Genomic DNA, 55,766 nt, shown 5'->3' with positions numbered 1-55,766 from the left:
AACTCAGCGCGTACGCCCCCAGCTTCGGCGGCAGGTCCCGCAGCGCGTCGCGGAACGCCGCCGGGTCCAGGCCGGGCGGGACGGTGATGTCGAGGACCAGCAGCGTCATCGCGATCGCGAACACGCCGTCCGACAGCGCCAGCAGCCGCGCCGGACCGCCGTACCGGTCGAGCGCGCGGGCCGTCTCGGGCGGCGCTCCGCGGTGCTGCGGGGAATGCCGCTGCGGGGAATCCGGAACCTCGGTCACGCGGCCGACTCCAGGCGGTCAGGGGAAAGGCGGCGGCACCGTCCCCGCGGTCCGGCACCGGCACCCACGCTAAGGACGCGCATCCTGCGCGGACGTGCGCGGCACGCGTCGCTCCTCGGGACCACTCCAATAGCGCACACTGCGCCGCATGCGCCTTGCGTACGCAGCACCGGCTGCGGCCGGGCGTACGGCGGATGCGCTCAGAGGTCGACGACGACCTTGATGGCGTCGGTGCCGCTGATCCCGCTCCTGCCGTCGGACCCGCCGGTGAACGCCTCGGCGGCGTGCTCGAGGAAGAAGCGGTGGGTGAAGAATCCGTCCAGCCAGGCCGGGGCTGCGTCGGCCAGCACCCCGGCGGCCTGCACGTAGTGGGGGTGGTCGGCGCCGGCGGAGCCGAACACCAGGCCGTTCCCCGGAGCCGGGGGCCGGCCCTCCTGGCCGAGCAGGCACGCGATGCCGCCGGCCGGGGCATACCCGACCACGGCCGAGACTGCGGGCGCGCTGCCGGTCGCCTCCACGACGATGTCCGGGCGGAGCCGGGTCATGGCCTCGAAGACCGGACCGGTGTGGCAGGTCGCACCCGACCCGCGGGCCGCCGCCGACCGCACGCCGGTGCCGGCCGGAACGAGGATGTGCACGTCGAGCCCGCGCTGCAGGCCCATCAGCGCGGACAGCAGTCCGAGCGTGCCGGCTCCGGTGACCAGGACACGCCCGCGGCCGGTCGCCAACCGGCCGCCGAGGCCGTCGATCCGCTCCCAGGCCCGGGCCGCGACGGCGGCCGGCGCAGTGAGGACGCCGCGCTGGCCCAACGCCGGGTCGAGCAGCACCGCGTCGCCGGCCGCGACCGTCCACTGCTCGGAGCCGTAGCCGTCCATCCGCCGGATGCCGCGCTGCCGGTCCGATCCGGGGCGGCCGAGCACGCCGACCACGAGGTCGTCCGCGGCGAAACCGCTGCCCGGCGGGGCGATGACCACCCGGCCCAGCGGCTCGTGCCCGAGGACCAGGCGCCGACGGCCTTCCGGGGCCCGCCCGTACGTCCCGGCCGCGATGGCCCGGTCGGTCCGGCACAGGCCCAACGCGACGCCCTGGACCAGGAGTTCGCCGGTCCCCACGACGGGATCGGGGACCTTGGTGATCTCCGGCGGCCGGGCCCTCCCCGGGACGGCGGTCAGCGCGCGCATGGCACTGCCGCTCTCCGGCCGCGCCGGGATGCGGCGCGCGGGGACCGCGTCGCCGCGGTCATGTCCGCACGGTGCCGGTGACCTGCTCGGGGTCGAGCCGGTACATCTGGGCACCCTCGTACCAGGCCGGCGGAAGGCAGCGCTCGTACGCCGCGGCCTCGGTCAGCGAGGCGACCCGGGATGCCTGCCCGGTCGCCCGGACCGTCCAGCCCGCCCCGTCCTCGGCACTGCGCTCGTCCGCCTCGAAAGCCACCGGGGCACGGCGAAGTGCCTTGGTCAGCGCGGGATTCGCGAGGACGCGGAAGACGATGCGGCCGTCCACGACGCAGTACTGCGCGGGTCGGACCAGGCGTCCGGGCACGGCTCCCGGCGGGGACGGACGGGCGAACACGACGCGCCCGAGCCGCACGCGGGCCATCAGGCGCATGGCCTCGGCCTTCGTGAGCTCGTGCCGGTGCGGCGCGCGGTTCGTGTCCATATGGCCAGCATCACGCTGCGCGGTGCGCGAAGTGAGAGACCTTGGGCCCTCGGAACGGCCGCATCCGGCCTGTCCTGGCCGGGCCCCGGCCGGTCGGGAGGCCCTGACTTTCGGGGTCCCGCGCCGTCCCGCCGCTGGTCAGCCGCCCAGCGGCCGCCAGCCCTTGGCGGCCGCGTCGGGCGATCCGGGCGGCGCGGCGAGCGCCCGGTAGGAGGGCTCGTCCTGGCCGGGGGCGAGCAGCCGCCAGTCGCCGGCCGTCCAATGCATGTCCATGGCGTACACCTCGTGCGCGGTGCGCGGCGGCTGCCCGGGCAGCGTCATGGACTCGGTGCACAGCAGCAGCACCATGACCCGGTCGGTGCTCGCGGCGCGCACTTGGTACTGCACCGGGGTCAGGACGACCGAGGCGCCGCCGGGCGGTTCGCCGTCGCGGGGGAGTCCGAGGGCGGCCCGGCGGTCCGCCACCGAGCGCGCGTACGTGGCGGGCCCGTCGGTCCACGAGGGGTTGCCGACCAGCCGCATCACCGTCTCCGCGCGGGCGGTGTCGAACGTGCTCCCCAACTGGGTGCGGTACTCCACCGCCGCCGACAGCGCGCCCCAGGTGGTGTGCGGGAACCCCATGCGCACCCCGGCGACCCACAGCCGGCCGGGAATCGGCACCGGGCGGGCCCCGGCGTCCGCGGCCGAAGTCCCGGAGGAGGGCGCTGCCGCGGTGCCGGGAGTGGTGGCCGCCGCGGATCCGTGCGCCGGGACCGCCTGGTCGACACGTGTCGGCGGATCGGCGAAGCGCCCGGGGAGGAACACCGCCGCCGCGACCGCCGCGACCACGACCGGGATCCACACGGACGCGCCGCGCAGGCGGCGGGCCGAGCCGCCCCGGACCAGGTCGAGGTACATGACGTGCCCCCATGAATCAGGTGTTCCACCGGACGGGCGGCACCAGCGCATGGCACACTGCAACGCTGGAGCGAAGATCCAGGCCGTCATGTTTCACTGTAGTAAAACCGGCGGCTGCGCAGACGATAGACCCACCCGCTTCGCCCGTGTCAATCTCCGGTATCCGGCGGGACCCGGCGAGTGGCACTTGCCGTGGTGAAACACCACACTGGACCCGGCCCCCGACCGTGAGCAGAGGCAGCGCCCCCATGACGAGCGAGCAACCCGCACCCGACGAGGCGACGCCGGGCACCCTCGCACGCCGCCTCGAACACCTCTTCCAGACCGTGTATCCCAAGGGCCGCGGCCGGTACACCAACCCCGAGGCCGCGGCGCTCATCAACGAGCGGGCCGGGGAGAAGCTGGTCAGCCAGAGCTACCTGTGGCAACTGCGGCACGGCGCACGCGACGATCCGTCGCTGCGGCGGATCACCGCGATCGCCCGGCTGTTCGGCGTCCCGGTCGACTACTTCTCCGACGACGAACTCGCCGCGCGCGTCGACGCCCAGCTCGAACTGCTGGTCGCGCTGCGCGATGCGGGCGTACGGGACATCGCGCTGCGCGCCTCCGGCCTCTCCGACAACGCACTGCAGTCCCTGGCCCTGATGGCCGACGGCGCGCGGCGCCTGGAAGGGCTGCCCACCATCCCGGCCGACGCGGCCGGCGACCCCGAAAGCGGTGCAGGAGCCGCGGGCGAAACGGATTGACCAGGGCATTCCGGCACCCGTTCCCGGCGGCCGGACCGCCGCCGCGCGGCACTCCGAACCCGCCGGACCGGGCGTGCGGTTCGCCCCGGAATCAGGTCTTCGCGCGGCGCCTTCCGTCGCGTAATCTTGCGCATCGGCAGTCCGATCGCCGCCTGCCGGACCGTCCCCGACGGCCCGGTGCCCCGGCACCGAGTCCGAGGGATCCGCCCCATGCGCCCGAGCCGTCCCGGCGACACCGCAGAGCGGCTGGCCGCGCTCGACCTGCCCTCCCCGCTGACCCTGCCCAAACTGCAGGCCGCGGTCTCGGCGCGCCGGGGGCGCCCGCTCACCGTGCTGCCCATCCCGTACGAGGCGGACGCCGGACGGCCGTTCGGCGCCTGGCTGCCGCAGGCCGACCGCGACGTCATCTACTACGAGCCCGCCACGAGCCCCGCGCACCGCACGCACATCGTGCTGCACGAAATCGCGCACATCCTGTGCGGGCACACCGCGGCCGAGTGGTGCCTGGTGAACCTGTTCCCGGACATCGACGCCGACGTCGTCCGCGCGATGTTCCGGCAGAAGTGGGCGGACCCGCGCGAGCACGAGGCCGAGCTGCTGGCCGAGCAACTGCGCGAGCTCATCGAACACCCCGAGCCCGCCCCGGCCTTCGGTGCCGGGCCGAGGGCTGCAGATCCAGGCGGCCCGGTTGCGGGTGGGCGGCCGGCCGGCGGTACGTCCATACCGCTCGACCTGCTGTGCCTGGTGCCGCTGTCGCTGGCGCTGGGTGCCCACCACCCGCCTTCCCCGCACGGGGGATCGCCCGCATCCGCGGCGCCTGCGAGCGACCGCATCCGGGCCGGCCGGCTCGCCGTGCAGATCCGCGACACCACGGTCTGCCTGCGCAGATACGTCGACCAGACGCACTGGGCGGCGGCCAACCGGCACCTCGCAGCGGCCGGATTCTCCGGGGACCGGCTGGCCGCCGCGACCGAGGCGGCCTGGATGCGGATCGCCATCGGCCGGGCCCGCCGCGGCGTCCCGCCCGCGGCACCCAAGCGCCTGCCCACCCATGGCGGTACGACGATGGCCGAGGACATCGCCTGCCTGCGGCGCATCGCGGCCGCGTACCGCTCGGCGCCGGTCGCGGAGGCCGCGGCAGCCGTGCACTGACGGCCGCGCGGCAGCGCCCCGCAGTCGGTTGACACCGCCCCGGAGAACGGGGCTAAGGTCGACTCGGGATTTTCACGGTGGTGAAAGAAAGCTCCGATGGATTCCGCAGGTGTGGAGATCCGCGGCCGCTGGGGCCGCGACTCCGAGCCCGCATTCCGAGGGGCTGCCGGCCGCCGGGCCGCGGACCCGGTCCGCATCGTCCCGACCAGGAAGGGCCGATATGGGCAGCTTGATCGACGGCGTCGAGCGGGCGCTGCTCGGCGTGCTGCTGTGCGACCACGTGCGCGTACCCGAGGCCGCGCACCTGGACCCGGCCGACTTCGGCACCGCCGCACACGGCCGCATCTTCCAGGCCCTGCGCGACGTCGCCGGGACCCTGCCCGCGGCGATCGGCATCAACGCCGTCATGCACCTCGTCGCGGCCGCCACCGGCGACCCCGCGATCCCCGCCGACCGCCTGCTCGCCCTCGCGCTCACCGCGCCCGAGCCCCGCTTCACCGCGGTGTACGCCCGCATGGTCCACGAGGCCGCGACCCTGGCCGCGCTCGCCGCCCACGCGGAACGCGACCCCGCCTACGGCCCCGGCCCGGACGGCGGCAGCACGCCCTCGGACGCCGCCGCGGTCCACCGCCGGGCCCTCGGGTACGCCCTCGCCGCCCACGTCGCCGCGCTGCACCGGCCCCCGCCGGACCCGTACGCCATGACCGCCGCCGACCCGGCGGCCCTCACCGCCGCGGGCCGCCGCGAACAGGAGATCCTCGCCGAACTGCTCCAGGACCGGGACCGCATCCACGACGTCCGGTCCTGGCTGGCCGCCGAGGCGTTCGCCCCCGGCCCGCACCGCGACGTCTACGCCGCGATGGCGGCCGTGGCCGACCGCGGCGAACCGGTCACCGACCTGGTCCTCGCCTGGGAGCTGGCCCGCCGGCACACCTTCCGGCCGCACCGCACGGCACCCGCGCCGGCTGCGGCCGCCGCGGCGCCGCCCGCCGCCGCGCATCCGGCCGTGCGGATCTGCGCGCGCGTCGAGCCCGGCACCGCGGCCCGCCTCGGCCGCCAACTCGTCGAGGAGAACGCCCGCGCCCCGCTCGCGGCCGCGGTGGCCGCGATCAACGCCCGTCCGCGCATGCGCGCGTGGTACCCGTCCGACCCCCGCGGGCCCGCCGCCAAGCCGGCCCGCCGAACCGCGAGAGGCGATGTGCCATGAGCGAGTCCCTGCCACTGCTGGTGTCCCACGACTTCATGGCACTCGCCCACGACGCGGGGCTGGCCGAGCAGCCCGGGCCGTCGTTCGGCGCCGCGTGCCGCTACCAGGACTTCTGGTGGCTCGCCTACGCCGACGGCTGGCTGCGCGTCACCGACCCCTTCATGTCCACCGAACTCGACGCCCGCGCCGCCCGGTTGCGCAACGCGTCGGCACCCGGCGGCACCTGACGCGGCAAACGGCCCCGGCACGGTGTGCCGGGGCCGGATCTGCTCGACGGTTCAGGCGTTGAGCAGGCGGTTGAAGAACGACCGGTAGCGCTGCAGCGCGACCCGCAGGTCCTCGGTGACCACGTCGTCGCCCTTGGCCCAGTGCGCCTCGAGCGCGTCCTTGTGGGTGGCGAACGAGGCGGCCAGCGTGCCCATTACCTCGGCCACCAGCGCGTCGGCCTCGCGTACCGCGTCCTTCGGGCGGTCCACGAAGTCGGACTGGATGCTCTGCCACGCGGTGCGGTAGCCCTTGGCGTCGCCGGGTTCGAGGAGCGGATGGTCCTCGCGGGCCAGGCGCTCGGCCGACGACTCGTCGGGCAGCCCGCGCAGCTGCGGCGCGGCACCGCCGGGTACGCCCTCGGGCAAGGTGTCGTGCTTCGTGCCGTGCCCGGTGTCGTGCTTGGTGTCGTGCCCGGGCCCGTGCTCCGGTCCGTGCTTGGTCTCGCGCCGGGTCTCGTGCTCGGTCCCCGGCTCGCGCCGGGCGTCCCACGGGCTGTCGTCCGCGGCCTCGCGAGGCGGGCCGGCCGCTGTCCGACCGGTCGCCGGGCCGGGGCCGCGACCGGAGTCGGCGGATCCGGTCGCGGGTCCGGTGCCGGGTCCGGTGTCGTGCAACTTGCCGCGTTCGTCGCGCATCGCGGATCGCCTCACATCTGTCGGGAGTTCGGCCGGGGCGCGGGCTTGTCGGACCGGACTTCGGAGTCGTCCGGCCGGACGTTCGAGGACCGGCCGAGCAACTCCTCGAATATCGCGCGGTAATGGACCATGGCGCTGCGCAGATCCTCGGTGGTGGCCTGCCGTTCCTCCGCCCGCGCCAGCACATCGTGTGCCGCGCGGTAGTGCTCCAGGGAATGCCCGTGGTCCACGGACAGGTCCTTGACGCGCTGGTCATAGTCGTGGGTCGGATAGCCGCGCTCGTGCATCAGGCGCACCACGAGATCGTCCGCATCGGCGACCGCCCCCTGCGGGGCGTCGATGAACGCCTCCTGCACGTCGGCCCATTCCTTCGCGAACCGGTCGTGCGCCTCCGGGGCCAGCGGCCGCACATGCAACTCGCGGTGCCGCCGCTCGCGGTCGCGCAGTTCGCGCTCGACGGCCCGGCGGTTCTCGCCCGCGCCGATCATCCGCTGGTACTCGGGACCGAAACGCGCCTGCAGCTTGCGGCTGCGGTCCATGACCAGCAGCACGGCGGCCACCGCGATCAGCGCGACCACGATGACGAGGACGACCGCTATCACTGCACCAGTTGACATCGCATACTCCAACGTCGGGTTGTAGGCGGCGCTGCCCGGGAATCGCCGGCGAAAACCCGCCCGCTCGCGCAGCGGCCCGAGAAGGTCTTTGACAGGCGCCGCGCCGCCGGTGAAGCTCACCGCTATGGACCACCACCACGTGCGCCGCTACCTGGACCGACTGGGCGTCACCGACCTGCCCGGCGGCCTGCCGGACCGCGCGCCGTCGGACGACGCCGATGCAGCGGCCGCGCTGGCCGTGCTGCAACGCCGGCACCTGCTGTCCGTACCGTTCGAGAACCTCGACATCCACCTCGGGCGCCCGATCGCGCTGACCGAGGACGGAGTCTTCGGCAAGGTCGTCGACCGGCGCCGCGGCGGGTTCTGCTTCGAGCTCAACGGCATCTTCGCCATGCTCCTGCGCGGCCTCGGCTACCGCGTGGACCTGCTCGCGGCCCGCGTGGTCCGGGACGACGGCACCCTGGGGATCCCGTACGACCACCTCGCGCTGCGCGTCCAGGCCGACGGCCCGCGGCTGGCCGACGTCGGCTTCGGCCGCTTCGCCCTCGCCCCGCTGGACCTCGCCGACCGCGGCGAACAGCACGACGCACAAGGCGTCTTCCGCATCCAGGACGCCCCGGACGGCGACCTCGACGTCTATGCGGACGGCAAGCCCGCCTACCGCCTGGAGACCCGCCCGCGGGCCTGGTCCGACTTCGCGGCCGGCTCGTGGTGGCACCAGACCTCGCCCGAGTCGCACTTCACCCAGGCCCCGGTCTGCACCCTGCTCACCGACGAGGGCCGCGGCCGCATCACCCTCAGCGGCCGCACCCTGATCGTGACCGACGCCGAAGGCCGCCGCGAGGAGAAGTTCCCGGACGACGAGGCGCTCCTGAAGGCGTACCGCGACCACTTCGGCTTCGACCTGGAGAAGGCGCCGTCGCCCCTTCGGGGTGACGCATGAACGACCAGCGGACGAACGCCACGCTGGGCGGTGACGGCGCCTGACCCCCGGCGCGGGTGCTTCGGGATGTCGGTCGCGGGTGGTTGCATGGCGGAGAAACCGCCAAGCGCCGGAGGTCGGCCATGTCCCTGGTACGCGTGCACAACTTCTCTGTCTCGCTCGACGGCTTCGGCACGGGTGAAGGGCAAAGCCAGGAGCAGCCCTTCGGGCATGCCGGGCAGCGGCTGCACGAGTGGTTCTTCGACACGCCGACTTTCCGCGAGGACCACGGCGGGCAAGGCGGCGGCCTTGGCGTCGACGCCGCGATGGCCGCCAACTGGGAACCGGGCATCGGTGCGGAGATCATGGGCCGCAACAAGTTCGGCCCGCAGCGCGGACCGTGGAAGGACCACGACTGGAACGGCTGGTGGGGACCCAACCCGCCCTTCCACACTCCGGTCTTCGTCCTGACCCACCACCCGCGCCCCTCCGTCGAAATGGAGGGCGGCACCACGTTCCACTTCGTCGACGCGACCCCCGAAGAGGCCCTGCGCCAGGCCCGCGAAGCGGCCGGCGGCCAGGACGTACGCATCGGCGGCGGCCCCACGGTCGTCCGCGACTTCCTCGCCGCCGACCTCATCGACTGCATGCACGTGGTCGTCGTCCCCATCCTCCTCGGCCGCGGCGAACGCCTCTGGGACGGCACCGAAGGCCTGGAAAAGCGCTTCCGCATCGAATCCGTCAGCACCCCCAGCGGCGTCACCCACCTGACCTTCACCCGCCGCTGACGTCAGTGCGGATGGGCGGCGGAAAGGGCGGTCACGCGAGTGCGGAGGTCTTGGGTGCGCGGGGTGTCGTGGCCGGGGGAGAGGGCCTCGGCCAGGATGTCGGCGGCGACGACGAAGGATGTGGCGCCGAAGCCGCGGGCGGCCAGGGACGTGGTGTCGATGCGTACTCCCGAAGGGGCTGACGCGGGGCGCGGGTCGTAGGGGACCGGGCAGCATTCGACGGTGATGCCGATGCCGTGCAGGCGTTCCTCCGCGGCGCGGCCGTGCAGCGGGGTCCCGGCCTCGCCGGAGCGGCAGGCGCGCAGGTCGAGCAGCACGAGGTGGACGTCGGTGCCCCCGGTGAGCACGCGTACTCCGGCGGCGAACATGTCGGCGCGGGCGAGGCGTTCGGCGATGATGCGGGCGCCGTCCACGGCCCGCCGACGCACGATGGCGAACGGCATCCCGGCGGCCAGCTTGAAGGCGACTGCCTTGGCGGCCAGACCGCGGTCGGGCGCGACGTCCTCGAGGCCGGCGGAGACGGCCGCGCCGATGCGCGCGGCGAGTCCGGCGCGGCCGAGGACCAGGCCGCCGCGCGGGCCGTCGAGGGTGGTGTGCGTGGTCGCGGTGACGACGTCCGCGTACGGCACCGGCGACGGGTGCACCCCGGCGGCGACCAGGCCGGCGAAGTGCGCCATGTCGACCATGAGCCGGGCACCGACCGCGTCGGCGACCGCCCGGAAAGCCGCGAAGTCCAGGTGGCGGGTGTAGGCGGACCACCCGGCGACGACGACCTGCGGCCGGTGCCGCTCGGCGAGGCGTGCGACGTCGTCCATGTCCACCCAATGGGTGCGGGCGTCGACGCGGTACGCGACGGCCGGATGGCGCCGCCCTGCGACGTCCATAGTGTCGCCGTCTATGCGGCCGCCGTGTGCGCGGTCCAGGCCGAGCACCGTGCCGCCCGGGTCGAGAAGCGCGGAGAGCGCAGCCGCGTCCGCGTGGGCGCCGGACCGGAGCCGGACGTCGGCGTGTTCGGCGCCGAAGAGGTGGCGGGCCCGTTCGATCGCAAGCGCCTCGATGCGGTCGCGGAAGCCGGGATCTTCCGCGCGGCGTCCGGAAGGGACCGTGGGGGAGTGCCGAGCGGTCCCGGTGCCCTCGGCTTCGAGGACGGCGGCGGGAGTGCAGCCCTCCGCCGCGGTCATGTCCAGCGTGTCGAGTCTGCGGTGCGACTCCTGCGCCAGTAAGGCGTGGATCTGCGGGTCGGCGGCTGCCAGCGGCAGCGTCATGGCGTCGCTCATCGCGGACATCCCGCCGGACGAACTGCGGTGTCCCTGGGGTGGTTCGTCACCACGCGCTCCCCGTGTCGTGAACCGCGGCACGCCACGTGGTCGGCGGCCCGGCGGCTTTCCTGCATCCCGTCCTGCCGCACCTTGGCGGAGGAAGTTAGGTGAGGCTAACCTAACTTCTCATGGGACAACAAGGGGTTGTCCGGCAGCCCGCGAAGACCCGCCCGACACGAGAGGCCGAACCCCGTGGCCACCGACTCCACCGCCGAACTGACCGCGCCGGCCACCCGCGTCCCGCAGCAGGCCCCCGGCCAGATCGAACTCGGCCGCGCGCAGCCGTACATCCGCACCCGGCAGCCCGGCGGCCGCGACCCGCTCGCCCTCGTCACCCGGCTCGCCCGCGACGGCGGCTTCGACGAGTCGGCGGTCTACGAGCGGAACGGCCGCTGGTGGTTCGCGGGCGGGGCGGCCGCGGTGCTGACGGTGTCGGAGCGCACCGTCGCGATCGGCACCGACGGCGGCACCTTCGGCCTCCCGTGGACCGGTTCGCCCGCCGCCCAACTCCACGCGCTGACCCGCATGCTCCCGGTCGCCGACTGGCGGCTGTACGGATGGGCGGCCTACGACTTCGCGCTCGCCGCCGCCCGGATCCGCACCGGCCGGGAACTCCCGCCGGTCCTGGCCCGGTTCACCGTGCCGCGCGTGGAAGTCGCCGCCGACGGCCACGGCCTCGACATCCGCGCCCTCGACGCCGCCGACCTGAGCCGCGTCCTTGACACCGCAGCCCGCCACGACCCCGTGACGCGGCCCGCATGGCCGGTCGACCCCGAGGCCGGCGACCCCGAGGCCTACCGGGCCGCCGTACGCGACACCCTGCACCGCATCCGCGACGGCGAACTCGGCAGGGCCCACCTGTCGCGGCGCGTCCCGGTGCCCCACGACGTCGACTTCCCGGCCACCTACCTGCGTGGCCGCGCGGCCGGAGGCCCCGCCCGCTCGTTCCTCCTCGACACGCCCGGACTGCGCGCTGCGGGGTTCGGCCCCGAGGCCGCCGTCGAGGTCACCGCCGACGGATGTGTCACCGCGCGGTGGTCGGCCCGCAGCTTCCGCCGCGATCTCGACCCGCTCGGCGAGTTCACGGTCGTCGCAGGGAGCGCACCCCACGACGGCCGACTCAGCGGCCGGCTCAGCGGCCGACTCCATGAAGGGCGCACTGCATGGGACGCCCTGGTCGCGCTCGTCCCCGCGGCGACCGCGTCCGGCACCCCCAGGAGCGCGGCATTCCAGGTGATCGCCGACCACGAGGACAGCCCGCGCGGCCTCTACTCCGGCGCCGTCGTACGGGCCACCAGCGCAGGCGACCTGGACGCCGCCCCGGTCCTGCGCGCCGTCTACACCCAGGGCGGCCGCACCTGGCTGCGCGCGGGCGCATGCCTCGCCGCCGACTCCGACCCCGGGCGCGCGTACCGCGAGACCCGCGCCGAACTGGCCTTCGTCGCCCCGCACGTCGTCCCGGCCGTGCCCTGACACCGCTGCGCACGGTTGTCCGGGAAGGTGGTCCGGTCGGCGCGGCGCGGAACCGTCCGCGGGCGCCCGGAGTCCGTTCCGGGCACGGGAAGGTTGCGCCGCGACGCCCGGCGTCGCAGCGGTGCCCGCACGGTACGGGAACAGGACGGGGAACGGCGTTGGACAAGATCAAGGCCACCGGAGAGGCGGCCGGGCTGCGGCTCGCCGCGCTGCTTGCCAAGCAGAAGGGCAAGCGCCTCACCCGGGCCGTACGCGACGAACTCGGCGACCTGGCCGACCCGCTGCGCGAAGCCGGCGGGGTCTGCGACGTCCTCGCGGCCGTCGAGCTCAAGCGGCGGAGCGACGGATTCGCCTGGCTCGTCGACCTCGACATGGCCCTCCTCGATGCGGCATTCGCCGCCGGCGTACCCGCGGCCGACCCGCCGCCCGGACTGCGCATCAGCCTGGCTGCCTGGCACGAAGCCGGCGCCCGCGGCGACCTCGCCGCAGTCGCCGCCGATCCGCGGTTCCGCCTGCTGCTGCGCGACGCGGTCCTCGGCCGGCGCGGCGACCTGCTCGCTCTCGGACGCCCCGACTGCGCGCTGCGTGACACCCCGGGTTTCGCGGACGCCGTGCTCGCCACCCCCGGACTGGTCGCGACCCTGCACGAGGCCGTCACCACCTGGGCCGCAGCCGCCGCCGCGGGCAGCCTGCCCGCGCTTCACGAGGCCGTGCACTACCTCGACCTGATCGGCCCCGCCCGCCTCGCGGCCGCCTGCCCGCAGGCCCGCGCGGCCATCGACCAACTCCTGGGCGCCGACGTGCCGGACCTCCTGGCCGCGACCTGGCGCAACGGCCTCGCCGACGAACTGGGCGACCTCGCGCTGGACGCCTACGACGGCTTCACGCACAGCGACGACCTCTTCCGGCTGGAACCCGCCGAAGGGGCCGACGAGGACGCGTTCGTGCTCACCGGCGGAAATCGCAGCATCGCGTTCGGCCCGCGCGGCGTCATCGCCGGACCGGTGGCCGGAGCGCTGCCCTGGCCATCCCGGTCGCCGGCATCGCCGAGCACCGACCGCCGCATCCGCTACACGTCAGGCCGCTTCGGGCTGGGCGACGAAGCCCCCGGCGACACCGCCCCCGTGCACCTGCCCGGAGCCGCCCGAGCGAGCGCGCTGCAGCGCGGACCTGACGCCTGGTGGGAGCTCCGCAACCCGGCCGGGGCCGCGACAAGCCGCTGGTACCAAGGGCCTTCGCGGCCCACGCACGTCTCCGGCTCGCACACCGTCGCACGGCAGCGCCACCGCTGGGCGGCCGGCAGCGAACTCGTCGTCCCGCCCCAGGCCTGGGGACGCCTGGCCGCACGCGACAGCGCCGCCTCGCGCATCCTGCGCGCCGCGGACCGTGCGGCCGCCGCCCGGGTCCTGGCCGCACTCGACGGCGGACTCGCCGACCGGCTCACCGAGATCGGCCGCCGCATCCCGGTCGGCAACCCGTCGCACGAGATCGCCGAAGCCTTCGCCGACCTGCGCAAGACGCTCGCCGACACGCTCCCCGGGATCACCTCCGACCGGCTCCTCGACGGCATCGCCGGCACCGTCTGGACGGCCGCCGAATGCCAGGTGCTGTCTGCCAGGAACCTCGACGCCACCGCACCCGGCACCGGACGCACGCTGCGTGCCGACCCGCTGCCGTACCCGCGCATCGATGCCGGCGACCTGCGCGCCCGCATCTTCACCGGCATGCAGGAGATGTTCCTGGAGCTGGCACGTGTCGCGGACGCCTGCACCGACCCGAAGGTCGCCGTCCCGCCGCAGACCGCCCGGCTCGCCGACGCGCTCGGCTGGGAGCTCCAACTCGGCCGCCTCGGCGGCCGCGCGCTCCGGACCGTCCTGCACGGCCTGGGGCCGGACCGCAGCAACGACCTGCGCGCCGACCACATCCGCTGCTGGGGCGTCCCCCATATGAGCGACCCGGCCGGCCGCTGGCGGACCCTGCGCCTGGACCTCGGCCGCGACCCCGCGCCGGCGCAGGGCACTGTCTGCCGTACCCCGAACGGCTGCCTCGTCGTCCTGCAGAGCGGCAGCACGGTCGGACTGGCCGCGCTCGAGTACGCCGTCGACGGCGCTTTCGGCCCACCGCCGTTCGGGACCGTGCTGGAGCAGCGCGTGTGCCGGGGCTGGGGCGGCATGGACCGCATCGCCGCCCTGCTCCGGCAGCTCGACGAACACGGCCCGGCCCCGTGGCCGGCCGCATCCGTCGAGGCCTTTGCGGCTGCCACCGGCACGACCGCCGCGCAGGCGACCGTCCTCGCCCTGGGGTTCGAACCGCGCGACGCGTACCTGCTCCGCCGCGGCGGTTCCGGCGTGTCCGCGGCGCTGGCCCTGGCCTCGGGGCTGCCCGGCGGCGCGCTCGACGAGGCGTCCCGGGAGCTGGCCGCCGAGGTCTCTTCGGACGAACGTCTCGACGTCCACGAGTTGTTGATGCCCGACGACCCGCTGGACGTGTGGCGCGACCGGCTTGCCGTCGACCGGGCCGCGGCGTGGTGGAACGGCCGGAAGGGGCGCGGCTGACAGACACACGTCCGGCCTATTGGCGGCCGCCGCGATCGGGGTATAGGCCGGAAAGCACCGCGTGCCCGACGAACTGCTCGATGAACTGCCCGTCCATCGACCTTCCGGCGCTCCCCCGAAGCGAGGTTGATCATGAGCGACGACATCGAGGGCACATCCGCCGCCCCCGGAACCCCTGAAGCCGCGGCGTCTCCCAGCCTCAAGGCGAACGCGATCGGCTTCCTCGACGCCTTGGTCATCGGCCTCAACGCGACCTCCCCGGCCTACTCCCTGGCCGCCGTGATCGGTCCGCTGGTGGCGCTCGTGGGCATCTACGCCCCCGGCGTGATCCTGGCGTCCTTCGTGCCGATGCTGCTCATCGCGTCGGCGTTCTACTTCCTCAACAAAGCCGACCAGGACGCCGGGACGACGTTCTCCTGGGTCACCCGCGCGATGGGCCCGTGGGCCGGATGGCTCGGCGGCTGGGCCATCATGATGACCGGCGTCCTGGTGGTCGGCTCGCTCGCCGACGTCGCCGTCCGCTTCGGCCTGCTCGCCGTCAACCTGGACGACTGGGCCGACAACGACGCGGTACGCCAGCCCCTCGCCGTCGCGGTCATCGTCCTGCTGACCGCGCTGTGCGTGATCGGCACCGAGACCTCCGCGCGCGTGCAGCGCGTCCTGATCCTCCTGCAGGTCACCTTCCTGCTGGTGTTCGCCGGCGTGGCGATCGGCCGGGTGTACGCCGACAACACCGGCGACCTCGACGGCATCAAGCCCGAGTGGTCCTGGCTGAACCCGTTCGGCGAAGGCGGCGCGCCGCTGACCGCGGGTCTGCTGCTGGGCGTGTTCATGTACTGGGGCTGGGAGTCGGCGGTCAACCTCACCGAGGAGACCGAGGACTCGGCGTCCGCGCCCGGTCGGGCCGGGATCTGGTCCACCATCCTGCTGCTGGCGACGTACCTGTCGGTGGGCATCGCGGTGGTGGCCTACGCGGGCACGACCTTCCTCGCCGACAACGCCGACGAGGAAGAGTCGATCTTCGCGCTGCTCGCCGGCGAGGCGATGGGCGGCTGGGACTGGGTCGTGCTGCTCGCCGTTTCGACGTCCGCACTCGCCTCCACCCAGACGACCATCATCCCGGCGTCCCGCACCTTGCTGTCGATGGCCCGGCGCGGCGCGCTGCCGCCCGCGTTCGCCCGCATCCACCCGCGGTTCCGGACCCCCGACATCGCCACCTGGGCCGTCGCGATCGTGGCCATCATCTGGTACGTGGTGGTCAACCAGATCAGTGAGAACGCCCTGTTCGACTCGCTGACCGCGCTGTCCCTCCTCATCGCGTTCTACTACGCGCTGACCGGCGTCGCCTGCGCGATCTTCTACCGGCACCATCTCACCGAGAGCGCCCGGAACTTCTTCCTCATCGGCCTCGGCCCGCTGGTCGGCGCGGGCCTGCTGGCCTGGCTGCTGGTGGAGTCGGTGCGGGACATGTCCGACCCGGCCAACTCGTACAGCGGGGACTCCTGGTTCGGCCTCGGTCCGCCGCTGGTGATCGGTATCGGCATCGTGATCGTCGGCATCGTCATCATGCTCGTCTGGCGGCTCCGGACCGGTGCCTTCTGGGCCGAGCGCCGCAGCGTCGTCGACCCGGCGCTGGTCGCGCGAAAGGAATCGTGACATGTCGGTTGTCCTGGGATACGACGAGTCGCCCGGCGCGGCGCAGGCCCTCCGCGTCGCCATCGAGGTCGCGGTCGCCTTCGGCGAACCGCTGGTGCTGGTCTACGGCGCCGCGCCGCCCGGCACCGGGGGCGAGGAGTACGAGAGCCACTACGAGGCACTGCGCCAGGTCGGCCGTACCGCCCTGGCCGGCGCCGTCGCGGCCACCGAGGCCGCGGGCCTGGAGACCACGGTCGAGATCCTCGACGAGAAACCGGCACAGGCCCTGATCGACGCCGCCGCCCGGCACCACGGGCGGGTCATCGTGGTCGGCAGCTGGAGCGAAAGCCCGCTGCGCGGGGCGCTCCTGGGCTCGACCCCGCACAAACTGCTGCACCTGTCGCCGATCCCCGTCCTGTGCGTCCCGACCGCCGACCAGGGCGCGCCATAGTCAGGCGGCCGTGCCGACGGGCTTGCTCGGCAGGGGGATCGCCGGCGGCGTCCAGGAAGCGTGCTTGACCATCTCGCCCAAGGCCACGCGCGCGGGGGTCAGCCGGACCGCGAGGTTCCGCAGCGCCACGGCGGGCCGGCTCTGCAACTGCTGCCCGATGCGGCCGGTCCGGCGGGCGGCCCGGGACACGGCCTCTGCGCGGGGACGCCGAGCCAGGTCGTAGCGGGCGAGTGCGGCGTCGACGTCGTCGGTCCCGGCCAGGACCGCAGCCAGCACGAGGGCATCCTCCAGCGCGATCGACGCGCCTTGGCCCAGGTGGGGGGTCATCGCGTGCGCGGCGTCGCCGAGCAGTACGAGCCGGCCGGCGACGTAACCGGGCAGCGGCGCCGCGAGCTCGTGGATGTCGTGCTGCAGGACGGTGCCCTGGACGGTGGCGTCCAGGAGTTCGGGGATCGGATCGTGCCAGCCGCCGAAGCGGGCGCGGACCTCGGCGAGGGGATCGGCGCTCCGGGAACCGGGCGGGGCGTTGACCACCGCATGCCACTCGACGCGCCCGTCCGGGATCCGGGTGCAGCCGAACTCCTCGCCGCGGCCCCAGGTCTGGTCGATGTCGGTGCCGAAGTCCCGGATCGGGCGGCAGGTCACGGCGCGGAAGGCGGTCGACCCGCTGTAGACGGCCTCCGCGGCGGTCGGCGCGACAAGGGCGCGCAGGCGGCTGTGTGTACCATCGGCCGCGACGACGAGGCCGGCCTCGACGCCGAGTTCGGCACCGTCGAGGCGGTAGGCGACCCGAGCGCCGTGTGCCTGCACGTCCACTCCGGTCACCCGGGCGTTGGTCCGCAGGACGCCCGCCGGGAGCGCAGCGCGCAGAGCCTCGTGGAGCCGCGCGCGGTGGAAGCTGTAGACAGGCGAGCCGAGGCGGGCGTCCGCCTGGGCGACGTCCATGTGGGAGAGCCGGCGTCCGGACGGGGTGCGGATGCCTCCGGAGCGCTGGCGTTCGCCCGCGGCGCGGACCGCGGCCCCGGCACCGAGCCCATCGAGAGCTTGAAGTCCGTTGGCCTGCAAGGAAATTCCGGCGCCCGCATCGTCGGGCGAAGAGCTGCGCTCCAGAACGGTGACGCGCCACCCGATCAGGCGCAGTCCGATGGCGGCGGACAGGCCGCCGATGCCGCCGCCGACCACGACGGCCGTCTTCCCGTGCGCAGGGTCGAGCGTGGCCATGGCGCCTCCTTCTACGTTTATAGAAAGCTATTCTATGAACGTAGAAGGCGTCAATGCGCCAGGTGGCCACAGGAGGAGCGCAAGTGCCGGATGCAGTACTCCAAGGGCGGCACGCGGTCCTTGCCGACGCGGCGATCGAACTCGTCGCCCGCGACGGCATCCGCGCCCTGACGCACGGCGGCCTCGACCGCGCCGCAGGCCTGCCGGCCGGCACCACGTCGGCGTACTTCCGCACCCGCAAGGCACTGGTCACCGGCCTCGTGCAGCGCCTGGCCGACCTCGACCGGATCGACCTCGAACAACGCGGACTGGCCGGCCTGGAGGCACCTGGCCCCGACGCCCCCGCGGACGCCGCGGAGCTGGACTTCATCGCGGAGATGACGGCCGCCTTCGTCGACCAGTGGCTCGTGGCGGGCCGCAATCGGGCCCTGGCCCGCTACGCATGCCTCACGGAGACCTCGCGCTACCCCGAACTCCGCGCCCTCCTCGAACCCCACGAAGCCGCCGCCCGCGCACAGGCCCGCGACCTGCTCGCGCGCGCCGGGGCACCCCATCCGGAACGCCGCGCCGGCGAGTACGTGGCCTGCGTCGACGGCCTCGTCTTCGACCGCCTCATCGGCGCCGGGGCGGCCACCGCCCCGGCCCCGGGCACCCCGGAGAACCGCGCCGAACTGTCCTCCGTGCTCAGGCGCCTGCTCCACGCAGCCGTCGCCGAGTAGGGAGGGGAGGCGACCGTGGCAGTCGTTCCGAAGCAGGCTGTGCTGGCGCTCCTCGACGGGGCCGGTGCGGCGCAGGCCGGTGCTGCGCTCGGCCGCATGCAGCCTGCGGAGCGCCGCAGGCTGCTCGACGACGCCGACGACCGGGTGCCCGCCGCGGTGTTGCGCTGGACGGCCGAGCACGGCACCCCGTACGAGCGGGCCACTGTGGCGAAGTACCCCTACCTGCCCCGCGACGTCCGCGCCGCCCTGGCGCACGACCCGCACCCCGCGCTCCGCAATCTGCTCTACTTCCGCAGCGATACGCCCGGATCCCTGCGCCGCACGCTCCTCGCGGACGACACCGGCGGCCTGCGCGCTCGCCTGATGCAGACCGAAGTCGCTGCCGACCTCGGACCCGCACTTGACAGCACCGACGCCGAACTGGCCGCACACGCACGCGAACATGCGCTGTCCGAGGGCCTGCGCGCAGCCAACACCCCCGACTCCCTGTGGGATGCGCTCGGCAGCGTCACGGTGTTCGGCTCGTACAACCGGCACGGCGCCGTGCTGGCGACCCTGCGTCCCGAGCGCTGGACCCGCGACGACTGGACGCACCTCGCCCGGCGGCACACCGGCGAACCCCTCAAGTCCTGGGTTGCCGCCGCACTCGCGCTCGAACCGTCATGCCCCGCCGACGTGCTGCCCCGACTGGTCGCCGCACGGAACGACGTCATCCACCGGCGCAGCGCATGGCAGTGCCTCACCGACGGCCTCCTCGCCCCGGACGACCTGGTCGACCGGGTGCCGTACGCCGCCAGGATGCTCCGCCTCGTCCGCGAACTCTTCGGCCCCCGGCTCGTGTTCGATGACGGACCGTGGCTGGACGGCGCCACCGCGCGCGAACTCCACGGCATCCTGCACACAGCCGTCCGCACCACCCTCGGCACGGACCCGCGCCGCTGGAACACCGCCGCGGGCCACCTGATCGCCGAGACCCCCTTCGCCGGCAGCATCGCCGACCTGCTCGCCGACGAGAGCCGCTCCCCGTACCCGCCTCTCCCGGCCGGCCGCTCCGGACCAGCCCTCGGCTACCTGCTCTCCTTCGCCGAACCCGGCGCCGTGCACCGCATCGTGGCCGGCCTCGACACACCCGCGCTCGCGGAACTCATCAACCCCGCCCACCACGACGTCCTCCCACCGGCCATCGCCGAAGCCGTCGTCGGGATCTGCGCAGCCGACCATCCCGACCTGCTGCGCCGACTCGCGATGAACCACAAGGGCGACCCCCACGTAGTCCCGCTGCTCCGGCGCCTCCGCGACCCCGAGATCGACGTCCTCATCGACCCGGACCATCCGCGCGTCGCGGGAAAGCGGCGCGACCGCCCCGACTGGCCGGCCAAGGCAGTCGCGTCCTATGACCTCGACCTCGTCGAGGAGATGCTCGCCGAACGCTCCGACCGGCTCGCCGAGGCCCACCTCGCGCTGGCCTGCCGCCGCCTCGCCGAGGCCGGCCGCCTCGACGCCCTGGCTGCCTTCACCACCGCCTACGCCGGACGCTTCCCCGAGCCGGTACGCGCCGCGGCCGCGGCTCTGGCCGAACACCCCGGCGACACCGCGCGGATCACCGCAGCGATCGACCGCCACATCCACGACGTAATGCTTGCTGCCGCCCGCCTCGGCACGTTCCCGCGCGTGACGATCTCGGGCATCACTGCCGGCTTCCCGGTCCCCTGGGACGCGCTGCTGAGTGCCGTCCCGCAGGCAAGCGCCGCCCACGTCCGAGCCTTCTTGTCGGCCGCCGAAGGCCGCATCCCGCTGGACGACACCACCGCATCCCGCCTGGTCGAACTCCTCGGCAGCGATGCCCCGAGCGCCGCTATCGCCTGGTCCCGCGACACCGCCCTGGCCGCACTCCGCAGCCCCCTGCCCGGCCCGGGCAGGCACCTGAACTTCGGCTCGCCCGACGCCGAACCCTGGGCAACCCTGCTGGCCGACGGCGTGATCACCCCGGAGGAGTACCTCACCGAAGGCCACGATGCGGAGCTACGTCTGGGGACGGTCTACCGACACCCGTACGCCCTGTTCCCGATCCAGCCCGTCCTTCGGCGACTCGTCGACGCCCACCTCGGCAGCAACCCCGACGCGTGGGCCGTCGCCATCCGCACCAGCGCGAGGTTCCCCGGCACCATCACCGAACTCCTCGCCACTGCGGGGGCTATGACAACTCCCGCGCAGCCTGCGCCGTCCACGGGAAGATAGGTCTCACCACGTCGAGCCCCACTCTCCGGAGGCACCGTGAACGACGACCTCGCCGCGGAACTGCACCGCCGCTATACGCGTGACCAGGAAGCACGTACCGCGTACACCCCGGGGGGCGACTGGGCCGACGTGGTGTCCGTCGACACGGACAACACGGCCTGGCTCAAAGACGTCATCGCCGAGCACGGCTGGCCCGGCACGACGCTGGTCGGCGAAGCGGGCGCGAACGCCGCCTGGCTGATCGCCCAACATGCCGACCGCGACCGGGAGTTCCAGGAACAGGCACTGCACCTCGTCACCGCAGCTGCCGAAGCGGGCGAGGCCAGTCCCGCCCACGTCGCGTACCTCACCGATCGTGTCCTCGTCGCCAAGGGCGAACCTCAGCTGTACGGCACGCAGTACGTGTGCGATTCCGACGGCTCGAACCTGCGTCCTCAACCGACCGTGGAACCTGAATCCCTCGACGACCGGCGCTCCGCGATGGGCCTGGAAAGCAGTGCGGACTACGACCGGCGGATGCGCGAAGTCGCCGGATAGGCGAGTGGCGCCGACCGCAGTGGGGCTTGTCGGCAGCGGTTACCTCGGGCGGTCGCCGACGATGGTCACGCGCTCCATGACGCGCTTGTGCGGGTAGTAGTCGGCGCTGGCGTAGTGCTGGGTGGCTCGGTTGTCCCAGAAGGCGACCGTGCCGGCGCGCCAGCGCAGGCGGCACTGGTACTCCGGATGCCGAGCTTGGTCGTACAGGAACTCGAGGAGGTCACGGCTCTCTTCGTCGCGCAGGCCTTCGATGCGGTCGGTGAAGATGCGGTTGACGTAGAGGAGCCTGCGACCGGTCTCGGGGTGGGTGCGGACGACGGGATGCGCGACCGCCGGGTACCTCTGCTGCATGCGGGCGAGGTCGTCGGGGGACAACCCGGCGCCGAAGCTGCGAGTGAAGTCGTGTACGGCGGTCAGGCCGTCCAACCGCCTCCGCATTTCCGCGGAGAGGCCGTCGTAGGCCGCGCCCATGTCGGCCCACAGAGTGTCGCCGCCGACGGAGGGGACGTGCACGGCGCGCAGGATCGACCCCATGGGCGGGGTGGTCTCGAAGGACGCGTCGGAATGCCAGACGTTCTCCACGGCGGGGGAGTCGGCACCGCGGGCGAGGCGGACGACCTCCGGGACGCCGTCGGCTTTCGGGAGGAACGGGTGCACTTCGGGGGTGCCCCAGAGGCGGGCGAGGTCGCGGTGCTGCGGAGCGGTGAGGTGCTGGTCGCGGAAGAAGAGCACCTTCCACTCCAGGAGTGCGCGGTGCAATTCCGCGTGCAGTTCGGAGCCGAGGGGCCGACTGAGATCGACCCCGTCGATCTCGGCGCCGATGGTGGGCGTGCACGGGGCGAGCCCGAAGAGTTCGTAGGGGGCGGTCGGGGTGTAGGTGCCGTTCGGGCACAGCTCGCGGACGGGGACTGCGGACACGCCGTTGTCGAACACCGGGCGCGTATCGGACGTGCTGAGCATGGGGCCTCCACAAGAGTGAGGTGTTCGTGCGGACAGCGGCATGGCGGGACGGCCGGTGGGGACGGCCGGTCGGGACGCGGCCGCCGTCAGCGAGCGCCCGCCATCATCGAGCGGACGCCGTCAGCGCGCGGGCGGCGGGGCCGCGGTCGCCAGGCGCAGGGTCTCCGGGCGGCATGGCGCGGTGAGGATGCCGACGCCGGCGTCGACCAGGTCGGCGACGTACAGCGCGGTGGAATCGGTGACGTGGACGGGACCGGCGTTCAGGCGCAGTTCGCGTTCGGCGAGGGCGCGTACGGCGAACGCGGCGAAGTGCCGCCAGCGGCGCCCGGCAAGATCGGCGGGCAGGGTCGCGCGGCCCAGCTCCAAGGCTCTTTCGTTGAGTTCGTGCAGGCCCGTGGTCCACGGGCTGCGGGCGATGTCGTCGGGGCCGGGGGCGGCCACGTCCGGGTGGACGGTGTACGCGGCCTGCGCACAGAACTGCAAATACCAGCTGCCCCCGGCCGGGCCGCTGTGGAGCTCGTCGAGCAGCTCGGCGAGCGGGACGACGAATGCTTCGGCCAGGGCGTACGGATCCCCGGCCCGGCCCTGCCGGTCGGACTCCTCGATGAGCGCCGTGCGGCGCGTGTTGATCGGCTCCATGCGGTACCGGAAGATCGCGTCGACCAGGTCCTGGATCGAACCGAAGTGGTATTTCACGGCGTTGGTGTTGCGCTGACCCGCCGCCGCGGCGATCTCCCGGGCCGACACCGCGTTGATCCCGCGCTCGGCGAACAGGCGTTCCGCCGTGGTCATCAGCCCCAGCCGCGTGGCCGCCGAAGTCTCCATGCCGGGACGTTAACGCACATGCGTTAATCTCTTCAAGTGCGGATCCGCCGAACGTCCGACGCGCCGGTCGGCTGCCGGAGGGGGCGGACGGCGCTGCGCGTCGGAACGTCTGGGTGCGGCCCGGCTATTCGGGCGACTGGCTCTGCCCCGAACTGCGGAATTCCAGCAGGCGGATGACCGGGCGGGCGGCGTCTCCCGCATCCGTGTCAGGGGTGGACGGGATGGTCCCGCTGAGCCACAGGGCGGCGAAACCGTGCACGATCGACCACGCCGCAAGCTCCTCCGTCTCGGTGGCCGAGGGCGGGAGTACCGCGGTCAGGGCACGGCCGGCGCGGTCGCGCGCGGCGGCCACCTTGGGGGAGTCGGGGTCGTACAGGTCCGGCTGGAACATCACTTCGAAGTGGGCGCGGTGCCGGGCGGCGAACCGCACGTAGGCCACGCCGGTCTCGACCAGGTCGCCGCCCGGCGCGTCGAGCGTGTCCGCCAGCAGTGCGTAGCCCTCCGCGGCCAGTGCGGTCAGCAGGCCGCGCTTGCTGCCGAAGTGGTGGGTGAACGCGGCATGCGAGACGCCGGCTCGGCGCGCCACGTCGCGCAGGCTGAGCGCCGCCGCCCCGCTGTCGTCGATCGCTTCGGCATCGACGCACTGGACGCCTGGCACCCCGCATTGCGGGTGGGCCTCGCGGTCATGTTCCTGCTCACCGCGTTCGCGCACTTCTACCCGAAACTGCGAGCGGATCTGATCGGGATGGTCCCGCCCGCGCTTCCCCGCCCCGGTCTGCTGGTCACGATCACGGGCATCCTCGAGATCGCGGGCGCGGTCGGCCTTCTCGTCCCCGCCACCGCCCGTCTCACTGCGGCGTGCCTGATCGTGCTGCTGATCGCGATGTATCCCGCCAACGTCTCCGCTGCCCGGCGGCGCGTCGCCCAAGGCGACCCCCTCGGGTAACGCACGGCGCTGCAAGTGGTGTTCATCGCCGCAGCCGCGCTGGTGCTGGCGGCGCCGTGACCCAGTCCGGCGAAGTGGGCGCCGCCCTTGTCAGTCCTCGGCCTTGCCGATGTTCTCCGGGACGATGAAGTCCCGTATGAGCTTGTCGGCATCGCGGACGAGCGGGCGGATCAGCTTGTAGCGGGACAGGGTGATGACGCGGGCGACCATGGGCGTGGTCCGCTTCACGAAGTCGCGGGTCTTCTGCGAGTTCGGGGTGCGGTCGTAGACCCAGAACAGGACGATGCCCATCTGGTGGAGCCACAGCAACTCGGGCAGTATCTCCGACATTTCGGCGTCGAGCTTCATGGCCGAGCCGGCCAGGACCTCGCGGTAGAGGTCGACGACGGTCTGCCGGGCCGGGTAGGACTCGGCGGAGAACGGGGACAGCGGGCTGTCCGGGTCGGCGGCGTTGCGGAAGAACTGCACGGCGAAGCCGTGGAACGGCTCGGCGACGTCGAGCCACGCCTCCAGGGTCACCTGCAGGCGCGACGCGAACTCGGTGCGGCGCGCCAGCCGGCTGCGGGCGGTCTCGATGTGCTCGCGCGTGACCCGGTCGTAGAAGCCCTGGATCAAGTGCTCTTTGGACTCGAAGTAGTAGTACGCATTGCCGACCGAGACGCCGGCCTCGGTGGCGATGGCGCGCATCGTGGTCTTGTCGTAGCCGCGTTCCTGGAAGAGCCGCAGGGCGGTCTCCAGGATCAGAGACCGCGTCTGCTCGCTCTTGCTCTGCTTGCCTGCGGCGGGCGCGGGCGGAGTGCCGGGCGCCTCTGCGGAAGGCTTCGAGGCCGGAGTCGGTTGTGCGTTGTCCACCCGAGGAACCTTAATCGTGCGGGCCGCAGCCGTTCGCGCAGTCTCCCGAGGCCCGGCGGGTCGCGGCGGAGATCTTGGCTGCGGCGACGACCGCGGCCTTGGCGAGCGGGAGGCCTGCCGGAGTGCTGAGGCGCCCGGCGAGGGGGCGGTAGCCGCGCAGCGCCCACAGGCAGACGACCCACGCGTGCGCATCTGCGTAGATCTGCCCGGCGTCGCCGATCACGGTGACCTCGCGGAGGGTGCGGGCGTGGTCGAGTTCGGGGTAGCGGTTGCGGGCCCGGGCCGAGCCGGCCGCGATCAGGTCGATCGCGACGTGCTTGGGACGCCGCGCCAGCCAGGCGCTGACCGCGACGCACAGCGGGCAGAGTGCGTCGTAGAGGACGGTGATGCGGCGTACGGGCGGGACGGTGGGGGCGGTGCGGGGGAGAGCGTAGGAGGCCTCACCCCCGTCGAGGCCTCCTACGCGGGTCCAGGCGGCCATCGCGGTCACACGCCCACGGCCGGGCTGGTCCAGCCCTGCGGCGGGACCGGCGGCACGGTCTCGCGGTCGGCGAGGCCGCGGCGGCGGATGCGGCCGAGGACGCAGACGTTCGCGAGGTGCAGGGCGCCGAGCACGAGCAGGACGGTACCGATCTTGACCGACAGGGCCTCGAGGGCTTCGCGGGCCGAGTCGACGCTGCCGCCGATCTTCAGGTGGAGCGCGACGAAGCCGAGGTTGACGAGGTAGAAGCCGACGATGAGGAGGTGGCCGACCGCTTCGGCGAGCTTGCGGTCGCCGTGCAGGACGTCGTGCAGGAAGAGCCTCCCGCTGCGGCCGAGCGTCCGGCCCACCCAGAGCGTCAGGGCGATGCTGACCAGCAGGTAGACGGCGTAAGTCACCACGGTGAGATCCATGGAGCACCCCTTTTTGAACGCGTTCAATGCGCGTGCCCGCACTCTAGACCCAGCTTTTGAACGCGTTCAGTCCGGGGTGCAGCCCAAGGAATCAAGGATGGAATGACAGATGTTGAAATCTGTCAGTCGATAGTCCATGCTGGAGGCGTGCCCGGAATTCCGGGACGCGACGGCAAGGCGGTGCTTCGTGCTCCGTGCTGCGCTTGCCGGCGTCCCGGCCGGGTGCGTCCGTCCCGCACTCCGGAAGGAACCACTGCCATGGACTCCCGCACTCTCGGCACCGCCGCAGGCCCCCGCGTCTCCGCCCTCGGGCTCGGCTGCATGGGCATGTCCGCGCTGTACGGTCCCGCGGACCGCGGCGAGAGCATCGCCACCATCCATGCGGCCCTGGACGCCGGCATCGACCTGCTCGACACCGGCGACTTCTACGGCATGGGGCACAACGAACTGCTGATCGCCGAGGCCCTGCGCGGGCGCGACCGCGACGGCGTGCACATCAGCGTCAAATTCGGTGCGCTGCGCGATGCCGACGGTGGCTTCGCCGGGTACGACGGCCGTCCCGCGGCGGTCAAGAACTCCCTGGCGTACACACTCGTCCGGCTCGGCGCCGACCACGTCGACACGTACCGCATCGCCCGCGTCGACCCGGACGTCCCGATCGAGGAGACCATCGGGGCCATGGCCGAGGAGGTCAAGGCCGGTCGCGTGCGGCACATCGGCCTCTCCGAGGTCGGCGCGGAGACCATCCGCCGCGCGCACGCCGTGCACCCGATCAGCGACCTGCAGATCGAGTACTCGCTGATCTCGCGCGGCATCGAGGCGGAGATCCTGCCGACCTGCCGAGAACTCGGCATCGGGATCACCGCGTACGGCGTGCTCTCCCGCGGCCTCATCAGCGGCCACTGGCAGCGCGATGCGGCGCTGGCACCGGGCGACTTCCGCGGCATGAGCCCGCGCTTCGGCGGCGACAACCTCGCCCACAACCTGGCCCTGGTCGACGCGCTGCGCAGCGTCGCCGACGCCAAGGGCACGACCGTCGCGCAGATAGCGATCGCGTGGGTGCTGGCCCAGGGCGACGACATCGTCCCGCTCGTCGGAGCCCGCCGCCGCGAGCGGCTCACCGAAGCGCTCGGCGCCCTGGACACGACGCTGACCGCGGACGACCTGGCGGCCATCGAGCGTGCCGTCCCCGTCGGTTCCGCGGCCGGCGAGAGGTACGCTGCGGCACAGATGGCCCATCTCGACAGCGAGCGGTGATACGCACGCCGGGGCAGGGCCCGGCGGCCGCGCCTCCGCGCGCGGGCGGCGCCCGGAGAGTTCCGGGAACACCCGAGACGACATCAGCAAGGACGGAACCGACGTGGCGGACGGACCCCTGACCCCGGAGCAGATCCTCAGCGCCGCCGAGGATGTGCTGCGGCGGTACGGGCCGGCCAAGGCCACCGTCGTCGACGTCGCCCGCGCACTCGGCGTCAGCCACGGCAGCGTCTACCGGCACTTTCCCAGCAAGGCCGCACTCCGCGACGCGGTCACCCGCCGCTGGCTCGACCGCACCCACGCGCAGCTCTCCGAAGTGGTCGCCTCCGACTCGCCCGCCGAAGCCCGGCTCCGCGCCTGGCTCGAGACCCTCTATGCGGCAAAGCGCGCCAAGGCCCACGACGACCCCGAACTCTTCGCGGCCTACTCCCAATTGGTCACCGAGACCAGCAGCTCGGTCGAACGCCACCTCGCCGAGCTGACCGCCCAGCTCACCGACATCATCGAAGACGGCATCAACGAAGGCGCCTTCGCCCGCACCGACCCCGTCGCCGCCGCCGACGCGGTCTTCAGCGCCACCGCCCGCTTCCACGACCCCGTGCACGCCCGGGAATGGAACGACCCCGGCACGCAGCAGTCGTTCGACAACGTCTGCACGCTGCTCCTCGCCGGCCTCGCGCCGCGCGGCTGATCCGGGCGCAGCGCCGCGCCTGTGCCAGAGTCCTCGCATGGCAAGTGTGTGGACCGAACTTGTGATCGACTGTGCCGAGCCGCGCAGGCTCGCCGACTTCTGGCAGGCCGTCTTGGGGTACGGGCACCTGCGGGAGGACAAGGACGGCGACGTCCTGATCAGCGACGTCGAACGCAGCCCCGAAGAGCGCCGGGCCGGCGGGCACCCGCCGCTGCTCTACTTCATCCGGGTCCCCGACGGACCCAAGAAGGCGAAGAACCGCCTGCACATCGACCTGTCCCCGACGGACCGCGGCCGCGAGGACGAAGTCGCGCGCATCCTGGCGCTGGGCGCCACCCGTGCGGACATCGGACAGGGCGCCGATGCGGGATGGACGGTCCTCCACGACCCCGAGGGAAACGAATTCTGCGTATTGCGCCCCCTGGGCACGTGAGCGCCAGGTGACCGCGGTGCGTGCGGTACGCGGGCGGCATCCGCGCAGTACGGCACCCGGTGGCGGCGTTTGGGCTGATTGTGACGGGGGATCGATGCACGTCGGGGTGTTGCGGACCCATCTGCACGGGCGAAGTCCGTAGGCTCCCGAACAGGCTGTCGTGCGCCGCAAGCGGCGCACATGCTCCCGACGTTAGGGGTGGTAGTCCATGGCGCGTCCGAAGATCGTGGTGGTCGGCGGCGGCTTTGCCGGCGCCGAGTGCCTGCAGCGGCTCGAACGCAAGCTCGGCCCGGCGGAGGCCGAGCTCACCCTGGTCACGCCCACCGACTACCAGCTCTACCTGCCGCTGCTGCCGCACGTCGCGGCCGGTGTGCTCACCCCGCAATCCGTCGCGGTGTCCCTGCGCAGACGGCTGCGCCGGACCCGGCTGGTGCCCGGTGCCGCGATCGGCGTCGACACCGCGGCGAAGGTCTGCATCGTCCGCAAGACCACCGGCGAGCTCGTGGACGTCCCGTACGACCAACTCGTGCTGACCGCCGGAAGCACGACCCGCACCTTCGACATCCCCGGACTCACCGAGTACGCCCTGGGCATGAAGACCCTTGCCCAGGCCGCCTACCTGCGCGACCACGTCATCGCCCAACTGGACCTCGCGGCCGTCGCCGAGGACCCGGCCGAACGCGACGCCCGGCTCCGGTTCGTCGTGGTCGGCGGCGGCTACGCGGGCACCGAGACCGCCGCCTGCCTCCAGCGCCTGACCACCGCAGCCGCCAAGCGCTATCCGCGGCTGGACCCGTCGCTCATCGAATGGCACCTTGTCGACGTCGCCCCGAAACTCCTGCCCGAACTCGGTGAAAACCTCGGCGCGAAGGCCATGCAGATGCTGCGCCGCCGCGGCGTCGAGTTCTCGCTCAACACCTCGGTCGCCGCGGTCGAAGCGGACAGTGTGACGCTCACCGACGGCCGCGTCCTGCCGACCCGAACGCTGATCTGGACGGCCGGCGTGGCGGCCAGCCCCCTGGTCCACACCCTGTCCACCGAGACGATGCGCGGACGCCTGGTCACCACCGCCGAGCTGACCGTCCCCGGTGTCGAGGGCGTCTTCGCGGCAGGCGACGCAGCTGCCGTACCCGACCTGGCGGCAGGCGGCGGCGCCATCACCCCGCCCACTGCCCAGCACGCCCAGCGCCAGGGCAAGGCCCTCGCGCACAACGTCGCCGCCCGGCTGCGCGGCGGCCTGCTCCGCCCGTACCGGCACCGCGACCTGGGCCTGGTCGTGGACCTCGGCGGCAAGGACGCGGTATCGAAGCCGCTGGGAGTGGAACTGTCCGGAGTCCCGGCCCAGGCAGTGGCCCGCGGCTACCACGTCATGGCCCTCCCGACCGTGACCGCACGCACCCGCGTGCTGGTCAACTGGGCGCTGAACGCCACCGCGGGCGACGACTTCGTCCGCACCGGCTTCCAGGCCGGCCGCCCCGCGCGGCTCCAGGACTTCGAGGAGACCAACGCCTTCCTCACCAGCGAAGAACTCAAGCAGCGCTACGAAGAGGAGTAGCCGAGCAGTGACAGGGGAGCGGGACGCGGACGGAAGCGGGCCGGGCAGGCGCGGTGGACGTGACACGTGTGAGGGGAGCCTTGGCCGAGCAAGGCGTGACGGGGTCCTGCACTGCGGGGTGTCGCGGCCGGGACGGCCGGTGATCCAGCTCCCTGAAGGATCGTGGTGGGACTGGGACGTCGTCGCCTGGAACGTCGGCCGACTGCGCCTGGGCGCGGGCTATGACCTGACCTACCACCACGGCCTGGAACTGGTCTTCGGCGACCCGGTGTTCGTCATGTGTCCGGCCGCGTTCCACGACCCCGTGTTTCGTGCGCCGACACCTGACGAGGTCCGGCTCGTCAGCGAACAGGTCGGCGAGACCCCTGCTGTGCTCGTGGCCTTCGAGGCCGATGCGCACGGGACCGCCCCGGCCCGCGGTCTGATCGCAGCCGGGCAGCTCGACATCGTCCAAGGACCCGTCTTCCGCTACTGGCGCGAAAACCTGGCACCCGGAGAACGCCTGGCCCCCTGGGTGAACCCGCCGACGGAGTAGGCGGCTTCAGAGGCTCGCAGCCGCTGCGCAGCTCGGCCGCGTGGCCAACACCCCTGCCGGATTCCACCAGTTGCCGCCTCGCAACGCCACGCCGAGATCCGCCCGCGCCACCAAACGCTCTGTCGTCCTCGGGCGGTCGTGGCTAGGGTACGGCGATGATCACCGATGACCGCCGCCCCCTGAAGCTCGCCGTCGACCGGCTCCAAGCAGCCGCGGCCGCCCGGGCGTCGGGCGACTTCGCCGACGCGGTGAATGCCGTGCTCGCCGCCCTTCCGCAGTCCGACCGGCGCGACGCGTCCGACGCGGTGCCGCGGCTTGCCAAGCTTCTCCCCGACACGCCGGTCTGGCTCCAGGGCATGGTCGCCGTCATCACCGGGGCCTGCGTGGAACTCGGCGCCGATCCCGCGGTCTGCGCACCCGTCATCCTCGACAGCGCTCGTGACGCAGTGCGCAGGGCCGCCGAGTTCCCGGCAATCTGGGCCGCGGCCGGCGGCGGTGCCCTGCCGGTACCTCAGTCGGTCGACCCGTCCGCGGAAGCGATCGACCAACTCGGCGGAGCCTCCGCGGGCGAAGAAGCGCTGCTCGGCCTCATGGCCTGGTGGCAGGTCCAGCAGTGGGAGCTGGCCACGGTCGCGATGCTCTCGCACCGTCCGATACGCGACGGGCTCGCCGAGCGCGCGCAGTTCCGCGCCGAGGCGGAACGCCTCGCCCTCGTGGGGCCGTACCCCCTCGAGTCGATGCGCCACATCGTGCGCATGGTCGACGACGAACCCATGCTCGTCCTGCACCGCCCGAGCGGAACCGCGTACCGGATGCGCATGGGCGGCCTCGGCGACAACCGCCAACTGCTCACCCTCTTGGCCGACACGCTGGTCGGCGGCGGACACGTCCCCGGGGTGGCGCCGCATCCGGCCGCCGTCGGCTTGGCCCGCGACACCCCGTTCGGCCCGGGTACGAACCCGCCGTCCGCGAACGTGTCCGCCCAGTTCGCGCTCGCGAATCCCGACGGGACCTTGATCGACCCCGAGGGCTGCCCCGACGACATCACCTTCACCGACGGCATCAGGTTCCTGGTCCTCGATGCTCCGCGGACGCCGCTCACCTGGACCGCCGGGCGCCTCTTTCCGGTGGTCTCCGGCAGCCTCGTCCTCGACGCCGTCCTCAGTCCGGAGGAGTCCCGTACTTGGGCGGCAAAAGCCTCCCACTGACACGGTGGCCGGGGGCCTGGGCGGACTGCTCCGCTCGCCACGCTTCGCGCGGCCATCCGTCTTCGTACTCGGGCAGCCGGGATCCCGGTCGAAGGGCTCATGAGCCTGCGTCAGATCGTCAGCTCCGCCGGCAGCCAGCGGACCGTGCACGCCTCGCGGTAGGCAGGCTGCCACGTGTCGCGATAGCGGCGGGTGACCTCGGGGCCGACCGCGGCCAGCAGATGCTCGGCATCGGGAGCCGGGGCGTCGTCCAGTAACCAGGGCAGCATGGCGGCCAAGCGTGCCTCGCGCGCCCCAGGGTCACCGTGTCCCGCGCCCGTTCCCTCGTCGGGTACGGGCGCCAGCGGCCAGGAGAGGCCGGAGTCGACGACAAGGGACCCGGCCAAGGCCGGGAGCAGCCACGTGCGTTCGAGGGCCAGTTGGTCCAGCACGAGATCTTGGACGCGCCGGACCGAGGCCGCGGTGTCCGAGCTGCGCGCGCAGTCGACCGCGCACAGCCCGAACAACGTGACCGCGCGTCCCGCGGCGATGCGGATCCGCCCCCAGCGGACCCGCATCTCATCCGCGGGACCTCCCCCCGGCACCGGCCCGGCCGGACCCCGCAGCGCACCGGCCTGACTGCGCTCCCATCGGATGTGCTCCAGGAGCGTGTCCGCCAAGAACACCCAGTGCGCCGCGAGGGCTCCGGCCTGCGTCACCTCATGCGGATCGAGACTGTCCAAATTCTGGACGAACCGGTCGAGATCGCGCTGCAGTGCATGATGCAGGCAGCGCATCGCGACCGGATCCGGCCTGCCGGCTCCGCGGAACACCGGCTCCCCCCTCTGAACAGTCCCGTCCCGCCTCCCCCCTGGAAGAGGGACGCAGGAACACTGTCGCGGCACCCGCGGACAATTCACGGACAGTGCACCGACAGGGGGGTCAGGCCGGCGTCTGTGAAGGCACTGCGGCTGACGGGGCCGGTTGCCGGCACACGGGGGACCCAAGTGGCAGCGCTCGTCGCGCTCTGCGGGCCGTGGCCGCTTCCGTGGGGTGTGGCGCGCAGCGGGCCGGTCGCGGTACGGACGGCGTACCCGATTCCCCGGGCGGCCGGTCGTGTCCCAGCGGACCGGACGTGCTCGGCTGCTGCTTCCTCGACCGGTCGCGGACGCGTCGCACCCCGGCAGAACAGGCACGAGGCCGTGCTCGCAATACGGGGCCGCCGACGGGCGGGTTTGCGAAGTGCGCCTGTACGACGGGGAGTAGGTGGCACCGTTGTCTGGTACTCGGTGTCGCGCGGAGAAGCGCGGGGTGTGGCAGGGGTCGCCTTTCCGGGCAGCGGGAGGTCGGCGTGGCGGTTCGGCGGGGTTGGTGTGCCTGGGTTCCTGGGCAGCCGGTCGTGTCCCAGGAGACCCGGCGTGTTTGACTACGTGCGTTCGGGCTGAAGGCGAAAGGTCTGCAGGTGGGAAGCGGCTTCCGGATGGACGGGTCGAGCGGGGAGGCCGCCGGCGGCACCTCCGGTGCCGCGGCAGCAGCACCGGGCCGGATGCGCATCGGCGTACTCGGGCCGCTGACCGTTGATGTGGACGGTACGCCCGTCGCGCCCGGAGGGCCCGCGCCGCGTACTTTGCTGCTCCGGCTGACCGCCGCACGCGGGCACATGGTGCCGGACGACCGGCTCGTCGACGACCTGTGGCCGGACGATCCGCCGGACGCCGCGCACACCACCATGCGCCGCTATGTATCGCGGCTGCGCAGCGCGCTCGAGGCGGGGGCTGCCGAAGCCGGTCCGGGTGCGCGCGTACTGCGCCGCCAGGGCCCCGGCTACGCCCTGGCTCTCGCGCCGGACGCCGTCGACGCGGACCGCTTCGCCGCGCTCGCCCGCTCCGGGCACGAACTGCTGGACGCAGGACGCCCGCACGACGCGCTGCGCGACATCGAGGCGGCGCTCGGCATGTGGCGCGGCCCCGCCTACGCGGACTGCGCGCACCTCCCCTTCGCGCAGGCCGAGGCCGCCCGCCTGGACGGCCTGCGCGCGCTCGCCGCCGAAGACCGGCTCGCGGCTCTCGTCGAGCTGGGCGAATACTCCAGGGCGGCGGCCGAGTCGGACGCGTTCACCCGGGCCCACCCCGGGCGGGAGCGCGGCTGGGAGACCTTGGCGCTGGCTCTGTACCGCGATGGCCGGCAGGGCGATGCGCTCGACGCACTGGCCGCGGCGCGGCGCATGCTCGCGAGCGAACTGGGCGTCGATCCGGGACCCCGGCTGGTCGAGCTGCAGGCCGCAATCCTCAAACAGGACGAGGCGCTGCACCCGGCGCCGCGGACCGCGATGCCCGAGGCCGAGCGGAACATCCCGGCCGCGCTCTCCGCGCTGATCGGGCGTACCGACGAACTGGCCGCGGTGGAAACCCTCTTGCGCCGCCATCGCATGGTGACGTTGACCGGTCCCGGCGGCGCGGGCAAGACGCGCCTGGCGCTCGAGGTGGCCCGGCGGCGCACCGATTCCGACGGGCCATGGCTCGTGGAGCTCGCGGGCCTGGGCGACGGTGCCGCGCTGCCCGGGGCGGTTTCGGCGGTGCTGGGCCTCGCCGGTACGGACGAGGCGGCGCTGACCGCGGTGCTGCGCCGCCGGCAGGTGCTCCTTGTCCTCGACAACTGCGAGCACCTGGTCGGCGAGACGGCCGAGTTCGCCACGCGGCTGCTGGGTGCGGGGCCGGCGGTCCGGATCCTGGCGACCAGCCGGGAGCCGCTCGGCGTGGAAGGCGAGCACGTACACGACGTGCCGCCGTTGTCGGGTGGCCTGGACGGCGACGCCGTCCAGCTCTTCCTGGCGCGGGCCCGCGCTGCGGCCGGGGCCGACCCGTGGTCGGAGGATGACGGTTCGCTCGCCATCGTCGACCATCTGTGCCGCGAGCTCGACGGCCTGCCGCTCGCCATCGAGCTGGCGGCCGCGCAGAGCCGGGCGTTGGCGCCGCGGCAGCTGACGGGCATGCTCGACGACCGCCTCACGTTGCTGCGCGGCGGTCGGCGCGGCCATGCCCGGCATGCCACGATGCGAGCGGCGATCGACTGGTCGTACGCCTTGCTCGACGACGCCGAGCGCGAGGCCTTCCGGTACCTGGCCGTCTTCCGGGACGGCTTCGACGTCGAGGCCGCGAAGACCGTGACCGGCCGCCCCGGCATCGCCGTCCCGCTGATGTCGCTGGTGGCCAAGTCGCTGGTCCAGCCACTCGGCGGCGATCCGCGCCGCTACCGCATGTTGGAGACCCTGCGGCAGTACGCGGCCGACCTCCTGAGCCCGGACGAGGCTGCGGCACTCGACGAACGGCACACCGCGTGGGTCGTCGCCCTGACCGGCACGGCAGGCAGCCTGCTGCGCGGCCCGGACAGTGCCCGGTGGATGCGGCGGCTGCGCGACGACCGGGCGAACATCCGGGCCGCGCTGGCCCGCTCGGAGGCCGCCGAGGACCGGGCCACGCAGCTGCACATCGCGACCGGGATGGCCTGGTTCTGGTACCGCACCGGCGGCGTCGCCGAAGGGGTGCGCTGCCTGTCGCCCGTGGTCCACGAGCCGGTTCCGGCGGACCTGGCCCCGCACGAGCACACGATGCGCGGCCACGCCGCCCTCGGGCTGCTCATGCTGCACTACCTCGGCCACAACGTGGACGCCATCGCCACCGCGATCGCCCGGGCCGGCCTGCACGCCGAGCAGTGCGACGACCCGGCGCTGCGCGCGGAGTTCCTCGCGGTGTCCGGGTTCGCCGCACAGTTCGCCGGAGAGATCGACATCGCCCGCGACCACGGCAACCGGGCCGTCGCCCTGGCGAAGTCCGCCGCCTCGGCACGCGTGACCACGGACGCGCTGCTCGGCATCGGCACCCTCGAATACAGCGTCGGCAACACCGCCTTGGCGGTGGAGCATCTCGAGGAAGCTCTGGCGACCGCGGAGGGCTGCGGACACAGCTGGGGCATCACCTCCGCGCGCTGGCAGCTGTCCAAGGCCGAACTCCGCACCGGAAGGCCCGACCTGGCGTATCCCCGGGTCGTGCTCATGGTCCGTGACTGCTACGCCGAGGACGACGTCACCGGCTGGCTGGTCTGCGTCGCGACACTCGCCTGCACACTCGACGCCATGGGCCGGCACCATGAAGCCGCGGAGCTGACCGGCATCGTCGAGCAGCACGGCGAACGCATCGGCTACTCGCCCGAGGTCATGGACCCCGCAGGACTGGGCACCTTGCTGCCGGCCGTGCGGGAGACGCTGCCCCCGGACGAGTACGGTGCCGCGGCGGAGCTCGGCCGCATGTACGCCCTCCCCGAAGCCATGGCCCGCATCGAGGAGATCCTGGCCGCCCAGGCGTGAGGACCGTGCTGGACGGCAAACCCGAACTGTCCTAGCTTTCCGCCATGGATCCTGAGCGCGCCGCACGGCTGGACAACATCCGCACGCCGCGCGGGCGCTACGCGAAAGGCGTGGTCCGGCGCAACCAGATCCTGTCGGTCGCCCTGGAGGTCTTCGCGACGCTCGGTGAGAAGGGCGCCCTGATCAAGGAGATCGCCGACCGCATGGGCATGTCCCAGGCCGGCGTGCTGCGCTACTTCGGGTCCCGGGAAGGCCTGCTGATCTGGGCGCTGGCCGAGCGCGACCGGCTCGCCAAGGAGCGGATCGCCGAGGAGTCGTACGGCGACCCGATCTCGCCCATGGCCGCGACGCTGCGCCGCAGCAGCGACGTGGCGGGGCTCGTGCGGCTGTACGTGAGCATGGCCGCCGCGTCCGGCTATCCGGACCATCCGGCCCGGGACTTCTTCGAGGTGCGCAACGGCGACATCCTCATCGCGCTGCGGGAAGGCCTCGGCGAACTGCAGCGCGAGGGGCGGATGCGGGCCGACCTCGATCCCGACGCGATCGCCCGGCTGGCACTCGCCGCCGCGGACGGCATCCAGCACCAGTGGCTGCTCGACCCGACCGTGGACATGGGCGGCGTCATCGACACGATCGTGGCCCTGGTCGTGGACACCGCGGAGCCGCGCGCGGCGAAGCAGGAGACGGCCGCCGAGGCCTGAGGCGCGGGACCAGCGGCATCAGGTCGCCCGGTTCACCGCACGGGCTATGCGCCGGGCATCGATGGCCAGTTCGCGGAACATCCCGCTGATGGGGTTCGTGAACCCGGTGAAGTACAGACCGGGCGCGCCCGGCGGGCACACCGGTCCGTGCACCGACGGGCGGCCGTCCGGGCGCAGCACGCCCAGGTCGCCGACCAGGCCCTCCAATGCACGGCGGTAGCCGACCGCCACCACGACCACATCGGGATCGATGCCGGTGCCGTCCGCGAGCAGCACCTTGGCACCGTCGAACCCGGTGGGCGCGGCGACGACTTCGACGGCGCCGCGGACGACCGCGTCGATGAAGCCGACGTCCTGCAGCGGGATCGCGTCGTCCCGCTTGATGCGCGTGTAGAGGCCGTCGGACGGGCGCGGCAGGCCGTACTCGGCCAGGTCCGGGACGGTCAGCCGGGCATTGATGCGGCTGACCCGGTCGACCAGTCCGGTCGGAAGGTGCCGGACCAGGATGCCGGTGGCCTGCGCCGACATGCCGCCGGTGCTGCGCCGCACGATGTGCGGGGGAGTGCGGACCGCGATGCGCACCCGCCGGGCGCCGCCCTCGGCCAGGTCGACGGCGATCTCCGCGCCGGTGTTGCCGACCCCGACGACCAGGACGTCGCGGCCGGCGAACGGCGCGGGCACCCGGTAGTCGGCGGCATGCAGCAGCTCGCCCGTGAAGGACTCGCGGCCCGGCCAGTCGGGGACGTACGGCGTGTGGTTGTGCCCGGTGGCGACCACGACCGTACGAGCGAAGTGCGGGCCGTCCGCCGTGTGCACGGCCCAGCGGGCGCCGCCCGCGACCCCGTCGGCGCGGGCGATGCGCAGGACGGGGGTCTCGGTCCGGACGTCGATCCGGTGGTGCGCCGCGTAGCGCTCCAGGTGCTCGACGACGTCCGCGCGGGCCACCCACCGGCCGTACGAGCGCGGCATCGCGTAGCCGGGGAGCTGGGACAGCCGCCGCGGGGTGTGCAGGTGCAGCCGCTCGTAGTGCCGGCGCCAGCTCGACCCGACCGCCGTGTCGCGCTCCAGGACCGTGGCGCCGATGCCCCGGCGGCCGAGTTCGGCGGCGACCGCGAGCCCGCCGGGACCCGCGCCGATCACCAGGGTGTCGGAGAACGGGCGTACGGCGGTGCCGGACTCGTCGCGGAGGTCAGTCACGGAGGCTCCGATCTCGGGCGCGGGCAGCGCGATGATCAGGAAACCATACTGATCGGATCGGCGATGGTCTTCGCCGGAAGCGGAGCCGTTTCCGGCCGTACGCGTGTGCCCGGTGCCCGGAGTCGGGAGTCGGGAGTGGGGTGCCGGGAGCGGGACCGGAGGCCCCGTCAGATCTGCAGCGCCTCAGGTTCGATGCCGAGCAGGTCGCGGAGCTGCCGCGTCCCGTCGTCGGTCACCTTCAGGGCCCGCTGCGACCCGATCCGCACGCACCACCCGGCACTCAGCGCGTGCTCGCACAGCGCCGCACCCGACAGCCCGGACAGGTGCGGACGGCGTTCCGTCCAGTCCAGGCAGGGCCGCGCGAGCGGGCGCCGGCCGGCCCGGGCCGCCGGCAGGTCGATGCCCTGCGCGGCGAACCAGCCCAGACCGTCGGAGGTCAGCGCGAACCCGGCTTCCTGCGAAAGCAGTCCGCGCTCGGTCATGGCATCGGTGATCAGGATGCCGAGCCGCCCCGCCAAGTGGTCGTAGCACGTCCGCGCCCGGGCCAGCGCCTCGCCGGCCGAGCGCGCCCGGAGCGTCGGGGCCGGTTCGGGCGGCGGCCCGGCGAACGCCGCAAGGTCCTCGATCAGCTGGGCGGTCTGCGCGTCGACCAGCCGGACGTACCGGTGGCGGCCCTGGCGCTCCTCGACCAGCAGCCCGCCCGCGACCAGCTGAGTCAGGTGCTCGCTCGCCGTGGACGGGGCGACTCCGGCATGCCGGGCCAGCTCCCCGCCGGTCCACGCGCGGCCGTCCAGCAGTGCCAGGCAGATGGCCGCCCGGGTGGGATCGGCCAGCAGCGCGGCAAGAGCGGCGAGCTGCGGGGCGGAGCGTTCGGTGCGCGTCATGACGCCAGCATGCCGCACGCATATGTCGGCACTCACCGAAACGTCCCGGACTGGCCCTCCGTCCTCGATCCCGACCCCGACCCGCCTCCGACCCGACCCGACCGGACACGGCACGCGGCGCGTCGCCGGAAAACGCGATGCCGACCGGTCGGCCGCTCGCATATGGTCGCCGGATGAGCACCCGCACCTTCCGCATCATGGTCCGCGGCGTTTTCGACGGCCTGAGCGACGACCAGCGCGCCGAACTCCAGGCACGGGCCGCCGAGCATGATGTGCTGCACGCCGCCTTCACCGCGGAAGGCCACCTGACGTACGACATCGCGGCCCGCCCCGCCTTCACCTTCCGCTTCCTCGACTCCGGCGAGGCCGAAGAGGACATCCTCCACGCCACCGAGCGGGCCGAGACCGCCGCGGCGGCATGGCTCGACGAACGCGGCTACCCGTACAAGAACCTGCGGTCGCAGGCCGAGGACCTCTCCCAAGCTCCGCTCGCCAAGCGCCAGCGCCGCGCGGCCGCCCGCGGCGACGCCTGACCGCACCGCGACCGGCCTCCGGGAAGGGATCCGCGGCAGGACGCCCTCCCGGCGAGGGCGATCCGCCGGAAACTAAAGTTGATCCCCGCACCATGCAGGACCCGGGTCACCGCGCACGCCGTGCGGCACCGGTACGCGGACTCGGGAGGCGGCAGATGGACCAGAGCAAGAGACGGCCCGGCCGTCCGGCCCTGATCGACCAGCACATGATCGTGACCGCGGCACTCGAACTCGACGCCTCCGGCACCGCGCTCAGCATGCAGGCCGTCGCCGACCGCCTCGGCGTGCCGCGCGGCACGCTCTACCACCACGTCGCCGACCGCGAGGAAATGGTCGCGCTGGTCGCCGCGGCCCGCCTCGAGGAAGCGCTCGACGAGGCCTGGATGCCCGCCGACGACGCGGACTGGCGCACCTGGCTCACCGCCTTCGCGCACGTCATGCGCGATGCCCTGCTGGCCCGCGCCAATCCGATCGGCTACGTGCTCCTCGACGGCGCCCCCGGCAGCCGCCAACTCGCCCAAGTGGAGCGCATCCTGCACGTCATGGTCCGCGACGGGTTCACCCCGCAGGCCGGACTCCGCTGCCTCGCGGTGCTCGCCGAGATCGTGCAGGCCAACGTCCGCGCCGTGGTGCTGCGCCGCGCGCAGGGTCCCACGCCCGCGGGCTCCTACCTCCACCTCGTCCGCGCCGCACCGGAGGGCACCTTCCCGCTGCTGCGCGCCGCGGACGGCGAGCAGGTAGGACTGGACGACCAGTTCGCCTTCGCCCTGGACGTCATGCTGACCGGGTTCGCCGCGCACGCGGCTGACGGCCGCTAGGACACGGAACGCGGCCGCACCGGTCGCAGCGGACAGTTCGGCGGGCACCGAAGTGTCCGGGGCCTACTGTCCACGGCATGACGACGATGACTGCACCGGGAAGTCAGGACGTGGTGGCCGTGCGGCGCCACGCCGCGGTGGCCGCGATCCTCGAAGACCCGCGTTTCGAGGTTCCGGCCGCGGTCGGAGCCTGCGACGGCATGGGGTGGCTCCGCGGCAGCGTCGCCCGGTTCGCCAACGGGGAATCACACGCCCGCCGCCGCGGAATCGTCGTGGCCGAACTGGCCGGCATCACCCCCGCGGACCTGCGGCAGGCAGCCCGCCGCGAGACGCTCGCCCGCCTGGCCGGGGCGCCCGGACGCCTCGACGTGGCCGCCGAGTTGGCCCGCCGCGTGCCGCTGCGCATCCTGGGTGCCGCGCTGGGCGTCCACCCCGGCGAACTCGATGTCCTGGCCGAGGCCACGGCGCGCGTCGCCGCCGCGTACCACCCGGGCGCCGACGAGGGCACCGTACGCACCGCCGACACCGCCCTGGCCGAGCTCGCCGCACTGCTCGCCCCGGACGGCACCGGCACTGGCACCGGCACTGGCACCGGCACCGGCACTGGCATCGGCACTGAAGCCGACGCCACGAGCCGTGCGGACGCCGAGCGGACCGCGAACCTGGTCGGCATCCTCGTCCAGGCCTGCGACGCGACGGCCGGGCTGATCGGCAACACCGCGGCCGCAGTCCTGACGTCCGACGCCTACCGTGCGGTGCCGATCGAGGCTCTGGTGCACGAGACGCTCCGCCTCGACCCGCCGGTACGCGGCACCCGCCGCCGAGTCGCGGAAACCGTCGAGGCCGGCGAGATCAGCGAGGTCCGCGGGATCGGCGGGATCAGCGAGTCCACGGACGCGGCCGGAGGCGTCCTGCCCGCCGGAACCGTCCTCGCCCTCGACTTCGCCGCGGCCAACCGCGACCCCGAAGTCTTCGACCGGCCGGACGAGTTCGACCCGGGGCGCGGCGCCACCGCACACCTCACCTTCGGCCACGGGCTGCGGCCCTGCCCGGGCCACGACCACGCCCTCGCGCTGGCCTGCGGCGTCCTCGAACCGCTGCTCGACGCCTGGGTCCGCGAACCCGGCGACCTGTCCTACGAGCCGTCCGCCAACCTGCGCATCCCGGCCCGGCTCATTGTCGTCCCGCGCTGAGCCGCACCCCCGCCGTCCTCGACACCGTACTTCCCGTCCCTGCCCTCCCGTTCAGGCCGTCGACACCCAGGAGCCAGCCATGTCCGCCGCCACCCCCGCCCCGACCGACCCCGCCGCCCGGTACGCGGCGTTCCGCGCGCTCCATCACGCCGACCGGCCGCTGATGCTCCCCAACGCCTGGGACCACGCCTCCGCAGCCGCCCTGGCCGCCCGCGGGTTCGCGGCGATCGGGACGACGAGCCTGGGTGTCGCCGTGGCCGGCGGCAAGCCCGACGCCGCCGGCGCCACGCGCGACGAGACGGTGGCCCTGGCCCGCGGACTCGCGAAACTCCCGGTCCTGGTGACCGTCGACATCGAGGGCGGCTTCAGCACCGACCCGGACAGTGTCGGCGCGCTGGCCGCCGAGCTCTCCGCCGCCGGGATCGCCGGACTCAACATCGAGGACGGCCGCCCCGACGGCTCCCTCACCGACCTGGCCCGGCAAGTCGACCTGATCGCCGCGATCAAAGCCGCCGCCCCCGCGATGTTCGTCAACGCCCGTACGGACGCCTACTGGCTGAGCGGTGCGCACGGCGACCCGCTCGCCGAGACCCTGCACCGCACCGCCGCCTTCGTGGAGGCAGGCGCGGACGGCCTGTTCGTCCCGTCGCTGCCCGACGACGAGACCATCGCCGCAGTCGTCAAGAGCACCGACGCGCCGCTCAACGTCCTGTATGCGCAGGGCCGGCACACGTACGCGCGCCTCGCCGAGCTGGGCGTCGCCCGGATCAGCTGCGGATCGCTGCTCTTCCGGGCCGCGCTGCACAGCGCCGTCGAGCTGGCCGCGGCGATCGTGGCGGGCACCGACACGTCCGGTGCCGGGAGCGGCGTGCCCAGCTACGCCGAAGCCCTGGGCCTGGCTGACGCGTTCGACGAGGCCTGACAGGACGAGTGCCGTCCTCCGTCTACTGCCGCTCGATGATGCGGAGCCCCCGGTCCGCGGTCCAGACCCGGATGACCAGCCCGTCGCGTGCCTCGTTGAGCGTGGTCATCACGACCTCGTCCACCTCGCCGCGGAACAAGTGCGAAGGCCGCTCCGGGTCTTCGGCGCCTTCCGAACCACCTTCCGAACCGCCGTCCGAACTGCCGTCCGAACCGGCCCCTGTGCCGTTCTCCCCGGCACCGTCCTTACCGGCCTCCTCCGGTCCCCACGCACCGAAGACCGCCTTCTTCACGGCCTCGTCGGTCACCTCGACCGCCCGCCCGGCGAGTTTCGCGTCCCCGCGCCACTCCGGGCCGGCCTCGGTCCCGGTACCGCCGTGCACCGCGAACCGCGGATCGCGCAGCAGGTCGCGCGCCTTCACGGCGCCCGGCATGCTGCCGAACCACAATTCGCCGCCGATGAACCGGGACTCGGTGCCGCTGATCCGCGGAGAGCCGTCGGCGCGCAGCGTGGCGATCGTCTTGTGGGTGAACGCGTCGAAGGCCTTCGCCACCTCGTCCGCGAATGCCGGCTCCGCCTTCACCACATCGTCCCACCGCGCCATGGCAGCTCTCCCTTCCCGTCGCTGCGCCCCGGGGCGGCGGCATCCGCCCCGGGCAAGCCCTCCACGTTATGACGCGGCGGCGACAAAGCCAGAGTGCACACACGATTCTCTTGTTGCTCGCACCCGCATGGTCTAGCGTCCCCCGGCCAGACGCACGACCGACGACGCGGGGATTGGCCAGGAGGCGACGATGACCGGTGGCAGGCTGGACGGCAGGGTGGCGCTCGTGACCGGCGGGGCATCCGGGCTCGGCCTCGCATGCGTGGAGCGCTTCACCGCGGAAGGGGCGACGGTCGTCGGCCTCGACCTCGGCAAGCCCGAAGAGGCGTTCCCGGGCGCCGCGTTGCTGGAGGCCGACGTACGCGACGAGGAGGCGGTGGCCGCGGCCGTCGGGCAGATCGCCGCCGAGCACGGCCGACTCGACGTCGTGGTCAACTCGGCGGGCGTCTCCGGAGGCGGCGTCGTGCACGCGTTGGACACCGCCGAGTGGGACCGCATCATCGACGTGAACCTCAAGGGCACGTTCCTGGTCGCCAAGCATGCGCTGCGCGTCATGATCGGGCAGCAGTCCGGCAGCATCGTCAACATCTCCAGCGTCGAGGGGCTGCAGGGCACCGAGGGCGGGTCGGCCTACAACGCCTCGAAGGGCGGGGTCGTCACGCTCACCAAGAACATGGCGATCGACTACGGCCGCGCCGGGATCCGGGTCAACGCCATCTGCCCCGGCTTCATCGACACACCCATGTTCCGGGCCGTCATGGGCTCGGGGAACATGACCGAATACCGCGAGCAGTACCGCGAGCTCCACATGCTCGGCCGCTTCGGACGCCCCGACGAAATCGCCGCCGCGGCGCTGTTCCTCGCCTCCGACGACGCGTCGTTCGTGACCGGCCAGGCCATCGCCGTGGACGGCGGGTTCCTGGCGGGAACCCGCACCGGCCTCAGCGACCTGATCGCCGGCGCGCTCGGCATCACCCGCTCGGCCGCCGAGGGGGATCCGGCCTGAACGGACCGGCCGTCCCCCGGAATCCCGGGGGACGGCCGACAGCCTTGCCGAGTCAGCAGATCAGCCGATCAGCAGACCGATCAGCAGATCAGCAGATCAGCGGATCACCGGCGGGCCGGGTCACCGGATCCGCTCGCTAGCGCAGCAGCCCGTACGCCCTGCTCACGGTCTGCGTCACCGTGGTGCCCTGGCCGTCGCGCGCCGTGGCCCGCAGGTTGACCCACTCGCTGCTGCCCTGCGGCGCCGGCGGGACCAGCGCCAGGCGCTTGCCGCCGATCGACAGGACCGGGACGCGCTTCCAGGTGGAGCCCTTGTCGAACGAGGCCTCCAGCTTGAAGTCCCGGATCGCCGGCGCGGGTCCGTTCGGGCGTTCGATGGCGACGGTGAGCGGCATCGGCCGGTCGGCGCGTGCCTTGTTCTCCAGATCGAAGTTCCCGTCGATCCGGATCTGCAGCAGCGGGTTGGCCAGGTCGCCGCAGTCGCCCTCGGGAGCCGCGGAGCGGAACGTCCACGTAGTGTCGACCTCGTTCGCGAGGATCGCCGACGGGTCGCCGCGGTCGGCGTGCATCTGCAGCGTGAAGTCCGCGGCGCCGGGCGGCAGTCCGGTGAACCACGCCTCGGTGCCCTCGACGCGCCCGACCTCCTCGCCGTTGCGCAGCAGCGTCAGCGTCCCGCTGCCGTTGCCCCACCAGTCCAGCTGGTGCCCGGCGACCGCCGCCGAGTACGGCTTGACCATCATGGTGGCGTCCTCGCCGCACTGGTGGAACCAGCCGATCGGCGACGCCGTCGCCCGGTTCCACTGCTCGGTGACCGTGCGGTGCGCACCGGGCGCGTAGCGGGTCGGCTGCGCCTCCTCGGCCATCGTGTCCCCGCTCAAGTGGCCCAGCCACGACAGGCCTTCCGGGGCGCTGAAGTACTCCTTCCAGACACTGGGGAACTGCAGGTCGTGGAACCAGCCCGAATAGCTGGACTCTCCGTCCCATCCGGCCAGGCGCGACATCCCGCCGGACTGCGTCCCGATGCCCTGGTTGTGGATGCGCACATCGGCAGAGCCCAGTTCGGCCACCCGCGAGCGGAACGCCGCGTCGTTCGGGATGCCGCCGTCCACCCTGCGGGTCAGGTTGTACGCCCGCGGCGGTGCGGATCCGGCCGCGGGTTCGGTGAGGAAGGCCTGCTGGCGCAGCGAGAAGGTCCGCGACGTGACCGGTGCCGTGGGCGCCACGTACAGCTCGGTGGCCGGTTGCATGGTCGTGATGGTCAGGCCGAACTCGTAGTTCTCCGCGAACACTTGGTAGAGCGTCATCTCGCGGTAGTCGAGTCGGGCCGCAGGGCGGTCCAGCGTCATCGGCGCAGGTCGCCCGGTGCGTGCGTCCAGGGTGACCGAGGCCTCGCCCGCGACGGCGACGTCCGGCCGGGAGATCAGCGTCAGATCGCGCGGCCGGCTGGTCGTCGCGGGCGTGATGATGATGCCGTCGATGCTGTAGCGGCCCTTGGGCACGCGCGCGATGTACTGCTCACCCGAGACCACGGGCTCGTACTGCTGCCCGGTGGCCAGGTCGGTCACGACCAGCGCACCCGCGGTGAGCCGCTCGCCGGCCCGGTTCAAGGAGTCGATCCGGACGTCGTACACCTCGTCCTCGAGGTACACGCCAAGTGCGGTACGCGCCACCACGCTTCCGTCCGCGGCGGTGGCGGTCAGCAGGCCGCCGTACACGCCCGCCGGACCGGCCGCCGGGTCGATGCTCAGCCGCGCCTCCGCCGTCCCGTGCGCGGGGACCGTCAGCCGCGGCGTGTCCACCCGCACCAGCGATGCCGGCCCCGAGCCGTTCGCCACGGCCGCTGCCAGGTCGAGGACCAGCGGCGCATCCCCGTCGTTGCGGTAGCTGACGGTCTTGGCCACCGGGGCCGGGGTCGGCCAGCGCAGGAACGCCGACACCGCGGACGGGCTTGCCGTCACCGTGCCGCGCACCGCAGCGGCCACGTCCAGGCGGCCGGTGCCCTGGGCGAACACCGGCAGGTCCGCGGTCGGCTTCGCCGATCCGGTCAGCGCCTCCTTGATGCGCGTACCGGTCCAGTCCGGGTGCTGCTGCGCCAGGATCGCCGCGGCGCCCGCGACGTGCGGGGTGGCCATCGACGTGCCGCCCACGCGCGTGTAGGCGTCGTCGATCGGCTCGCCGAGCGAAGTCCCGGCGGCACGCGCGGCGGCGATCCCCACGCCCGGGGCGGTGATCTCCGGCTTGACCGCGTAGTCGCCGTACCGCGGGCCGCGGCTGGAGAACCACCCCAGCTGGTCGTCCGCGTCGACCGCGCCCACGCTCAGCGCGGCATCCGCGGTGCTCGGCGCACTCACCGTGCCGCTGCCCGGCGTGTTGCCCGCCGCGATGACGAACAGCGCGCCGGTCGATGCACTGAGCGCGTTCACCGCCAGCGACATCGGGTCGGTGCCGTCGCTCGGACCGCCGCCCAGGCTCATGTTGACGACCTTGGCCTTGCCCGCGGCCCACTCCATGCCCGCGATGATCCCGGACTCGCTGCCGAAGCCCGTGTCCTCGAGGACCTTGCCGACCACCAGCCGGGTGTCCGGTGCGACGCCCTTGAACTGCCCGGCGGACGCCGCGCCGCTGCCGGTGATGATCGACGCTACGTGCGTGCCGTGGCCGTGCCCGTCGGCGGCGCTCGGCGAGGTGCCGGTGAAGTCGACCGCCTCCGCGACCGCGTCCTTCAGGTCCGGATGCGCGGCGTCGATTCCGGTGTCCAGCACGGCCGTGGTGATCCCCGCGCCGGTGAACCCGGCCTGCCACGCCGCGGGCGCGCCGACCTGCGGCACGCTGCGGTCCAGCGATGCGGCCACCCGCCCGTCGAGCCAGACCCGTGCGACGCCCGGGTTCAGCGAACGGGCCTTGGGATCGGTGCTCCCCGCGGTCACCGAGCCCCAGAATTGCCCCGCGGCCGCCTTCGGCGTGCCGATCGCCTGCGCCTGGATGCTGGGCAGGTCACGGCCCGGGGCGGACATCCGGGACAACTCGCCGCGTGCCGCCGGTGCACCGCCCGCGTACTTCACGATCAGCGGCAGGACCGGCGCCTTCGCATCGTCCAGTCCCTGGCGGACCAGACCGGATATGTCGAACAGCCGCGGGTCCAGCACACCGCTGCGGAGCAGCGCGACGGCGTCCGAGGGGACGACCGTCACCGCGTCGCCGCGGTTCCAGCGCAGGAACGACACGTCCTCGCGGCCCGGTCCGGGCTTGGCGGTGTACGCCCGGCGCCCGTCCGCGAACACGTCCACGGCCACCTTGTCGCCGGTCACCAGGGTCACGCTCGTGTGCGACGACTTCCCCGGGGAATTCGCCGCACCGGCCTTGGGCGGTGCCGCATGTGCGGGTCCCGGCACGGCGGCCAGGATCGCGCCGACGGCCAAGGCCACCGTCAACCGTCGTGAAGGGGGATATCTGCCGGCCATTGCCGTCCTCTCGCCGCGCTTCGGGTCAGCGGAGGGCCGGCCAGGTCGGCGAGCGGCCATCCGCCCCTCTGACTCCACTGCGGGGCGAGCGGGTTGCTCGGGAAATGGCAAACGGCCGAAATCCGTTCACGGGCGGTGTGTCGGCCGCCGGAGGCCGGCCCGGGAGCCGGCCGCGGAACGCTTCGGGAAGCAGATCGGCGGGCCCGGCCCCCCGCGCGCGGCGGCCGGGCGCGGGGCGCACAGGGGACGCGCCCCCGCCCGGGGCGCCTCCGGGTGCGCTCTGCTCCGGGGGGCCCGGGTCACCAGGACCGGGCCGCCGATCCGCGGGTCACCAGGCGAACGCCTCCGGGCTCGGACCCGGGCCCGGGAAGATCTCGTCGAGCCCGGCCAATACCTCGTCGGACAGCTCCAGTTCGACCGCCCGGAGCGCGGACTCGAGGTGCTCCGCGGTCCGCGGACCCACGATCGGACCGGTCACCCCGGGCCGCCCGAGCAGCCATGCGAGGGCCACCTCGCCCGGGTCGAGGCTGTGCTTGTCGAGCAGGTCCTCGTACGCCTGGATCTGCGCCCGCACCACCGGGTCGGCGAGCGCCTGCGCGGCGCGGCCCGCACTCGTGCGCGCCCCGCTGGTGCCCTCGCGCTCCTTGCGCAGTGCCCCGCCGAGCAGCCCCTGGTTCACCGGCGACCACGGGATCACCCCGAGCCCGTACTCCTGCGCGGCCGGGATGACCTCCATCTCGGCCTGCCGGACCGCGAGGTTGTAGTAGCACTGCTCGCTGACCAGGCCCACCCGGCCGGTGCGCGCGGCGATCTCGTTGGCCTGCGCGATCTTGTAGCCGGGGAAGTTCGACGACCCGGCGTACAGCACCTTGCCCTGCTGGATCAGCACGTCGACGGCCTGCCAGATCTCCTCGAACGGCGTGGCCCGGTCGACGTGGTGGAACTGGTAGACGTCGATGTAGTCGGTGCCCAGCCGACGCAGGCTCGCCTCGACCGCGCGGCGGATGTTCAGCGCGGAGAGCTTGTCGTGGTTGGGCCACGTCTCGCCGGTGCCCATCGGCCCGTACACCTTGGTGGCCAGGACGACCTTGTCGCGGCGCTCGCCGCCCTGCGCGAACCACGAGCCGATGATCGACTCGGTGAGGCCGCGGTTCTCCGCGACGCCGTAGACGTTCGCGGTGTCGAAGAAGTTGATGCCGGCGTCCAGCGCGGCATCCATGATCGAGTGGCTGTCGGCCTCGTCGGTCACCCCGCCGAAGTTCATCGTGCCGAGCACGATGCGGCTGACCCTGAGTCCGGTGCGTCCAAGCTGCGTGTACTTCATGGAAATCCACCCAACCTGATTCGAGTGCACTCGAAGCAAGCCCTTCGGCACGTGGTTTTGCATCGCGGCACGCATCGGGCGCCCCGGCACTCCGGGGCGCCCGACACACGCACGCGATGCTCAGCCCTCCCAGGGCCAGCCGGCGTCCCGGCCGCGGGCGAGCAACTCCATCAGCGTGAACAGCTTGTCGCTGAACCCGCCGATCTCGAACCGGTTCTTGGTGCCGCTCGCGATGACCGCCGGCGCGTACCCCGACGTGTTCACCCCGAAGAACTGCACCGACGCCGGGACCGCATCCGACACCGACAGGTTCCCGGCCTGCTGCCCGGCGTACCGGAAGGCCTGCATGTCGGACACCAGCACCACGCGGTCGTGCCCGCGGTACGCCGCCTTGAGCGCGGCCACCGTCTCGGTGCCGTGCCCGACCTCGCCGTTCCGCTTGCAGAACGCCTCGATGTCGCGCAGCGCCGAACCGCCCCGGGTCACCGGGTGGGCGAAGTGCCCGTCCGCGAAGCCGACCAGGTCGACCTGCGCGCCGCGGTGCGCCAGCGCCACACCGAACAGCGCGCCGATGTCCGCGTGCGACACCGCCGAACGCGCCGACACCCGCGAGGACATGCTGCCCGAGGTGTCCACCAGCACGAGCGTACGGCCGGGCAGCGCCGGGACGTTCGCGGTGGCCGCGGTCAGCGCCCGGTCCAGCGCATGCCCCCAGCGCAGCGACGGCGCGGCCCGGTAGGCGGACAGGAACCGGTACGGGAACAACCGCGACTTCGCGATCACCTCGGGGTCCGCGATGCGCGCGGCAATGGTCTCGGCCACCTCGTCCGGCAGCCCGGCCTCGTCGAAGTTGCGCAGGTTCCGGATCAGCGCCATGACGCCCATCGACGGCGCGATCGACGCCCACAGCTCCGCCTTGGGCAGCCGCGGACCCGCCAGCGACAGCACGTCCTCCCACGTCATCCCGGCCGCCCGCAGCCGCTCGGCATCCAGCAGCACGGCCGGGTCGCGGTCCGCCTCGGCCCGCAGCGCCCGGTTCGCCGCGACCGTGCGCAGCGCGTCCGGAACGGTCTCGTCACGGCCGTGCCGGCGGTCGATCGCATGCTTGAACAGCGGTCCCTGCCACGGCTTGTCGGCGGCCGGCGAGGCGTGCACGAGCTCCAGCACGTCGGCGAACCGGTAGCCCTTGGCCGCCGTGTCGTACTTCAGCAGCGAACGCTCGGTGTACAGCCGGGCCGCGGCATCCGCGACACCGCGCTTCACCGGCTTGGGCAGGTTGCGGCCGTGCGTCGCCACCCAGTACGCGAGCATCTCGCCCGGCTCGTCGGCCCGCTGCAGCGCCGCGTCGATCAGCGCCCGGTTCCCGCCGTGCAGCCCCAACGTCAGCCGCGCGTACACCGCTTCGGCCGCCGCGACCAGCGCCGCGGAGCGCATGCCCGCGGCATCGCGCAGCCAGCCCACGAAGCCGTGCATCCACTCCGGGTCCTCGACCGCGACGTCGTGCACCAGATCGCGGAACCGGCGGTCGCGCTCGTCTGCGGACTCGTAGAAGGAGGCCTCGCCGACCATGTTGGTGAGCGCGAACAGCAGCAAGTCGCCGCGCTGCTCGCGCAGATACGCGGCACCGCCCTCGTGCGTCGTGGCGACCGGCGTGCGCGTGGTCGCGCGGACCGGGCCGGCCGGGACGGCGGCGGCGCTGCGGCTGTTGAACTTGGACATGCGGAATCCCCCCGTGGGATCGGAAGTCACGGAGGGAGGAGGGGCGTGGCGTGCCCGAGGACCAAGCGGCTCCGGAACAAACGTGCTCTAGCCGGCTGAGCTACCGCCGACCGGAGTCGGCGACCGGGACTCGAACCCGGGACCGCGCCATTATGAGTGGAAGTAACCGATGCCTGCGCACCGGGCACTCCACGCCCGTCCTCCCGAGATCAGAGACGGTCCGGTGTGTTCTGGAAAGGAAGTAACCGGGCCATGCGCACCGGGAGGTGCGTTGCGTCAGAGGCTCGGAGTTCGGAAGCGGACACGGTGGTTTCGTTGGAAGAAGTAACCGTGGCCTGCGCACCCGAGCCGTGCTCAGACTAGGCCGGAATCCGCGGGCGTCACCAGGTATTTTCCGGCGCCGAGGACTAGCGTGGTGGACGGGAGGAGGTCGGTATGGCGACTGCGACCACGAACGGCCCGAAGACGCGCATCGCGCTCGACGGGATCTCGGAGACGCTTCTCTGGACCCTGTACCACCGGGCGATGGAGGCGCGCCGCCCCGATGCGGTGCTGGACGACCCGGTGGGCGTCGAGCTCCTCGACGCGATCGACTACCCGTTCGAACGCCGCTTCGGCAAAGCCGACATGGGCAGTGCACAGGGCCAGGCGCTGCGTGCCCTGACCTTCGATCGGCAGATCCGCGAATTCCTCGACGCGCACCCCGACGGCACCGCGGTGGCGCTCGGCGAAGGCCTGGAGACGCAGTTCTGGCGCGTGGACAACGGCCGCATGCGCTGGCTCACCGTGGACCTGCCCGAGATCGTCGACCTGCGCCGCCGCCTCCTGCCCCACGAGGAGCGCATGCGCGCGGTCGCCTGCTCGGCGCTGGACGAGCGGTGGATGGACGAAGTGGACCCGTCCCGCGGCGTCATCGTCACCGCGCAGGGCCTGCTCATGTACCTGCAGCCGGCCGAGGTGCGGATGCTGATCGCCCGCTGCGCGGCACGCTTCCCGGGCGGCACCCTGGTCCTGGACTCGGTGCCGCGCTGGTTCAGCGCGCAGACCGTCAAGGGCCGCGTGAAGACCCGCGAGGGGTTCGTCGCGCCGCCGATGCCGTGGGGGATGGACGCGTCCGAGCGCTGGAAGCTGCACGGAGCGCACCCCAACATCGTGGAGATCCAGGACCAGGCGCTGGCCCGCGGGCGCGGCTTCTTCTACACGCGCGTGGCCCCGCACGCGCACCTGATACCGGTGGTGCGCAGCCGGCGCCCGTCCATCACCGTCATCCGCTTCGGGCCCGGCACTGCGGGGGAGTGACCCGGCCGAGGCGCGGACACGCAGCGGCCCGGGTGCCCCGGCCGGCGGCCGGGGCACCCGGGCCGCGGGGCGCCGTCAGGCGAGGCCGACCGGGCCGGGCCCGTCGGTGGGCCGGTCGCCGGTGCTCGGACCGTGCGCCCGCTCGTGCTCGTCCAGCAGCCCGAGCAGCCGGGACACCTCGTCGTGCGAGGCGCCCTGGCGCTGCTCCGCGTAGTACGCCGCGCCGAGCTGCTTGTACAGGTCGCCCTGGGCGCGGTTGGCCTGGAAATCGTCGGCCTTCTGCTTTCCGGTGGCCATCGTTTCCTTGGCCTTTTCCTTGGCCTTGTCGAGGAAATTGCTCATCGCGGCGCCGCCTTTCGTCGTGCCTTGTAGCTACAACGCACGACTGGTACCCGGAGATCCCGGAAGGCAACGTTCCGGTTATGTGAATTCTCCGATCCGGCCTATTCGCCCGCTTCGCCGCCTTCGCCGTCGCTACCGGCTGCCGCGGCGTTCTCGGCGCGCAGCGCCTCGACGACCGCGGCCATGACGCCCTTCCAGTGCTCCCGCTGACGCTCCCGCTCGCGGCCGTCGGCCAGCCACTCCTGATGGAACCGCAGCATCGTCTTGCCGCCGTCGCCGCGCAGCGCGAACTGCACGGTCGTGTCGTGGTCCCAGTCGGCCGGCCGCCAGGTCAGCCGCACCCGGTCCAGCTCCCGCCAGCCGCGTACTTCGCCCTCGGTGCCGTCGTCGGTGCGGTACGCGGTGCCCTTGTCCGGAGCGAGCTCGGCGCCCGGGCCGAGCCACAAGGCCAGGCCGTCCTCGTCGGTCAGGAACTCCCAGACCACCTCCGCCGGATACGGCAGGGTCTTGGAGACGCCGATCTGGAAGCCCACGTCCTTGGTCCGGCCCACTTCGTTCGCCATCAGTCGCTCCTCGCTGTCTTGCGGCATCGCCTGCAGTTACCCGGATGCCCCAAGAGTGGATCACGTACCTGACATCTTCTGTCAGCCTTCGCCGCGGATTCCCGGCAGACTGGGGGCATGCGCGCAAGCCGACTGTTGTCCGTCCTGCTCACCCTGCAGACCCGCGGCCAGGTCACCGCCCAGGAGCTGGCGGACGAGCTGGAGGTCTCGGTGCGCACGGTCTACCGCGACATCGAGTCGCTGAGCGCGGCCGGTATCCCGGTGTACGCGGAACGCGGCCCGGCCGGCGGCTACCGGCTCCTGGACGGTTTCCGTACGAAGATCAACGGGTTGACCGCGGACGAGGCCGACTCGCTCATGCTCACCGGCCTGCCCGGTCCCGCGGCCGAACTGGGCCTCGGCGCGGTGGTGGCGTCCGCGCAGCTCAAGCTCATGGCCGGGCTGGCCCCCGAACTGCGCGAGCGGGCTGCGAGGGCGGGCGAGCGGTTCCATCTGGACACGGTCGGCTGGTACCACGCCGCGGAGAACTCGCCGCATCTCGCCGACGCCGCCAACGCGGTGTGGCACGGGCGCCGGATCCGGATCACCTACCGGCGCTGGGGCGGCAAGGTCTCGCCGCGCGTGGTGGAGCCGTACGGGCTCGTCCTCAAGGCGGGGGTCTGGTACCTCGTGGCGCGGGCGGTCGAGGCCGCGCCGGCCGCAGGACCGGGGGAGTCCGGGCAGTCGGGGGAGCCCCGGCGCGCCGAGCGCACCTACCGGATCGGCCGGATCCTCGAACTCGAGGCGCTGGACGAGTCCTTCGAGCGCGATCCGGCGTTCGCGCTGGCCGACTACTGGGCCGCGTGGTCGGAGGAGTTCGAGACGAACCTCTACACCGTCCCGGCCATGGTCCGGCTGTCGCCGCGGGCTCGGGCGGCGGTCGGCACGCTGTTCGGCGCGCTGCGCGAGCGCGTGGTCGCGGAGACCGCGAGCGCACCGGACGACGCGGGCTGGGTACGCGCGGTGCTGCCGCTGGAGTCGGTGCAGTTCGGCGCGCTCGACCTGCTCCGGCTCGGGCCCGAGGCGGAAGTGCTGGGGCCGCCCGAACTGCGGCGCATCATCGAGGAGTACGCGCGCTCGGTGGTCGCGATGTACGCATCCTCGCCCGGAGCGGAGCCCGCGCCCGCGGTGGAATCCGCCGGCCCCGGCGGACCTGCCGCCGACGCCTGACCCGCGGCCCGGTCAGGCCGGAGCCGCCACCGGCAGGACCGCGGCCGTCTCGGCGGCCGCCGCGGCCTGGGCCTCGGCGCACGCGTCGGCCGCCTCCGCCGCGGCGAGCAGCACCGCGTCCAGCAGTCCTGGGAAGCGGGCGTCCAGTTCCTTGCGGCGCAGCGTCAGCATGACCTCGCGCCCGGACGGGTCCTGGCGGATCACGCCGGCCTCGCGCAGCACCCGCCAGTGGTGCGTCATCGTCGACTTGGCGACGCCCCTGACGAGCGAGCCGCACGGGTGCTCGCCGTCGTCGGAGAGGTCGCGGACGACGGCGAGCCGGGTCGGGTTGCCGAGCGCGGTGAGCACGTTCTCGATCGCGAACTGCTCCGGCGTCGGGTGGAAGAGCGCCATGCGCCCACGATAGCGCGCCTACGACCGTTCGTGAACGTTCGAACAATTTGCCGCGCGCGGCTTGACAGTGATCTTTCGACTGTACGAGCATCCTCGTACAGTCATTCAGTACGCCTGTTCGCGTACAGTCCTCTCGCTCCACCCACGCTCAAGGGGTCCTGCCATGCCCACGTCCCGCCCCGACTCCCCGCCCGAGTCCGCTGCCGACTCCGCTGCCCAGCCTCGGCCCCGCCACCTCGGCTGGGTCCTCGCCGTCCTGGCCTTCGCTCAGCTGATCATCGCGGTCGACTACAACATCGTCTTCGTGGCGCTGCCCGAGATAGGCACCGAACTCGGGTTCTCCGAGCAGTCCCTGCAATGGGTCATCAGCGGCTACGCGGTCGCCTTCGGCGGCTTCCTGCTCCTCGGCGGCCGGACCGCCGACCTCTTCGGCCGCCGCTCGGTCCTCGTCACCGCCCTCGCCCTGTATGCGGGCGCCTCCATGCTCGGCGGCCTCGCGGTCAACCCCGGCATGATGATCGCCGCCCGCGCGGTGCAGGGCATCGGCGGCGCACTCCTCTTCCCGGCCACGCTCTCGCTGGTCAACACGCTCTTCGCGGAAGGCCCGGAGCGCAACCGCGCCCTCGCGGTCTGGGGCGGCGCGGGCGCCAGCGGGCTGTCCCTCGGTGCACTGTTCGGCGGCGTGCTCACCGGCTGGTTCGGCTGGGCCTCGGTCTTCTTCGTCAACGTGCCGCTGGCCGCCGTGGTGATCGCGGGCGCGTTCGCCTTCATCCCCGCCGACCGCCGCACCGGCCCGCGCCGCAGCTTTGACCTGCCCGGCGCGCTGACCGTCACCGCGGGCCTGACGCTGCTCGTCTACGTCCTGGTCGAGGCGCCCGCCGCGGGCTGGACCTCGGGCGGCATCCTGACCGCCGCCGCACTGGCCGCGGCGCTGCTCGCCGCGTTCGCCGTCATCGAGTCGCGCAGTGCCGACCCGCTCATGCCGCTGCGGCTGTTCCGCAACCGCAGCCTGGCCGCCGCCACCGCGATCACCTTCGTGTTCATGGGTACCTTCGGCGCCATCCCGTACTTCCTGACCATCCTGTGGCAGCAGGTCCAGGACATGAGCGCGCTGCAGACCGGCTTCGCCTTCCTGGTGCCGGCCGTCGCGATCTTCGTCGGCACCCAGGCCGGCGAGAAGCTGACCACCCGGGCCGGGCTGCGCGCCTCGCTGCTCACCGGGTTCGTGCTCGGCGCGGGCGGCACCGTCCTGCTCGCCGCGGGCGTGACCGCGGACGGCTCCTACGGCGTGCTCGTCCCGGGCCTGGTGGTCATGGGCATCGGGCAGGGCATCGCGTGGACCGCGATGTGGATCGCCGCCGCGTCCGGCGTGGACGCGAGCCAGCAGGGCGTGGCCTCCGGACTCGCCTCCACCACCTCGCAGATCGGCGCGGCGGTGGGACTGGCGATCTTCGTGGCCATCGCCAACGCGGACACCGGCGGCCTGACCGGCGACCGCCTCGGCGAGGCCGTGGCCGACGGACAGCAGACCGCCCTCTACATCGTGGCCGCCGCCCTCCTGCTCGGTGCCGTGGCGGCCCTGGCCTTCCGCCGCCCGCCGGCCGACGAGTCGCGGCCCGCCGCGGAGTTCGTCGCGGACACCGCCGCGGAGGACCGCGTCGAGGTCGGCGCGGGCCGCTGACCCGGCGCGCCGCACGACCTGGCCCTTGAATGGACTAGACCAAATATCGGTACTGTGGACGCAAGCCTGGCGGGGGCGGGGCCCCCCCCCGGGGGGGCCCCCCCCGCGGGGGGGGGGTGGGGGGGGGGCCGGCCACCG

The 55,766-nt window shown here is 73.2% G+C and carries 54 protein-coding genes (1 of these 54 only partly in view); 30 read left to right on the top strand and 24 right to left on the bottom strand.

The window, feature by feature from the left end:
- From LZ495_RS35140 to LZ495_RS35125, 4 genes are all read right to left on the bottom strand, one after another.
- A protein-coding gene (locus tag LZ495_RS35140; RefSeq protein WP_235057200.1) for a TMEM175 family protein crosses the window boundary here: on the bottom strand, positions 1-247 show its 5' portion. It extends 437 nt beyond the left edge of the window; only the first 247 of its 684 coding nucleotides appear in the window; its start codon is at positions 245-247; its stop codon lies beyond the left edge, outside the window.
- A 200-nt stretch (positions 248-447) separates the two neighbouring features.
- On the bottom strand, positions 448-1,428 hold the full coding sequence (locus LZ495_RS35135; RefSeq protein ID WP_235057199.1) for an alcohol dehydrogenase catalytic domain-containing protein: 981 nt from the start codon (positions 1,426-1,428) through the stop codon (positions 448-450).
- 58 nt (positions 1,429-1,486) lie between these two features.
- Complete coding sequence (locus LZ495_RS35130; RefSeq protein WP_235057198.1) at positions 1,487-1,906, bottom strand: pyridoxamine 5'-phosphate oxidase family protein; 420 nt, start codon at positions 1,904-1,906, stop codon at positions 1,487-1,489.
- A gap of 138 nt (positions 1,907-2,044) precedes the next feature.
- Positions 2,045-2,803 carry a DUF8175 domain-containg protein gene (locus tag LZ495_RS35125; protein ID WP_235057197.1) on the bottom strand — a complete coding sequence of 253 codons (759 nt, stop codon included), beginning with the start codon at positions 2,801-2,803 and terminating at the stop codon, positions 2,045-2,047.
- A gap of 248 nt (positions 2,804-3,051) precedes the next feature.
- Here LZ495_RS35125 and LZ495_RS35120 point away from each other — a divergent pair, with 248 nt between their 5' ends.
- From LZ495_RS35120 to LZ495_RS35105, 4 genes are all read left to right on the top strand, one after another.
- A complete protein-coding gene (locus LZ495_RS35120; RefSeq protein WP_235057196.1) occupies positions 3,052-3,549 on the top strand; it encodes a helix-turn-helix domain-containing protein in 498 nt (165 codons plus the stop codon).
- A 210-nt stretch (positions 3,550-3,759) separates the two neighbouring features.
- On the top strand, positions 3,760-4,701 hold the full coding sequence (locus LZ495_RS35115; RefSeq protein ID WP_235057195.1) for a DUF6545 domain-containing protein: 942 nt from the start codon (positions 3,760-3,762) through the stop codon (positions 4,699-4,701).
- A gap of 220 nt (positions 4,702-4,921) precedes the next feature.
- Positions 4,922-5,908, top strand: a complete 987-nt coding sequence (locus tag LZ495_RS35110) for a DnaB-like helicase N-terminal domain-containing protein (RefSeq protein ID WP_235057194.1) — start codon at positions 4,922-4,924, stop codon at positions 5,906-5,908.
- A complete protein-coding gene (locus tag LZ495_RS35105) occupies positions 5,905-6,135 on the top strand; it encodes a hypothetical protein (RefSeq protein ID WP_235057193.1) in 231 nt (76 codons plus the stop codon). The genes LZ495_RS35110 and LZ495_RS35105 overlap by 4 nt, the downstream gene beginning before the upstream one ends.
- A gap of 51 nt (positions 6,136-6,186) precedes the next feature.
- On the opposite strand, the gene LZ495_RS35100 is transcribed toward LZ495_RS35105, so the two are convergent.
- The gene (locus tag LZ495_RS35100; RefSeq protein ID WP_235057192.1) at positions 6,187-6,807 is read right to left on the bottom strand and encodes a hypothetical protein; all 621 of its coding nucleotides are present in this window, start codon (positions 6,805-6,807) and stop codon (positions 6,187-6,189) included.
- Between the two features lie 11 nt (positions 6,808-6,818).
- Positions 6,819-7,544: a hypothetical protein gene (locus LZ495_RS35095; protein WP_308268688.1), complete on the bottom strand. Its 726-nt coding sequence runs from the start codon at positions 7,542-7,544 to the stop codon at positions 6,819-6,821.
- Between the two features lie 4 nt (positions 7,545-7,548).
- Between LZ495_RS35095 and LZ495_RS35090 the strand changes: the two genes are divergently transcribed.
- Positions 7,549-8,367, top strand: coding sequence for an arylamine N-acetyltransferase family protein (locus LZ495_RS35090; RefSeq protein ID WP_235057191.1), 819 nt, complete (start codon positions 7,549-7,551; stop codon positions 8,365-8,367).
- A gap of 122 nt (positions 8,368-8,489) precedes the next feature.
- The gene (locus LZ495_RS35085; RefSeq protein WP_235057190.1) at positions 8,490-9,134 is read left to right on the top strand and encodes a dihydrofolate reductase family protein; all 645 of its coding nucleotides are present in this window, start codon (positions 8,490-8,492) and stop codon (positions 9,132-9,134) included.
- A gap of 2 nt (positions 9,135-9,136) precedes the next feature.
- Here the strand turns inward: LZ495_RS35085 and glyA are convergent, their stop codons facing one another.
- Positions 9,137-10,411, bottom strand: coding sequence for a serine hydroxymethyltransferase (gene glyA, locus LZ495_RS35080; protein WP_235057189.1), 1,275 nt, complete (start codon positions 10,409-10,411; stop codon positions 9,137-9,139).
- A gap of 234 nt (positions 10,412-10,645) precedes the next feature.
- On the opposite strand from glyA, the gene LZ495_RS35075 reads away from it, so the two are divergent.
- The 4 genes from LZ495_RS35075 (at position 10,646) to LZ495_RS35060 (ending at position 16,567) form a co-directional block, all read left to right on the top strand.
- Positions 10,646-11,926, top strand: coding sequence for a chorismate-binding protein (locus tag LZ495_RS35075; RefSeq protein ID WP_235057188.1), 1,281 nt, complete (start codon positions 10,646-10,648; stop codon positions 11,924-11,926).
- A gap of 158 nt (positions 11,927-12,084) precedes the next feature.
- A complete protein-coding gene (locus LZ495_RS35070; protein ID WP_235057187.1) occupies positions 12,085-14,481 on the top strand; it encodes a hypothetical protein in 2,397 nt (798 codons plus the stop codon).
- A gap of 132 nt (positions 14,482-14,613) precedes the next feature.
- Positions 14,614-16,137: an APC family permease gene (locus LZ495_RS35065; protein ID WP_235057186.1), complete on the top strand. Its 1,524-nt coding sequence runs from the start codon at positions 14,614-14,616 to the stop codon at positions 16,135-16,137.
- 1 nt (position 16,138) lies between these two features.
- A complete protein-coding gene (locus LZ495_RS35060; protein ID WP_235057185.1) occupies positions 16,139-16,567 on the top strand; it encodes a universal stress protein in 429 nt (142 codons plus the stop codon).
- On the opposite strand, the gene LZ495_RS35055 is transcribed toward LZ495_RS35060, so the two are convergent.
- A complete protein-coding gene (locus LZ495_RS35055) occupies positions 16,568-17,788 on the bottom strand; it encodes an FAD-dependent monooxygenase (RefSeq protein ID WP_235057184.1) in 1,221 nt (406 codons plus the stop codon). It abuts the gene before it with no gap.
- 83 nt (positions 17,789-17,871) lie between these two features.
- Between LZ495_RS35055 and LZ495_RS35050 the strand changes: the two genes are divergently transcribed.
- Genes LZ495_RS35050 through LZ495_RS35040 form a run of 3 tightly spaced genes read left to right on the top strand, consistent with a single transcriptional unit; the run spans position 17,872 to position 21,282 of the window.
- A complete protein-coding gene (locus LZ495_RS35050) occupies positions 17,872-18,507 on the top strand; it encodes a TetR/AcrR family transcriptional regulator (RefSeq protein ID WP_235057183.1) in 636 nt (211 codons plus the stop codon).
- Positions 18,508-18,522: 15 nt separating this feature from the next.
- Positions 18,523-20,745: a hypothetical protein gene (locus tag LZ495_RS35045; protein ID WP_235057182.1), complete on the top strand. Its 2,223-nt coding sequence runs from the start codon at positions 18,523-18,525 to the stop codon at positions 20,743-20,745.
- A gap of 36 nt (positions 20,746-20,781) precedes the next feature.
- A complete protein-coding gene (locus LZ495_RS35040; RefSeq protein ID WP_235057181.1) occupies positions 20,782-21,282 on the top strand; it encodes a DUF6624 domain-containing protein in 501 nt (166 codons plus the stop codon).
- A 39-nt stretch (positions 21,283-21,321) separates the two neighbouring features.
- Here the strand turns inward: LZ495_RS35040 and tauD are convergent, their stop codons facing one another.
- The 3 genes from tauD to LZ495_RS35025 form a co-directional block, all read right to left on the bottom strand.
- Positions 21,322-22,242, bottom strand: a complete 921-nt coding sequence (gene tauD, locus LZ495_RS35035; RefSeq protein ID WP_235057180.1) for a taurine dioxygenase — start codon at positions 22,240-22,242, stop codon at positions 21,322-21,324.
- A gap of 120 nt (positions 22,243-22,362) precedes the next feature.
- Complete coding sequence (locus tag LZ495_RS35030) at positions 22,363-23,067, bottom strand: TetR/AcrR family transcriptional regulator (protein WP_235057179.1); 705 nt, start codon at positions 23,065-23,067, stop codon at positions 22,363-22,365.
- A gap of 124 nt (positions 23,068-23,191) precedes the next feature.
- Positions 23,192-23,653, bottom strand: a complete 462-nt coding sequence (locus tag LZ495_RS35025) for a TetR/AcrR family transcriptional regulator (protein WP_372498692.1) — start codon at positions 23,651-23,653, stop codon at positions 23,192-23,194.
- On the opposite strand from LZ495_RS35025, the gene LZ495_RS35020 reads away from it, so the two are divergent.
- On the top strand, positions 23,627-24,013 hold the full coding sequence (locus LZ495_RS35020; protein ID WP_235057177.1) for a DoxX family protein: 387 nt from the start codon (positions 23,627-23,629) through the stop codon (positions 24,011-24,013). The genes LZ495_RS35025 and LZ495_RS35020 overlap by 27 nt on opposite strands.
- A 90-nt stretch (positions 24,014-24,103) precedes the next feature.
- Here the strand turns inward: LZ495_RS35020 and LZ495_RS35015 are convergent, their stop codons facing one another.
- From LZ495_RS35015 to LZ495_RS35005, 3 genes are read right to left on the bottom strand one after another with little or no spacing between them, the layout of a single operon-like run.
- Positions 24,104-24,865 (bottom strand): TetR/AcrR family transcriptional regulator, encoded by a 762-nt coding sequence (locus tag LZ495_RS35015; protein WP_235057176.1) that lies wholly within the window; start codon positions 24,863-24,865, stop codon positions 24,104-24,106.
- Between the two features lie 10 nt (positions 24,866-24,875).
- The gene (locus LZ495_RS35010) at positions 24,876-25,346 is read right to left on the bottom strand and encodes a thiol-disulfide oxidoreductase DCC family protein (protein ID WP_268823759.1); all 471 of its coding nucleotides are present in this window, start codon (positions 25,344-25,346) and stop codon (positions 24,876-24,878) included.
- Positions 25,347-25,351: 5 nt separating this feature from the next.
- Positions 25,352-25,759, bottom strand: a complete 408-nt coding sequence (locus tag LZ495_RS35005) for a hypothetical protein (protein WP_235057174.1) — start codon at positions 25,757-25,759, stop codon at positions 25,352-25,354.
- Positions 25,760-26,017: 258 nt separating this feature from the next.
- On the opposite strand from LZ495_RS35005, the gene LZ495_RS35000 reads away from it, so the two are divergent.
- The 6 genes from LZ495_RS35000 to LZ495_RS34975 all read left to right on the top strand — a co-directional run bounded on the left by LZ495_RS35000 (position 26,018) and on the right by LZ495_RS34975 (position 31,438).
- On the top strand, positions 26,018-27,016 hold the full coding sequence (locus LZ495_RS35000) for an aldo/keto reductase (RefSeq protein ID WP_235057173.1): 999 nt from the start codon (positions 26,018-26,020) through the stop codon (positions 27,014-27,016).
- A 103-nt stretch (positions 27,017-27,119) separates the two neighbouring features.
- Positions 27,120-27,707 (top strand): TetR family transcriptional regulator, encoded by a 588-nt coding sequence (locus LZ495_RS34995; protein ID WP_235057172.1) that lies wholly within the window; start codon positions 27,120-27,122, stop codon positions 27,705-27,707.
- A gap of 37 nt (positions 27,708-27,744) precedes the next feature.
- A complete protein-coding gene (locus LZ495_RS34990; protein ID WP_235057171.1) occupies positions 27,745-28,140 on the top strand; it encodes a VOC family protein in 396 nt (131 codons plus the stop codon).
- A 208-nt stretch (positions 28,141-28,348) separates the two neighbouring features.
- Positions 28,349-29,695, top strand: a complete 1,347-nt coding sequence (locus LZ495_RS34985; RefSeq protein ID WP_235057170.1) for an NAD(P)/FAD-dependent oxidoreductase — start codon at positions 28,349-28,351, stop codon at positions 29,693-29,695.
- A 139-nt stretch (positions 29,696-29,834) separates the two neighbouring features.
- Positions 29,835-30,230, top strand: a complete 396-nt coding sequence (locus tag LZ495_RS34980; protein WP_235057169.1) for a hypothetical protein — start codon at positions 29,835-29,837, stop codon at positions 30,228-30,230.
- Positions 30,231-30,385: 155 nt separating this feature from the next.
- Positions 30,386-31,438: a hypothetical protein gene (locus tag LZ495_RS34975; RefSeq protein ID WP_235057168.1), complete on the top strand. Its 1,053-nt coding sequence runs from the start codon at positions 30,386-30,388 to the stop codon at positions 31,436-31,438.
- Positions 31,439-31,548: 110 nt separating this feature from the next.
- On the opposite strand, the gene LZ495_RS34970 is transcribed toward LZ495_RS34975, so the two are convergent.
- Positions 31,549-32,160, bottom strand: coding sequence for a hypothetical protein (locus LZ495_RS34970; protein ID WP_235057167.1), 612 nt, complete (start codon positions 32,158-32,160; stop codon positions 31,549-31,551).
- Between the two features lie 719 nt (positions 32,161-32,879).
- On the opposite strand from LZ495_RS34970, the gene LZ495_RS34965 reads away from it, so the two are divergent.
- Positions 32,880-35,780 carry an ATP-binding protein gene (locus LZ495_RS34965; protein ID WP_235057166.1) on the top strand — a complete coding sequence of 967 codons (2,901 nt, stop codon included), beginning with the start codon at positions 32,880-32,882 and terminating at the stop codon, positions 35,778-35,780.
- A gap of 44 nt (positions 35,781-35,824) precedes the next feature.
- Positions 35,825-36,481, top strand: a complete 657-nt coding sequence (locus LZ495_RS34960; protein ID WP_235057165.1) for a TetR/AcrR family transcriptional regulator — start codon at positions 35,825-35,827, stop codon at positions 36,479-36,481.
- Between the two features lie 18 nt (positions 36,482-36,499).
- Here LZ495_RS34960 and LZ495_RS34955 read toward each other — a convergent pair whose 3' ends face one another.
- Positions 36,500-37,678, bottom strand: coding sequence for a flavin-containing monooxygenase (locus LZ495_RS34955; protein ID WP_235057164.1), 1,179 nt, complete (start codon positions 37,676-37,678; stop codon positions 36,500-36,502).
- A gap of 167 nt (positions 37,679-37,845) precedes the next feature.
- Entirely contained in the window at positions 37,846-38,562 is a 717-nt protein-coding gene (locus LZ495_RS34950) for an ArsR/SmtB family transcription factor (RefSeq protein ID WP_235057163.1), read from the bottom strand.
- Between the two features lie 173 nt (positions 38,563-38,735).
- Between LZ495_RS34950 and LZ495_RS34945 the strand changes: the two genes are divergently transcribed.
- The 4 genes from LZ495_RS34945 to LZ495_RS34930 all read left to right on the top strand — a co-directional run bounded on the left by LZ495_RS34945 (position 38,736) and on the right by LZ495_RS34930 (position 42,028).
- On the top strand, positions 38,736-39,095 hold the full coding sequence (locus tag LZ495_RS34945; RefSeq protein ID WP_235057162.1) for a DUF6204 family protein: 360 nt from the start codon (positions 38,736-38,738) through the stop codon (positions 39,093-39,095).
- Positions 39,096-39,250: 155 nt separating this feature from the next.
- Entirely contained in the window at positions 39,251-39,913 is a 663-nt protein-coding gene (locus tag LZ495_RS34940; protein WP_235057161.1) for a TetR/AcrR family transcriptional regulator, read from the top strand.
- Positions 39,914-39,990: 77 nt separating this feature from the next.
- A complete protein-coding gene (locus tag LZ495_RS34935; protein ID WP_235057160.1) occupies positions 39,991-41,106 on the top strand; it encodes a cytochrome P450 in 1,116 nt (371 codons plus the stop codon).
- Between the two features lie 79 nt (positions 41,107-41,185).
- Entirely contained in the window at positions 41,186-42,028 is an 843-nt protein-coding gene (locus tag LZ495_RS34930; RefSeq protein ID WP_235057159.1) for an isocitrate lyase/PEP mutase family protein, read from the top strand.
- Between the two features lie 22 nt (positions 42,029-42,050).
- Here the strand turns inward: LZ495_RS34930 and LZ495_RS34925 are convergent, their stop codons facing one another.
- Positions 42,051-42,632 (bottom strand): pyridoxamine 5'-phosphate oxidase family protein, encoded by a 582-nt coding sequence (locus LZ495_RS34925; RefSeq protein WP_235057158.1) that lies wholly within the window; start codon positions 42,630-42,632, stop codon positions 42,051-42,053.
- Positions 42,633-42,822: 190 nt separating this feature from the next.
- On the opposite strand from LZ495_RS34925, the gene LZ495_RS34920 reads away from it, so the two are divergent.
- Positions 42,823-43,638, top strand: coding sequence for an SDR family NAD(P)-dependent oxidoreductase (locus LZ495_RS34920; protein ID WP_235057157.1), 816 nt, complete (start codon positions 42,823-42,825; stop codon positions 43,636-43,638).
- A 136-nt stretch (positions 43,639-43,774) separates the two neighbouring features.
- On the opposite strand, the gene LZ495_RS34915 is transcribed toward LZ495_RS34920, so the two are convergent.
- The 3 genes from LZ495_RS34915 to LZ495_RS34905 form a co-directional block, all read right to left on the bottom strand.
- Positions 43,775-47,062, bottom strand: a complete 3,288-nt coding sequence (locus tag LZ495_RS34915; RefSeq protein WP_235057156.1) for a S8 family peptidase — start codon at positions 47,060-47,062, stop codon at positions 43,775-43,777.
- Between the two features lie 364 nt (positions 47,063-47,426).
- Complete coding sequence (locus tag LZ495_RS34910; RefSeq protein WP_235057155.1) at positions 47,427-48,422, bottom strand: aldo/keto reductase; 996 nt, start codon at positions 48,420-48,422, stop codon at positions 47,427-47,429.
- 120 nt (positions 48,423-48,542) lie between these two features.
- Positions 48,543-50,141 carry a TROVE domain-containing protein gene (locus tag LZ495_RS34905; protein WP_235057154.1) on the bottom strand — a complete coding sequence of 533 codons (1,599 nt, stop codon included), beginning with the start codon at positions 50,139-50,141 and terminating at the stop codon, positions 48,543-48,545.
- Between the two features lie 435 nt (positions 50,142-50,576).
- Here LZ495_RS34905 and LZ495_RS34900 point away from each other — a divergent pair, with 435 nt between their 5' ends.
- On the top strand, positions 50,577-51,440 hold the full coding sequence (locus LZ495_RS34900; RefSeq protein WP_235057153.1) for a class I SAM-dependent methyltransferase: 864 nt from the start codon (positions 50,577-50,579) through the stop codon (positions 51,438-51,440).
- Between the two features lie 75 nt (positions 51,441-51,515).
- On the opposite strand, the gene LZ495_RS34895 is transcribed toward LZ495_RS34900, so the two are convergent.
- A complete protein-coding gene (locus tag LZ495_RS34895; protein WP_235057152.1) occupies positions 51,516-51,782 on the bottom strand; it encodes a hypothetical protein in 267 nt (88 codons plus the stop codon).
- A gap of 101 nt (positions 51,783-51,883) precedes the next feature.
- Complete coding sequence (locus LZ495_RS34890) at positions 51,884-52,345, bottom strand: SRPBCC family protein (protein ID WP_235057151.1); 462 nt, start codon at positions 52,343-52,345, stop codon at positions 51,884-51,886.
- Between the two features lie 117 nt (positions 52,346-52,462).
- Between LZ495_RS34890 and LZ495_RS34885 the strand changes: the two genes are divergently transcribed.
- Positions 52,463-53,554, top strand: a complete 1,092-nt coding sequence (locus tag LZ495_RS34885) for a helix-turn-helix transcriptional regulator (protein ID WP_235057150.1) — start codon at positions 52,463-52,465, stop codon at positions 53,552-53,554.
- A 12-nt stretch (positions 53,555-53,566) separates the two neighbouring features.
- Here LZ495_RS34885 and LZ495_RS34880 read toward each other — a convergent pair whose 3' ends face one another.
- Complete coding sequence (locus LZ495_RS34880; RefSeq protein ID WP_235057149.1) at positions 53,567-53,947, bottom strand: ArsR/SmtB family transcription factor; 381 nt, start codon at positions 53,945-53,947, stop codon at positions 53,567-53,569.
- Positions 53,948-54,110: 163 nt separating this feature from the next.
- Between LZ495_RS34880 and LZ495_RS34875 the strand changes: the two genes are divergently transcribed.
- Positions 54,111-55,628, top strand: a complete 1,518-nt coding sequence (locus LZ495_RS34875) for an MFS transporter (protein ID WP_235057148.1) — start codon at positions 54,111-54,113, stop codon at positions 55,626-55,628.
- The last annotated feature ends 138 nt before the right edge of the window (positions 55,629-55,766 follow it).

It is taken from the genome of Yinghuangia soli (assembly GCF_021502675.1).
Lineage (GTDB): Bacteria > Actinomycetota > Actinomycetes > Streptomycetales > Streptomycetaceae > Yinghuangia > Yinghuangia soli.
The sequence above is the reverse complement of the archived record's forward strand: the minus strand, read 5'-3'. Positions and strand labels throughout refer to the sequence as shown.

Bases quoted from the DNA above. Each gene is read 5' to 3' on its own strand.
- LZ495_RS35055 (WP_235057184.1), bottom strand. From the start codon at position 17,788: ATGGCCACGCTCGACCCTGCGCACGGGAAGACGGCCGTCGTGGTCGGC.
- LZ495_RS35115 (WP_235057195.1), top strand. From the start codon at position 3,760: ATGCGCCCGAGCCGTCCCGGCGACACCGCAGAGCGGCTGGCCGCGCTC.
- LZ495_RS34920 (WP_235057157.1), top strand. From the start codon at position 42,823: ATGACCGGTGGCAGGCTGGACGGCAGGGTGGCGCTCGTGACCGGCGGG.
- LZ495_RS34925 (WP_235057158.1), bottom strand. From the start codon at position 42,632: ATGGCGCGGTGGGACGATGTGGTGAAGGCGGAGCCGGCATTCGCGGAC.
- LZ495_RS35130 (WP_235057198.1), bottom strand. From the start codon at position 1,906: ATGGACACGAACCGCGCGCCGCACCGGCACGAGCTCACGAAGGCCGAG.
- LZ495_RS35065 (WP_235057186.1), top strand. From the start codon at position 14,614: ATGAGCGACGACATCGAGGGCACATCCGCCGCCCCCGGAACCCCTGAA.
- LZ495_RS34890 (WP_235057151.1), bottom strand. From the start codon at position 52,345: ATGGCGAACGAAGTGGGCCGGACCAAGGACGTGGGCTTCCAGATCGGC.
- tauD (WP_235057180.1), bottom strand. From the start codon at position 22,242: ATGCTCAGCACGTCCGATACGCGCCCGGTGTTCGACAACGGCGTGTCC.
- LZ495_RS34880 (WP_235057149.1), bottom strand. From the start codon at position 53,947: ATGGCGCTCTTCCACCCGACGCCGGAGCAGTTCGCGATCGAGAACGTG.
- LZ495_RS35125 (WP_235057197.1), bottom strand. From the start codon at position 2,803: ATGTACCTCGACCTGGTCCGGGGCGGCTCGGCCCGCCGCCTGCGCGGC.
- LZ495_RS34945 (WP_235057162.1), top strand. From the start codon at position 38,736: ATGAGCACCCGCACCTTCCGCATCATGGTCCGCGGCGTTTTCGACGGC.
- LZ495_RS35090 (WP_235057191.1), top strand. From the start codon at position 7,549: ATGGACCACCACCACGTGCGCCGCTACCTGGACCGACTGGGCGTCACC.
- LZ495_RS35100 (WP_235057192.1), bottom strand. From the start codon at position 6,807: ATGCGCGACGAACGCGGCAAGTTGCACGACACCGGACCCGGCACCGGA.
- LZ495_RS34875 (WP_235057148.1), top strand. From the start codon at position 54,111: ATGCCCACGTCCCGCCCCGACTCCCCGCCCGAGTCCGCTGCCGACTCC.
- glyA (WP_235057189.1), bottom strand. From the start codon at position 10,411: ATGAGCGACGCCATGACGCTGCCGCTGGCAGCCGCCGACCCGCAGATC.
- LZ495_RS34960 (WP_235057165.1), top strand. From the start codon at position 35,825: ATGGATCCTGAGCGCGCCGCACGGCTGGACAACATCCGCACGCCGCGC.
- LZ495_RS35105 (WP_235057193.1), top strand. From the start codon at position 5,905: ATGAGCGAGTCCCTGCCACTGCTGGTGTCCCACGACTTCATGGCACTC.
- LZ495_RS34885 (WP_235057150.1), top strand. From the start codon at position 52,463: ATGCGCGCAAGCCGACTGTTGTCCGTCCTGCTCACCCTGCAGACCCGC.
- LZ495_RS35030 (WP_235057179.1), bottom strand. From the start codon at position 23,067: ATGGAGACTTCGGCGGCCACGCGGCTGGGGCTGATGACCACGGCGGAA.
- LZ495_RS34975 (WP_235057168.1), top strand. From the start codon at position 30,386: ATGATCACCGATGACCGCCGCCCCCTGAAGCTCGCCGTCGACCGGCTC.
- LZ495_RS34930 (WP_235057159.1), top strand. From the start codon at position 41,186: ATGTCCGCCGCCACCCCCGCCCCGACCGACCCCGCCGCCCGGTACGCG.
- LZ495_RS35120 (WP_235057196.1), top strand. From the start codon at position 3,052: ATGACGAGCGAGCAACCCGCACCCGACGAGGCGACGCCGGGCACCCTC.
- LZ495_RS35060 (WP_235057185.1), top strand. From the start codon at position 16,139: ATGTCGGTTGTCCTGGGATACGACGAGTCGCCCGGCGCGGCGCAGGCC.
- LZ495_RS34895 (WP_235057152.1), bottom strand. From the start codon at position 51,782: ATGAGCAATTTCCTCGACAAGGCCAAGGAAAAGGCCAAGGAAACGATG.
- LZ495_RS35000 (WP_235057173.1), top strand. From the start codon at position 26,018: ATGGACTCCCGCACTCTCGGCACCGCCGCAGGCCCCCGCGTCTCCGCC.
- LZ495_RS35020 (WP_235057177.1), top strand. From the start codon at position 23,627: ATGCGAGACGCCGGCTCGGCGCGCCACGTCGCGCAGGCTGAGCGCCGC.
- LZ495_RS35135 (WP_235057199.1), bottom strand. From the start codon at position 1,428: ATGCGCGCGCTGACCGCCGTCCCGGGGAGGGCCCGGCCGCCGGAGATC.
- LZ495_RS35005 (WP_235057174.1), bottom strand. From the start codon at position 25,759: ATGGATCTCACCGTGGTGACTTACGCCGTCTACCTGCTGGTCAGCATC.
- LZ495_RS35085 (WP_235057190.1), top strand. From the start codon at position 8,490: ATGTCCCTGGTACGCGTGCACAACTTCTCTGTCTCGCTCGACGGCTTC.
- LZ495_RS34985 (WP_235057170.1), top strand. From the start codon at position 28,349: ATGGCGCGTCCGAAGATCGTGGTGGTCGGCGGCGGCTTTGCCGGCGCC.
- LZ495_RS34990 (WP_235057171.1), top strand. From the start codon at position 27,745: ATGGCAAGTGTGTGGACCGAACTTGTGATCGACTGTGCCGAGCCGCGC.
- LZ495_RS35110 (WP_235057194.1), top strand. From the start codon at position 4,922: ATGGGCAGCTTGATCGACGGCGTCGAGCGGGCGCTGCTCGGCGTGCTG.
- LZ495_RS34905 (WP_235057154.1), bottom strand. From the start codon at position 50,141: ATGTCCAAGTTCAACAGCCGCAGCGCCGCCGCCGTCCCGGCCGGCCCG.
- LZ495_RS35010 (WP_268823759.1), bottom strand. From the start codon at position 25,346: ATGGCCGCCTGGACCCGCGTAGGAGGCCTCGACGGGGGTGAGGCCTCC.
- LZ495_RS34950 (WP_235057163.1), bottom strand. From the start codon at position 38,562: ATGACGCGCACCGAACGCTCCGCCCCGCAGCTCGCCGCTCTTGCCGCG.
- LZ495_RS34900 (WP_235057153.1), top strand. From the start codon at position 50,577: ATGGCGACTGCGACCACGAACGGCCCGAAGACGCGCATCGCGCTCGAC.
- LZ495_RS34935 (WP_235057160.1), top strand. From the start codon at position 39,991: ATGACGACGATGACTGCACCGGGAAGTCAGGACGTGGTGGCCGTGCGG.
- LZ495_RS34940 (WP_235057161.1), top strand. From the start codon at position 39,251: ATGGACCAGAGCAAGAGACGGCCCGGCCGTCCGGCCCTGATCGACCAG.
- LZ495_RS34910 (WP_235057155.1), bottom strand. From the start codon at position 48,422: ATGAAGTACACGCAGCTTGGACGCACCGGACTCAGGGTCAGCCGCATC.